The organism is Kitasatospora sp. UYEF31 (assembly GCF_057291755.1).
Map to the genome: position 1 here is coordinate 57,672 of NZ_JBXAWK010000013.1, position 56,879 is coordinate 114,550.

Annotated in this window: 52 protein-coding genes, 1 tRNA gene and 1 pseudogene (2 of these 54 cut by a window edge); 34 read left to right on the top strand and 20 right to left on the bottom strand. The window is 69.0% G+C overall.

Features of this window, described 5'->3' with window-relative positions:
- Positions 1–1,200, top strand: partial view of a xanthine dehydrogenase family protein molybdopterin-binding subunit gene (locus AC0Z36_RS09095; protein ID WP_485462229.1) — the 3' portion only. Its footprint begins 990 nt before the window's first position; the window shows 1,200 of its 2,190 coding nt (coding positions 991–2,190); its start codon lies off the left edge, out of view; it ends in the stop codon at positions 1,198–1,200.
- 222 nt (positions 1,201–1,422) lie between these two features.
- Here the strand turns inward: AC0Z36_RS09095 and AC0Z36_RS09100 are convergent, their stop codons facing one another.
- Positions 1,423–1,800 carry a hypothetical protein gene (locus AC0Z36_RS09100; RefSeq protein ID WP_485462230.1) on the bottom strand — a complete coding sequence of 126 codons (378 nt, stop codon included), beginning with the start codon at positions 1,798–1,800 and terminating at the stop codon, positions 1,423–1,425.
- A gap of 427 nt (positions 1,801–2,227) precedes the next feature.
- Here AC0Z36_RS09100 and AC0Z36_RS09105 point away from each other — a divergent pair, with 427 nt between their 5' ends.
- From AC0Z36_RS09105 to AC0Z36_RS09115, 3 genes are all read left to right on the top strand, one after another.
- Entirely contained in the window at positions 2,228–4,018 is a 1,791-nt protein-coding gene (locus AC0Z36_RS09105; protein WP_485462231.1) for a DEAD/DEAH box helicase, read from the top strand.
- A gap of 352 nt (positions 4,019–4,370) precedes the next feature.
- Positions 4,371–5,123 (top strand): IclR family transcriptional regulator, encoded by a 753-nt coding sequence (locus tag AC0Z36_RS09110; RefSeq protein ID WP_485462232.1) that lies wholly within the window; start codon positions 4,371–4,373, stop codon positions 5,121–5,123.
- Positions 5,124–5,151: 28 nt separating this feature from the next.
- A complete protein-coding gene (locus AC0Z36_RS09115) occupies positions 5,152–5,922 on the top strand; it encodes a YlbL family protein (protein WP_485462233.1) in 771 nt (256 codons plus the stop codon).
- A 69-nt stretch (positions 5,923–5,991) separates the two neighbouring features.
- On the opposite strand, the gene AC0Z36_RS09120 is transcribed toward AC0Z36_RS09115, so the two are convergent.
- From AC0Z36_RS09120 to AC0Z36_RS09130, 3 genes are all read right to left on the bottom strand, one after another.
- Entirely contained in the window at positions 5,992–7,275 is a 1,284-nt protein-coding gene (locus AC0Z36_RS09120; RefSeq protein ID WP_485462234.1) for an MFS transporter, read from the bottom strand.
- Positions 7,276–7,346: 71 nt separating this feature from the next.
- Positions 7,347–7,979: an ArsR/SmtB family transcription factor gene (locus AC0Z36_RS09125; RefSeq protein WP_485462235.1), complete on the bottom strand. Its 633-nt coding sequence runs from the start codon at positions 7,977–7,979 to the stop codon at positions 7,347–7,349.
- A gap of 160 nt (positions 7,980–8,139) precedes the next feature.
- The gene (locus tag AC0Z36_RS09130) at positions 8,140–8,622 is read right to left on the bottom strand and encodes an Lrp/AsnC family transcriptional regulator (protein ID WP_485462291.1); all 483 of its coding nucleotides are present in this window, start codon (positions 8,620–8,622) and stop codon (positions 8,140–8,142) included.
- A 279-nt stretch (positions 8,623–8,901) separates the two neighbouring features.
- Here AC0Z36_RS09130 and hppD point away from each other — a divergent pair, with 279 nt between their 5' ends.
- From hppD to AC0Z36_RS09150, 4 genes are all read left to right on the top strand, one after another.
- A complete protein-coding gene (hppD, locus tag AC0Z36_RS09135) occupies positions 8,902–10,050 on the top strand; it encodes a 4-hydroxyphenylpyruvate dioxygenase (RefSeq protein ID WP_485462236.1) in 1,149 nt (382 codons plus the stop codon).
- A 128-nt stretch (positions 10,051–10,178) separates the two neighbouring features.
- On the top strand, positions 10,179–11,543 hold the full coding sequence (locus AC0Z36_RS09140) for an FAD-binding oxidoreductase (protein ID WP_485462237.1): 1,365 nt from the start codon (positions 10,179–10,181) through the stop codon (positions 11,541–11,543).
- Between the two features lie 222 nt (positions 11,544–11,765).
- Complete coding sequence (locus AC0Z36_RS09145; protein WP_485462238.1) at positions 11,766–12,365, top strand: RDD family protein; 600 nt, start codon at positions 11,766–11,768, stop codon at positions 12,363–12,365.
- Positions 12,366–12,428: 63 nt separating this feature from the next.
- A complete protein-coding gene (locus AC0Z36_RS09150; RefSeq protein ID WP_485462239.1) occupies positions 12,429–14,177 on the top strand; it encodes an immune inhibitor A domain-containing protein in 1,749 nt (582 codons plus the stop codon).
- 87 nt (positions 14,178–14,264) lie between these two features.
- Here the strand turns inward: AC0Z36_RS09150 and AC0Z36_RS09155 are convergent, their stop codons facing one another.
- The gene (locus tag AC0Z36_RS09155; RefSeq protein WP_485462240.1) at positions 14,265–14,876 is read right to left on the bottom strand and encodes an isochorismatase family protein; all 612 of its coding nucleotides are present in this window, start codon (positions 14,874–14,876) and stop codon (positions 14,265–14,267) included.
- Between the two features lie 154 nt (positions 14,877–15,030).
- Positions 15,031–16,362, bottom strand: a complete 1,332-nt coding sequence (locus tag AC0Z36_RS09160) for a nicotinate phosphoribosyltransferase (protein ID WP_485462241.1) — start codon at positions 16,360–16,362, stop codon at positions 15,031–15,033.
- Positions 16,363–16,557: 195 nt separating this feature from the next.
- Here AC0Z36_RS09160 and clpS point away from each other — a divergent pair, with 195 nt between their 5' ends.
- From clpS to AC0Z36_RS09210, 10 genes are all read left to right on the top strand, one after another.
- Positions 16,558–16,848 (top strand): ATP-dependent Clp protease adapter ClpS, encoded by a 291-nt coding sequence (gene clpS / locus AC0Z36_RS09165; RefSeq protein WP_485462292.1) that lies wholly within the window; start codon positions 16,558–16,560, stop codon positions 16,846–16,848.
- Positions 16,849–17,028: 180 nt separating this feature from the next.
- Complete coding sequence (locus AC0Z36_RS09170) at positions 17,029–17,589, top strand: DUF2017 domain-containing protein (RefSeq protein WP_485462242.1); 561 nt, start codon at positions 17,029–17,031, stop codon at positions 17,587–17,589.
- A gap of 76 nt (positions 17,590–17,665) precedes the next feature.
- Complete coding sequence (locus tag AC0Z36_RS09175) at positions 17,666–18,091, top strand: M67 family metallopeptidase (RefSeq protein ID WP_485462243.1); 426 nt, start codon at positions 17,666–17,668, stop codon at positions 18,089–18,091.
- Positions 18,092–18,262: 171 nt separating this feature from the next.
- Positions 18,263–18,361 carry a putative leader peptide gene (locus AC0Z36_RS09180; protein ID WP_485462293.1) on the top strand — a complete coding sequence of 33 codons (99 nt, stop codon included), beginning with the start codon at positions 18,263–18,265 and terminating at the stop codon, positions 18,359–18,361.
- A gap of 149 nt (positions 18,362–18,510) precedes the next feature.
- Positions 18,511–18,789, top strand: coding sequence for a ubiquitin-like small modifier protein 1 (locus AC0Z36_RS09185; protein WP_485462244.1), 279 nt, complete (start codon positions 18,511–18,513; stop codon positions 18,787–18,789).
- Complete coding sequence (locus AC0Z36_RS09190; protein WP_485462245.1) at positions 18,789–19,739, top strand: PLP-dependent cysteine synthase family protein; 951 nt, start codon at positions 18,789–18,791, stop codon at positions 19,737–19,739. Before AC0Z36_RS09185 ends, AC0Z36_RS09190 begins: the two co-directional genes overlap by 1 nt.
- Before the next feature lie 176 nt (positions 19,740–19,915).
- Positions 19,916–20,743, top strand: coding sequence for a glutamate racemase (gene murI / locus AC0Z36_RS09195; RefSeq protein ID WP_485462246.1), 828 nt, complete (start codon positions 19,916–19,918; stop codon positions 20,741–20,743).
- A gap of 25 nt (positions 20,744–20,768) precedes the next feature.
- A complete protein-coding gene (locus AC0Z36_RS09200; RefSeq protein WP_485462247.1) occupies positions 20,769–21,524 on the top strand; it encodes an MBL fold metallo-hydrolase in 756 nt (251 codons plus the stop codon).
- Between the two features lie 129 nt (positions 21,525–21,653).
- Positions 21,654–22,379, top strand: a complete 726-nt coding sequence (rph, locus tag AC0Z36_RS09205; RefSeq protein WP_485462248.1) for a ribonuclease PH — start codon at positions 21,654–21,656, stop codon at positions 22,377–22,379.
- A gap of 272 nt (positions 22,380–22,651) precedes the next feature.
- Positions 22,652–23,029, top strand: a complete 378-nt coding sequence (locus tag AC0Z36_RS09210) for a hypothetical protein (protein WP_485462249.1) — start codon at positions 22,652–22,654, stop codon at positions 23,027–23,029.
- A 130-nt stretch (positions 23,030–23,159) separates the two neighbouring features.
- Here AC0Z36_RS09210 and AC0Z36_RS09215 read toward each other — a convergent pair whose 3' ends face one another.
- The 3 genes from AC0Z36_RS09215 to AC0Z36_RS09225 all read right to left on the bottom strand — a co-directional run bounded on the left by AC0Z36_RS09215 (position 23,160) and on the right by AC0Z36_RS09225 (position 26,539).
- On the bottom strand, positions 23,160–24,776 hold the full coding sequence (locus AC0Z36_RS09215) for an MFS transporter (RefSeq protein ID WP_485462250.1): 1,617 nt from the start codon (positions 24,774–24,776) through the stop codon (positions 23,160–23,162).
- On the bottom strand, positions 24,773–25,297 hold the full coding sequence (locus tag AC0Z36_RS09220) for a hypothetical protein (protein WP_485462251.1): 525 nt from the start codon (positions 25,295–25,297) through the stop codon (positions 24,773–24,775). Before AC0Z36_RS09220 ends, AC0Z36_RS09215 begins: the two co-directional genes overlap by 4 nt.
- Before the next feature lie 162 nt (positions 25,298–25,459).
- A complete protein-coding gene (locus tag AC0Z36_RS09225) occupies positions 25,460–26,539 on the bottom strand; it encodes an AvrD family protein (protein ID WP_485462252.1) in 1,080 nt (359 codons plus the stop codon).
- A gap of 219 nt (positions 26,540–26,758) precedes the next feature.
- Between AC0Z36_RS09225 and AC0Z36_RS09230 the strand changes: the two genes are divergently transcribed.
- Positions 26,759–27,529 carry an ATP/GTP-binding protein gene (locus AC0Z36_RS09230; protein ID WP_485462253.1) on the top strand — a complete coding sequence of 257 codons (771 nt, stop codon included), beginning with the start codon at positions 26,759–26,761 and terminating at the stop codon, positions 27,527–27,529.
- 123 nt (positions 27,530–27,652) lie between these two features.
- Here AC0Z36_RS09230 and AC0Z36_RS09235 read toward each other — a convergent pair whose 3' ends face one another.
- Positions 27,653–28,264 (bottom strand): response regulator, encoded by a 612-nt coding sequence (locus tag AC0Z36_RS09235; RefSeq protein ID WP_485462254.1) that lies wholly within the window; start codon positions 28,262–28,264, stop codon positions 27,653–27,655.
- Positions 28,261–29,328: a sensor histidine kinase gene (locus AC0Z36_RS09240; protein ID WP_485462255.1), complete on the bottom strand. Its 1,068-nt coding sequence runs from the start codon at positions 29,326–29,328 to the stop codon at positions 28,261–28,263. Before AC0Z36_RS09240 ends, AC0Z36_RS09235 begins: the two co-directional genes overlap by 4 nt.
- 379 nt (positions 29,329–29,707) lie before the next feature.
- Here AC0Z36_RS09240 and rdgB point away from each other — a divergent pair, with 379 nt between their 5' ends.
- The gene (gene rdgB, locus AC0Z36_RS09245) at positions 29,708–30,310 is read left to right on the top strand and encodes an RdgB/HAM1 family non-canonical purine NTP pyrophosphatase (RefSeq protein WP_485462256.1); all 603 of its coding nucleotides are present in this window, start codon (positions 29,708–29,710) and stop codon (positions 30,308–30,310) included.
- Between the two features lie 56 nt (positions 30,311–30,366).
- Here rdgB and AC0Z36_RS09250 read toward each other — a convergent pair.
- A tRNA-Leu gene (locus AC0Z36_RS09250) sits at positions 30,367–30,440 on the bottom strand.
- A gap of 222 nt (positions 30,441–30,662) precedes the next feature.
- Positions 30,663–31,136 (bottom strand): thioredoxin-dependent thiol peroxidase, encoded by a 474-nt coding sequence (gene bcp / locus AC0Z36_RS09255; RefSeq protein ID WP_485462257.1) that lies wholly within the window; start codon positions 31,134–31,136, stop codon positions 30,663–30,665.
- Positions 31,137–31,344: 208 nt separating this feature from the next.
- Between bcp and AC0Z36_RS09260 the strand changes: the two are divergent.
- From AC0Z36_RS09260 to AC0Z36_RS09280, 5 genes and pseudogenes are all read left to right on the top strand, one after another.
- Positions 31,345–32,484, top strand: a pseudogene (locus AC0Z36_RS09260) (energy-coupling factor ABC transporter permease).
- Positions 32,485–32,487: 3 nt separating this feature from the next.
- Positions 32,488–33,252 (top strand): cobalt ECF transporter T component CbiQ, encoded by a 765-nt coding sequence (cbiQ, locus tag AC0Z36_RS09265; RefSeq protein ID WP_485462258.1) that lies wholly within the window; start codon positions 32,488–32,490, stop codon positions 33,250–33,252.
- An 87-nt stretch (positions 33,253–33,339) separates the two neighbouring features.
- Complete coding sequence (locus AC0Z36_RS09270) at positions 33,340–34,110, top strand: energy-coupling factor ABC transporter ATP-binding protein (RefSeq protein ID WP_485462259.1); 771 nt, start codon at positions 33,340–33,342, stop codon at positions 34,108–34,110.
- Between the two features lie 102 nt (positions 34,111–34,212).
- Positions 34,213–34,638, top strand: a complete 426-nt coding sequence (locus AC0Z36_RS09275) for a DUF3618 domain-containing protein (RefSeq protein WP_485462260.1) — start codon at positions 34,213–34,215, stop codon at positions 34,636–34,638.
- 175 nt (positions 34,639–34,813) lie between these two features.
- Positions 34,814–35,116, top strand: coding sequence for a GroES family chaperonin (locus tag AC0Z36_RS09280; protein ID WP_485462294.1), 303 nt, complete (start codon positions 34,814–34,816; stop codon positions 35,114–35,116).
- A gap of 142 nt (positions 35,117–35,258) precedes the next feature.
- On the opposite strand, the gene AC0Z36_RS09285 is transcribed toward AC0Z36_RS09280, so the two are convergent.
- The gene (locus AC0Z36_RS09285; RefSeq protein ID WP_485462261.1) at positions 35,259–36,719 is read right to left on the bottom strand and encodes a catalase; all 1,461 of its coding nucleotides are present in this window, start codon (positions 36,717–36,719) and stop codon (positions 35,259–35,261) included.
- 406 nt (positions 36,720–37,125) lie between these two features.
- Here AC0Z36_RS09285 and AC0Z36_RS09290 point away from each other — a divergent pair, with 406 nt between their 5' ends.
- The 3 genes from AC0Z36_RS09290 to AC0Z36_RS09300 all read left to right on the top strand — a co-directional run bounded on the left by AC0Z36_RS09290 (position 37,126) and on the right by AC0Z36_RS09300 (position 38,756).
- Positions 37,126–38,196: an LLM class flavin-dependent oxidoreductase gene (locus AC0Z36_RS09290; protein WP_485462262.1), complete on the top strand. Its 1,071-nt coding sequence runs from the start codon at positions 37,126–37,128 to the stop codon at positions 38,194–38,196.
- 141 nt (positions 38,197–38,337) lie between these two features.
- Positions 38,338–38,496: a hypothetical protein gene (locus AC0Z36_RS09295; RefSeq protein WP_485462263.1), complete on the top strand. Its 159-nt coding sequence runs from the start codon at positions 38,338–38,340 to the stop codon at positions 38,494–38,496.
- 53 nt (positions 38,497–38,549) lie between these two features.
- Positions 38,550–38,756: a hypothetical protein gene (locus AC0Z36_RS09300; RefSeq protein ID WP_485462264.1), complete on the top strand. Its 207-nt coding sequence runs from the start codon at positions 38,550–38,552 to the stop codon at positions 38,754–38,756.
- Between the two features lie 4 nt (positions 38,757–38,760).
- Here AC0Z36_RS09300 and AC0Z36_RS09305 read toward each other — a convergent pair whose 3' ends face one another.
- The 6 genes from AC0Z36_RS09305 to AC0Z36_RS09330 all read right to left on the bottom strand — a co-directional run bounded on the left by AC0Z36_RS09305 (position 38,761) and on the right by AC0Z36_RS09330 (position 45,193).
- Positions 38,761–39,441 carry an NsdA family TPR-like regulatory protein gene (locus tag AC0Z36_RS09305; RefSeq protein ID WP_485462265.1) on the bottom strand — a complete coding sequence of 227 codons (681 nt, stop codon included), beginning with the start codon at positions 39,439–39,441 and terminating at the stop codon, positions 38,761–38,763.
- A gap of 74 nt (positions 39,442–39,515) precedes the next feature.
- On the bottom strand, positions 39,516–40,574 hold the full coding sequence (locus AC0Z36_RS09310) for a fatty acid desaturase (RefSeq protein WP_485462266.1): 1,059 nt from the start codon (positions 40,572–40,574) through the stop codon (positions 39,516–39,518).
- 159 nt (positions 40,575–40,733) lie between these two features.
- Positions 40,734–40,892: a hypothetical protein gene (locus AC0Z36_RS09315; protein ID WP_485462267.1), complete on the bottom strand. Its 159-nt coding sequence runs from the start codon at positions 40,890–40,892 to the stop codon at positions 40,734–40,736.
- A gap of 53 nt (positions 40,893–40,945) precedes the next feature.
- Complete coding sequence (locus tag AC0Z36_RS09320; RefSeq protein ID WP_485462268.1) at positions 40,946–41,539, bottom strand: hemerythrin domain-containing protein; 594 nt, start codon at positions 41,537–41,539, stop codon at positions 40,946–40,948.
- A gap of 118 nt (positions 41,540–41,657) precedes the next feature.
- Positions 41,658–43,532, bottom strand: coding sequence for an ABC transporter ATP-binding protein (locus tag AC0Z36_RS09325; protein WP_485462269.1), 1,875 nt, complete (start codon positions 43,530–43,532; stop codon positions 41,658–41,660).
- Complete coding sequence (locus AC0Z36_RS09330) at positions 43,529–45,193, bottom strand: ABC transporter ATP-binding protein (protein ID WP_485462270.1); 1,665 nt, start codon at positions 45,191–45,193, stop codon at positions 43,529–43,531. Before AC0Z36_RS09330 ends, AC0Z36_RS09325 begins: the two co-directional genes overlap by 4 nt.
- Positions 45,194–45,565: 372 nt before the next feature.
- Here AC0Z36_RS09330 and AC0Z36_RS09335 point away from each other — a divergent pair, with 372 nt between their 5' ends.
- The 6 genes in view from AC0Z36_RS09335 to AC0Z36_RS09360 are tightly spaced (at most 33 nt apart) and all read left to right on the top strand, a layout consistent with a single transcriptional unit that may run on beyond the window.
- A complete protein-coding gene (locus tag AC0Z36_RS09335) occupies positions 45,566–46,318 on the top strand; it encodes a 2,3-dihydro-2,3-dihydroxybenzoate dehydrogenase (RefSeq protein WP_485462271.1) in 753 nt (250 codons plus the stop codon).
- 33 nt (positions 46,319–46,351) lie between these two features.
- Complete coding sequence (locus AC0Z36_RS09340; RefSeq protein WP_485462272.1) at positions 46,352–47,554, top strand: isochorismate synthase; 1,203 nt, start codon at positions 46,352–46,354, stop codon at positions 47,552–47,554.
- Entirely contained in the window at positions 47,551–49,146 is a 1,596-nt protein-coding gene (locus AC0Z36_RS09345) for a (2,3-dihydroxybenzoyl)adenylate synthase (protein ID WP_485462273.1), read from the top strand. Before AC0Z36_RS09340 ends, AC0Z36_RS09345 begins: the two co-directional genes overlap by 4 nt.
- Positions 49,143–49,775, top strand: coding sequence for an isochorismatase family protein (locus tag AC0Z36_RS09350; RefSeq protein ID WP_485462274.1), 633 nt, complete (start codon positions 49,143–49,145; stop codon positions 49,773–49,775). Before AC0Z36_RS09345 ends, AC0Z36_RS09350 begins: the two co-directional genes overlap by 4 nt.
- Entirely contained in the window at positions 49,772–49,999 is a 228-nt protein-coding gene (locus tag AC0Z36_RS09355) for a phosphopantetheine-binding protein (RefSeq protein ID WP_485462275.1), read from the top strand. Before AC0Z36_RS09350 ends, AC0Z36_RS09355 begins: the two co-directional genes overlap by 4 nt.
- Positions 49,996–56,879, top strand: the 5' portion of a protein-coding gene (locus AC0Z36_RS09360; protein WP_485462276.1) for an amino acid adenylation domain-containing protein. The gene runs 166 nt beyond the window's last position; the window shows 6,884 of its 7,050 coding nt (coding positions 1–6,884); its start codon is at positions 49,996–49,998; its stop codon lies beyond the right edge, outside the window. Before AC0Z36_RS09355 ends, AC0Z36_RS09360 begins: the two co-directional genes overlap by 4 nt.

A 56,879-nucleotide genomic window follows, 5' to 3' on the forward strand; every position in this document is an offset into this window, starting at 1 on the left:
TACATGGTCCCGCACGCCGTCGTCGACGCCTGGGCCCTGCGCACCAACCACCCGCCCGCGGGCACGATGCGCGGACCCGGGGCCACCCAGGTGTGCTTCGCGTACGAAGCCCAGATGGACAAACTCGCCACCGCCCTCGGCATGGGCCCGGTCGAACTGCGGCTGCGCAACGCCATCAGCCCGGGCATCATGCTGCCCACCACCCAGGTCCTGCCGGCGCCCGCACCCGTCGGCGCGCTCATCCGGGCCGTCGCCGAAGAACCCCTGCCGGAGACCCCCGCACCCGCCGGACTGCGCCGTGGCGTCGGCTACGCCGTCGGCATGGTCCCGCTGCTCGGCGGCGAAGGCTCCGACGAATCCTCCACCGCCACCGTCCGCCTCGACGGCCACCACGTCACCGTCACATGCGCCGCCGTCGAGACCGGCCAGGGCTTCGTGACCCTCGCCCAGCAGATCGTGCACGAGATCCTCGGCGTCGAAGACGCCATCGTGCTGCCCGCCGGAACCGGCATGCCCACCGCAGGACCCCCCGGCGTCGGCCGCCACACCTGGCTCACCGCGGCGGCCGTCGAACAGGCCGCCCGCGACATCCGCGGCCGCCTCCTGGCGCCCATCGCCGCCCGGTACGGCATGACGCAGGCACTCCTGCACATCAAAGACGGCCGCATCGTCAGCTACGACGGCCTCGTCGACCTGCCCGCCGAAACCGCGCTCCTGGGCCAGGCGCCGATCGCCGTCGGCGGCATCGGCCGCGCCCCGCACACCGAACCCCTGGACGACGCCGGCGGCGGCGACACCTACGCGGCCCTCGCCTTCGCCGCCTACCGCGTCGTCGTCGACGTCGACCCCGACCTTGGCACCGTCACCGTCGTCGACGTCACCGGCGCCTACGACGCCGGAAAGGTCCTCGACCCCCGGCAGGCCCGCGCCCGCGTCGAAGGGGCCGTCGCCATGGGCATCGGCCTCGCCCTGGTCGAGGACGCCGACAGCCCCGCGCTGCCCGGCACCGACGACGTGCCGCCGCTGCGTATCGCCCTGTGGCACGAAGAACCACAGCCCGGCGCTCCGTTCGGCGCGAAGGGACTCGCCGACGCCGCGCTCGTCCCCGTGCCCGCCGCGACGGCGGCGGCCGTCCGCAACGCCACCGGGCGCGCGGTCGACCGACTGCCCATCCGCCCGTGGGACGTCACCCCGTACTGAAGCCAGGGGTGGGAAGCAGCTGAAACCGCTTGCCCCCAAACCTTTCTGACGGAAGGTCAAGAACGTACGATCGGCACCGCGCGCCGTGATCTCTGGCGCGCCGGAACAAGCTGGGGGAATTTTTGACGCTGACCTCGGCACCGACTGGGACGCACTCGTCGCCGCCACCGCGACGGGCGGCGCGATGTGACCAGGGCGTCGGCCGGGGAATTCAGAGATTCCTTAACAGGCGCGCAGCAGTTGGGACACGCGCTGCGTTGAGATCTTGAGCACGGCTGCGATCTCCCGCCCGGTCATGCCCCGGGATTTGAGCTTGCAGGCGAGCGCGCGGGAACGGGCCGCAGCGGCCTGCTGCGCCTCCTCGGCGGCGCGGGCTGCCTGGCGGGCTTCGAGGACTTCCTCGTCGATTCCGTCGCCGACTTCGGGGAGGATCTCCACGGCGAAGACGCCGGGCGGAGTGTCGAGTGCCAGCGCCAGATAGTCCCGGACCATCGCCTCGGCGTCGGAGAGTCTGCGGGTCTGCGTGACTCCGACGCCGTCGATGCGCAGTTCCCAGCCGCGCGCCCAGCGCTTGGCGTGCACGGTGTAGTCGGTCTTCATGACAGTCGTCCTTCCGGAAGGCGCCGCAGCCGCTGGATCGTGGCGGCGACCACACCGGGCGAGACGGTGCGTCGGCGCGGGAGGCCGGCGCTGTGCGTGCCGCACGGGCAGCCCCATTTGGTACGGCGGCCAGTGTCGTTGCGGACGGTGCGGCCATGATTTTTCAGTGCCCTCGCGATATCGAGGAGCTTCATCGCCGTAGGCGTGACGATAAATCTAGGGGGGATAGATGTCAATCTCCTTGCCCGCCGTTGAAGTTCACTGCTTCGGGTGACGCAGCGCCGAGTGCGCCCGAACGGCTGATGCGTGTCGAGTGCCCGACGCGCACCCGGGGTCTCGGGTATCGTCGATCGGCGTTGCCCTGATCGTCTGAGCATCGAGAAGACGGTCGTACGAGAAGTCCCGGAGCAGAGCCATCACTGTGAGCATGTCGAGCACCTCGGCCGCGTCCCACCTGTCCCCGGCCTTCCCGGCCAGGGCCCCCTGGGGCACCGCGAGCAAACTGCGCGCCTGGCAGCAGGGGGCCCTCGACGAATACCTCACGCGACAGCCGAAGGACTTCCTGGCAGTCGCGACCCCCGGCGCCGGGAAGACGACCTTCGCGCTGCGGATCGCCGCCGAACTGCTGCACAACCACACCGTCCAGCAGATCACCGTGGTGGCCCCCACCGAGCACCTGAAGAAGCAGTGGGCCGAGGCCGCCGCCCGGGTGGGCATACGGCTCGACCCGAACTACTCCGGGTCGCAGGGCGGCACCTCCCGTGACTTCGACGGCGTCGCGGTGACCTACGCCGGGGTCGGGATGCACCCGATGCTGCACCGCAACCGCACCGGGGGCCGCAAGACCCTGGTGATCCTCGACGAGATCCACCACGCCGGCGACTCCAAGTCCTGGGGTGAGGCGGTGTACGAGGCGTTCGAGCCCGCGACCCGCCGGCTCGCGCTGACCGGCACGCCGTTCCGCTCCGACACGAACCCGATCCCGTTCGTCACCTACGCCCCCGACGACGAGGGCATCCGCAAGTCCTACGCGGACTACACCTACGGCTACGGCCACGCGCTGTCCGACGGCGTCGTCCGCCCAGTGATCTTCATGTCGTACTCCGGCGACCTGCGCTGGCGGACCAAAGCCGGGGACGAGATCGCCGCGTCGCTGGGCGAGCCGATGACCAAGGACGCGGTCAGCCAGGCCTGGCGCACCGCCCTGGACCCGGCGGGCGCCTGGATGCCAGCGGTCCTGCGGGCCGCGGACAAGCGCCTGACCGAGGTGCGCAAGGCCGTCCCCGACGCCGGTGGCCTGGTCATCGCCACAGACCACAACGCGGCCCGCGCGTACGCGGTGATGATCAAGGAGATCACCGGCGGCAAGGCGACCGTCGTCCTCTCCGACGACGTCGGCGCGTCCAAGAAGATCGACGCGTTCGCGGCGTCCGAGGACCGCTGGATGGTCGCCGTCCGCATGGTCTCCGAAGGCGTGGACGTCCCCCGTCTGGCCGTCGGCGTGTTCGCCACGACCATCTCCACCCCGCTGTTCTTCGCCCAGGCCGTCGGCCGTTTCGTCCGGGCCCGCAGGCGCGGCGAGATCGCTTCGGTGTTCCTGCCGTCCGTGCCCACGCTGCTCCAGCACGCGAACGAGATGGAAGTCGAGCGCGACCACGTGCTCGACCGCAAGAAGACCGGCGAGGAGAACCCCTACGCCGCCGAAGACGCGATGCTCGCCGAAGCAGAGAAGACCAAGGACGAGGACACCGGCGAGGAGGAACTGTTCTCCTTCGAGGCGCTGGAGTCCGAAGCCCGCTTCGACCGCGTCCTGTTCGACGGCAACGAATTCGGTCTCCAGGCGCACGTCGGCAGCGAAGAGGAGGAGGAGTACCTCGGCCTCCCCGGTCTCCTGGAACCCGACCAGGTGCAGATGCTGCTCCAGACCCGCCAGGCCAAGCAACTCGCCAAGAGCCGCAAGAAGCCCGACAGCGAAGCCGACCTGTCGGAGAAGCCCGCTGACCAGCGCCCCGTCGTCACCCACCGGCAGCTGACCGAACTGCGCAAGGAACTGAACGGCCTCGTCGCGGCGTGGCATCACCGCAGCGGCATGAGCCACGGCCAGGTGCACAACGAACTGCGCCGGGTCTGCGGCGGCCCGGCGGTGGCCCAGGCGACGGCGGGGCAGTTGCAGGGCCGGATCAAGAAGATCCACGACTGGGCGACCGGCGGCAGGTGAACCGGACGGGCTCCGGCCCGGCCGGTGTGTGCCGGACGGCCAGACCAATCGTTTGTCTACTGTTCAGATCCTGAGACGACTGTTTCATGACCCGAAAACCATCGTCGACGTCACACTGGGAATCCGTGCCGCATTTAGCGGCGTATCGCATGATTTTCCACGGCAGTTCGCCCTGTGGAGTGCCCATATTCTGGAATTAGTAGTGTCCATTCCCCCGCTGCTGGTTACGGTGACCCCAAGGGGAGCGTAGGGGGCTGAAACCGGAGCAATCCCGCGCCTGCTGTGTTGTCACAGTGAAAGCCGCAAGGGCGGCTGAACGCAGTCAGAACCACTGCGCGAAGGGAGACGCTCCATGGTCGCGGAGACGTCGCAGACCCTCGATAGAGGGCTGCGGATCCTGTCCCTGCTCGCCGACGCGCCGGACGGCATGACCGTCCCCGACCTCACCGTCGCGCTCGGCGTCAACCGCACGGTCGTCTACCGGATGCTCGCCACCCTCGACGCCCACGGACTCGTCCACCGCGAAGCCGGCGGACGCATCCGGCTCGGCCTCGGGGCCCTGCAACTGGCCCGCCGTGCCCAGCCACTCCTGCGCGAGGGCGCCCTGCCCAGCCTGCGCCGCCTGGCCGAAGAGACCGGCGCCACCGCCCACCTCACCATCGTGGACGCCGACGAGGCACTGGTCGTCGCCGTCGCCGAACCCACCTGGACCGACTACCACGTCGCCTACCGGGTCGGCTCCCGGCACGGACTCGACGAGTGCGCGGCAGGCCGTGCCCTGCTGTCCGCCCGCCGGTCCCGCGCCGGGCTCGACCGCGCGGGCCCCGGCTGCGCCCGCACCGACCGCGGCGGCCGGCCGTTCCTCCAGCCGTACGTGGGACTGCCGGGCGACGGATTCCGGACAGCCCCCGGCATCGCCAGCGCGATCGGCCCGCTGTCCGCAGTGGAGGCCGCCGTCGGCATCGTGTCGTTCCACGAGTTCAGCGACGAGGAGGCGACCCGCTTCGGACGGCGGGTTTCCGAGACCGCACTGGAGATCGGCGAAGCCCTCGCGGGCCCCGCCGCCGGTTTCAATCCGGAGGAGCGCACCCTGCGCGCGGGCTGACCGTACGCAGTCCTGATTTAATCGACAGGTGCTCCAGAGCAAGCGTCTCCTGCCGGTCTCCGCCCTCCTTGTCCTGATCCTCGGCGTCTTCGCCTTCAGCGTGCCCCTGCCGTACACGGTCACCGTGCCGGGCGACCGCACCTTCGACACCCTCGGCGACGACAGCGGCGCCCCGGTCATCGAGGTCTCCGGCGCGCCGGTGCACCCGACCGACGGGCACCTGCGGATCACCACGATCCAGGCCACGACCCCGGACACGAGCATCCGCCTCGGCCGCCTGCTCGAAGCCTGGTGGGACAACGAGGAAGCGGTCGTCCCGAAGGCCGCGGTCTACCCCGCGGGCAAGTCGCGGGCGAAGGTCGACGAGATCAACCTCAAGGACATGGCTGAATCCCAGGACCACGCCATGGTCGCCGCACTCCGCAAACTCGGGCTCGACCCCGCCACGGTCAAGGTCAAACTCCACCTGGCCGACGTCGGCGGCCCCAGCGCGGGCCTGATGTTCACCCTCGGCGTCATCGACAGACTCGGTCCCGAAAGCCTCACCGGCGGCGCGGACATCGCCGGGACCGGAACCATCGACGACACCGGCAAGGTCGGCGAAGTCGGCGGCGTACCGCTGAAGATGCTGTCCGCCAGGCACGACGGGGCGAAGGTGTTCCTGCTCCCGAAGGGCGAGTGCGCGACGGCCGGCCGGGCGACGCCCGAAGGACTGCGGCTGGTCCCGGTGGGCACACTCGACGACGCGCTGGCGGCCCTGAAGGGGCTCCGCGAGGGCGGCAAGGTCCCGAGCTGTTAGGGCCTGTCCTGGGGAGTTCACTCATCCGGTGACGGATGTTCGCGATAGCCGCGGTGACCCGTCACCGGATCAGCAAGCCGACCTGGCTGGCTCGTCCAGCTGCCGCCATGCCGGGACCACCAGGATGCTGAGCGTCGCGACCAGGTACAGCCCGCCGCCGACCAGCAGTGCGCTGCGGACACCGAAGCCCCCGGCGAGGTAGCCGGCGAGCAGGCCGCCCAGCGGGATCGCCGACATCACACCCGCCGCGACCAGGCCCTGCACCCGGCTGCGCAGGTGCTCCGGGGTGTGCGCGAAGAGCATCGCGGTCAGGATCGGGTTGAGCATGCCCGAGGCGATGCCGCCGCAGAACATCGTGGCGGCCAGCGGCAGGGTGTCGTCGCTGAACGCCGCGACCGCGTACCGGGGCGGGCCGGCCAGCAGGAACGCGACGGCGAACACGGTGAACTGGGAGAAGCGGTGGCCGACCGCGCCGTACAGGACCGTGCCGGACAGCGCGCCCAGCGACATCGCGCCGACCAGCAGGCCCAACACCCCCGAACCGCCCAGCTCCTGACGGGTGTGCAGGGGAAGCAGCACACTGTTCCAACCCTGGTCGAGGCCGTTGGTGACTATGCACAGGGCGATGGTCGTGAAGATGATCCGCTCGCGACGGGCGAAGGCCAGGCCCTCGCGCAGTTCGCGAAGGTAATTCCGTACGCCCGGACTTGACTGTGACTTCGCGTCAGCCCGGGGCAGTCGCACGAACAGAGCGATGAGAAGTGCGGAGCCGGCGAACGAAACAGCGTCCACGTACAGGGCGTTGGCCGGACCGATCACCGCGATGAGGCCGCCCGCCAAGGGGGCGCCGATCATGCGGGCAGCGCGGAAGGCTGCGTCGTTCGCGCTGGCCGCCCGGGCCATCGTCATCCCGGCCCGGTCGGCGACCGTCGGCAGCATGATGCTGCGCGCGGTCTCGCCGGGCATCTGGAACAGTCCGCTGACCGCTACCAGGATCATCAACTGCCACAGCCGCAAGCCGATTGTCTGGTGCAACAGCGGGACCAGGACCGTTGCGACGGCGGCCAGGAGGTCGCAGCCGACACTGCTGCGCCGCCAGCCGATCCTGTCGATCAACGGCCCGCCGAACAGTGCGGCCAGCACCATCGGCACGGTCGAACAGAACGACATCAGACCGGCTTTCGCGGCACTGCCGGTCGTGTCCAGGACGAACCAGGGCACCGCGATGAGCGTGAGCGCGTTTCCGGCGGTCGACACGGTCTTTGCCGTCATCACGATGACAAGGGGGCGGCGGTCGTGCTGTCTGGGGGGTGTTTCCCTTGATATGGGATATTCCGTACGGGAAACGGTCATGGCGAAGGAGCACCTTTCGGTCTGGATGGACGCCGATGGTGTTCTGTCGTGCCTGGACGGTGCCGAAGGCGCTAGATGTCGCTCTGCGTTGCCGCAGGGGAGGGATGCGTTCCCGTGGGGAACGAGTGCACGTGCAGCTTGATCTGCTCCGCGCCTTCGGGTGCTTCACCGGTCCGGCGGCGCTCGCGGAACTTTTCCAGCACGCCGTGAAGTTCGCTGTTCAGCTCGCGCAGTTCATCCGCGGTCAGCAGGATCCGGTAGTCGCTTATGGCGGAGGCGTCCAGCCAGTCGTCGCCCCACTGCCCCTGCTCGGCGAACCAGCCGCTGAGCTCCTGGTTGTGGATCGCGGCGATCTCATGCTGGAACAGGGCCAGCGCGCCCCTGTTGGCGGGGTCTGCGGCGAGCGCGCGGACAGGGATGCGGGTGCCGTCGTGCGTCGAACGCCACCACCTCTCGCGGCCGGTGCCGCGCTCGGTGTCCTCCTCGATGAGTCCGTGCTCGGCGAGCTGCCGCAGGTGGTAGCTGGTCGATCCGCTGGACTCGCCGAACTTCTGGGCGAGTTGCGAGGCGGTGGCCGGGCCGTCGGTGCGCAGGGCGCCGAGCATCCGGATCCGCAGCGGGTGGGCCAGGCCGCGCAGGGTGCGCGGGTCCAGGTCGAGCATCTTGTGGCCGAGGGGACTCGCGGCGTCCGGCTGTCCTGTCATAGCGAGGACGTTAGCAAGCAAAGACTTCTTTGCAAAGGTCATACGGGATTCTTTGCAAAGAAATCTTTGCATTACTGGAGACGGCCTGACGCCGGGCTCGGGGTCGGGGTCGGGGTCGGGTTCAGGGTCGGATTCAGGGCCGGGCTCGGGGCGGTTCCCCTCAGGCCGGGGCGTCCTCGTCGGCCGCCGCCGCGGCCACCAGCGGCAGCACCCGGTACGGCACCGGGTTCTCCAGCGCGATCGCCGTCGAAGCCCGCACGATGTGGTCGTACGCCACGACCGTGTCGATCACCCGCTGCAGATCCGCGTTCGACCGCGCCACCAGGCGGCACAGCATGTCCCCCTGGCCGGTGATCGTGTGCATTTCCAGGACTTCGGGGATCGCCGTCAGGTGCGTACGCACCTGGGTCCCGCGGCCCTGTCTGATCTCCAGCGTCGCGAACGCCATCACCCCGTAGTCCAGCGCGGCCGGGTCGATCTGCGGTGCGAAACCCTGGATCACCCCGCGCTCACGCAGCCGGTCAAGCCGCGCCTGCACGGTCCCGCGCGCCACGCCGAGCCGCCGGGCGCACTCCTGCACGCCCAGTCGGGGCTCCTCGGACAGCAGGGTGATCAGGCGTCCGTCCAGTCCGTCGATGCCCATGGGTTCCCTTCTTCGGCCGAAGCCGGCCCCGACCCCGGGGGTGGTGGTGCCTGACCCGCCGTCGGATCGGCTGGTCATGCTGTACAGATCAGACTGACTCATCCGTGATTCGATATACAGGGTGCCTAGTAAAATAAGAAACCCTTGCGCATCTTGACGTATCAGCGTGACGCTGGGGACCGAAGCGCAGCCACGGTGTCACCGGCCGGGCCGCCCAAGCCCAGCCGGTGCGACCCCGCCGCCGAAGCACCGCTGACAAGAACCCGAGGAGCGCCCGCTATGACCGAGACGCCGCACACCACCCCCGACACCGCGGCCACCGCCGACCCGTTCCCGGTCCTCGGCATGGACTCCGTGGTCTTCGCGGTCGGCAACGCCAAGCAGGCCGCCCACTACTACTCCATCGCGTTCGGTATGCGCTGTACGGCGTACTCGGGCCCGGAGACCGGCAACCGCGAGACCGCCTCGTACGTGATGGAGTCGGGCAGCGCCCGCTTTGTGATCACCGCCCCGGTCAAGGCCGGCACGGACCTCGGCCGCCACATCGCCGACCACGGCGACGGCGTCACCGACCTGGCGATCGGTGTGCCGGACGTGCACAAGGCCTACGCCTACGCCGTCGAGCACGGCGCGACCGGGCTCGAGAAGCCGTACGAGCTCACCGACGAGAACGGCACCGTCGTCCTCGCCGCCATCGGGACGTACGGCGAGACCCGCCACACCCTCGTCGACCGGTCCCGCTACACCGGCCCGTACCTCCCCGGCTACGTCGCCCGCGGCCCGATCACCACCGCGTCCCTCGACGCCTCCGGCCAGAAGCGTTTCTTCCAGGCGATCGACCACTGCGTCGGCAACGTCGAACTCGGCAAGATGAACGAGTGGGTGGCCTTCTACAACCGGGTCATGGGCTTCATCAACATGAAGGAGTTCGTCGGCGACGACATCGCCACCGAGTACTCCGCGCTCATGTCGAAGGTCGTCGCGAACAGCTCGCTCAAGGTCAAGTTCCCGATCAACGAGCCGGCCATCGCGAAGAAGAAGTCGCAGATCGACGAGTACCTGGAGTTCTACGGCGGCCCCGGTGTCCAGCACCTGGCCCTGGCCACCAACGACATTGTGGCGTCCGTCCGGGCGATGCGCGCCGCCGGTGTCGAGTTCCTCAACACCCCCGACTCGTACTACGACACCCTCGGCGAATGGGCCGGCGAGACCCGCGTGCCCGTCGAGACGTTGCGCGAGCTGAAGATCCTCGTCGACCGCGACGAGGACGGCTACCTGCTGCAGATCTTCACCAAGCCGGTCCAGGACCGGCCGACGGTGTTCTTCGAAATGATCGAGCGGCACGGCTCGATGGGCTTCGGCAAGGGCAACTTCAAGGCGCTCTTCGAGGCCATCGAGCGCGAGCAGGAGCTCCGCGGGAATCTGTAAGCGCACCGGGAAGCAGGTGCTCCCGCGGTAACGGTCTTGGGGTTTCCGGGGTAAAAGACGCCCCGCAAACCCCAAGACCGTTACCGCGGGCCTGTTCAGTTGCGGCCGGGCGCAGCAGAATCGCCCATATGAGCGAGCTGATCGACCGGCTGCGTGCAGGTCTCCCCGACGACGCCCTGGTGACTGATCCCCAGGTGATGGCCTCGTACGCCCAGGACATGGCGCCCATGTGCGAAGTCGGCGCACCCGCCGTTGTCGTCCTGCCGTCGAACGTCGGGCAGGTGCAGCATGTCCTCCGTACGGCGTCTGAACTGAACGTCCCCGTCGTCCCGCAGGGCGCCCGCACCGGACTGTCCGGGGCCGCCAACGCCGTCGACGGCTGCGTCGTCGTGTCGATGCTGCGCATGGACCGCATCCTGGAGATCGACCCGGTCAACCGCATCGCCGTCGTCGAACCCGGCGTCATCAACGCCCACCTGACCCGGGAAGTCCAGAAGCACGGACTCACCTACCCGCCGGACCCTTCCAGCTGGGAACTGTGCACCATCGGCGGCAACATCGGCACCGGCGCGGGCGGGCTCTGCTGCGTCAAATACGGCGTCACCGCCGAGTACGTGCTCGGCCTGGAGGTCGTCCTGGCCGGCGGCGACATCCTGCGCACCGGGCGGCGCACCGCCAAAGGCGTCGCGGGCTACGACCTGACCCGGCTGTTCGTCGGCTCCGAAGGCACCCTCGGCATCGTCACGCAGGCCGTCCTCGCGCTGAAGCCGGACCCGCTGCCGCAGCTGGTCCTGGCCGCCCAGTTCTCCTGCACAGCCGACGTCGGCCGCGCGGTCGCCGCCGTGATGGCGGCAGGTCACACCCCGTCACTGATGGAACTCATGGACCGTACGACGGTCCGCGCGGTCAACGCGCTCACGCACCTGGGGCTCCCCGAGGGGACCGCCGCGCTGCTCCTGGTGGGGCTCGATACCGCAGAACCACTCGCCGAACTGGCGCGGATCGCCGAACTCTGCGCTGTAGCCGGGGCGTTCGAGGTGGACGTCGCAGACGATCCGGCGTCCTCGGAAATGTTCCTCGCCGCGCGGCGGATGGCCCTCGTGGCGATGGAGAAGCTCGGCACGACGATGATCGACGACGTCGCCGTGCCCCGCTCGCGACTCGCCGACATGCTCGACGGGGTGGAGCGCATCTCGGCGGAATACGACACCGTTGTGGGCGTCTGCGCCCATGCGGGTGACGGCAACACCCACCCGATCGTCGTCTTCGACGCAGCCGACGAAGCGGCCACGGAGCGGGCCGGGCAGGCCTTCGGCGCGATCATGGACCTCGGTCTGCGACTGGGCGGCACGATCACCGGCGAACACGGGGTGGGTCTGCTCAAGCGCGCGTGGCTGGCCAAGGAGGCCGGCCCGGTGGGACTCAGCGTGCACCGGGGGATCAAGGCGGCCCTCGACCCGCAGGGGATCCTCAATCCGGGGAAGGTTTTCTAGAAGGCCACTGAAAATCCAGGCCGGGCTCGCGACGCCCGGCACGGCCCCTCGCCGCGCGTGTCCGCGCGGACGGTCCCGTTCGCGTAACGCTGCGCGGGGACAACGTCTGTTGCGCTGAATGGCCACCGTCGTTGGTCTTTTCGGGTGGTGCGATGCGGCGATTAGAGCGATTTCGGGCGCAATGCAATGCATTTATAATCGTTTAAGGGTTCTACTCGATTCATGAGTACGAACCCACCGCCAGACCCGGGCAACTACGGCGGAGAACCCGGACAGAACCCGTACGGCAACGGCAAGCCGGGCCAGAGCCCGGACGGCGGGGGCGACCCCGGCCAGAGCCCGTACGGAAGCCCGTATCCGCAGGGCGGCGACGCCTACGGCGGCGTCTCGCAGGCAGGTGGCCCACAGCTGGCCGGCTGGGGCAGGCGGCTGGTCGCGCGCATCATCGACGGCCTCATCGTCGGGATCGTCAGCTCGATCCTCGCCACACTCTTCGACCTCCCCGTCTTCAGCACGGAGTACAGCGACGCGTGGAAGTCCGGCCTGATCAGCGGGGCCATCTACTTCATCTACGAGTTCATCCAGCTGGCCAGGTCCGGCCGGACACTCGGCAAGCGGATCATGAAGATCAAGGTCCTGCGCATTGAGGACGGCGGGGCGATCTCCCAGAACACCGCGGCGATCCGCGCGTTCATGTGGAGCGGCCCGGCGGTCCTGTGCTGCATCTGGCAGGTCGTCGACGGACTGTGGCCGCTGTGGGACAAGCCGTGGCAGCAGGCCCTGCACGACAAGGTGGCCAAAACCGTCGTCGTCCAGGCCTGACCACCCGTGTCCTTCGGCGTCAGCCACCCCGGGTCACCGCACCGCGCTCCCCGCGCCGGTGCGGTGACCCGTACCGCCGGCTGGCTGTGCGTGCTGGCAGCACTCGCCGTCGGCTGCGCGGCGGCCCAGGACGACCGGGTCGCCGACGTGGCCCGCACGGAAACGCAGCTGCTTCCCGCACCGCATGACGACGACCTGCCGGGCCCCTTCACCGAGGACCGCAGGGCACGCCGCGAGGCAGCGGTACGCAGCGAACTTGAAAGCCCGTACGACCCGGACTCGCGTAGTGGCACGGCCAAACCGACCGGTAGCCGGCCCCCGGCCACCGCCCGGGTCTTCGTAGTCCTCGTCGAGTTCGGCGACCGCTCCAAGGAACCGGACCCCGCCTGGAAGGCCGGCCGGCCCACGCCCCAGGGCCCCCTGCACGGACGCATTCCGCGACCCGACCGCGCGGTCGACACCATCACCCCGTGGCTCCCGGACTACGACCGCGACCACTACCGCGACCTGTTCTTCGGCCCGAAGGACTCCCTGGCTTCCTACTACCGCGAGCAGTCCGGCGGCCGGATGAGCGTCGAAGGGGAGACCAGTGACTGGGTGCGCGTGCCGTGGAACGAGGCGCGGTACGCGAAGAACTCCTGCGGCAAGAACGTCTGCCGTGAAGTCTGGGACCTCGTCAGGGACGCCATGGGCGCCTGGTACACAGCGCGCAGCGCCGAGGGTCTGACGGCGGCTCAGATCGCGGACCGGCTCGCCGAATTCGACCACTGGGACCGCGACGATCACGACGGCGACGGCGTCTACGACGAACCCGACGGCTACCTCGACCACGTGGAGTTCGTACACGCGGGAGTCGACAGGTCCGGCAGCGGTGCCGGGGGACAAGGCTCCCTGTGGTCCCACCGCTGGTACGCCTTCCCCGACCGGACCGGCAGGACCGGCCCCACGAACAACCCCGCCGGCGGCACCCGCATCGGCAGCAGCCCCTACTGGGTCGGCGACTACACCCTCCAGCCGGAGAACGCCGGACTCGGCGTCATCGCCCACGAGTTCGGCCACAGCCTGGGCCTGCCGGACCTCTACGACCGGACGGGCAAAGGCGACCCGGCCGTCGGTTTCTGGTCCCTCATGGGCCTCGGCGGGCTGCTCGGCGTCGGCGAACAGGGCTACGGAACCCAGGCCGGAGCGCTCACCGCGTGGGACAAACTGCAACTGGGCTGGCTGGACCATACGACCGTCGACCGGGCGGTGCGCACCGTCGTGGACCTGGCCCCCAACCAGAGCATCGGCGACCCTGCCGCGGTCCTGGTCCCCCTGCCGCCGGGCCCGACCGGCGCGGACCGCTGGTACATCATCGAGAACCGCCAACGCCTCGGCGCCGACCGGGCCCTCCAGTCAGGGCCGTTCGCCGCGGTCGACACGGCCGGCCGCATCACGCACTTCCCGTACACACCCGGCGTCCTGATCTGGTTGTGGGACACCGGCCAGCCCGACAACGACGTCTCCGAACACCCCGGACACGGCCAGCTCCTGCCCGTCGACGCCCACCCGGCCGCCCTCCTGCGCCCCGACGGCAGGAGCGCCGACGGCAGGATGCAGACCTACGACGCCGCGTTCAGCGCGCCGGACGAGACCGTGTCGGCCGTGGGGGACGAACTCCCCGGGGCGCCGGTGTTCGACGACTCGGACCCCGCCTATGTGAACTCTGAGGTCAGGTCGTACGGAGTTCTCGTACCGCAGGCAGGCGTCACCGTCGCCGTGGACGGCAAGGCCCGCACCGGCGACACCGTCAGGGTGGTCGTCGGGCGCTGAAACGGCGGCTGCTCAGCCCGCCTCAGTGCCCGGCCCGCCTCAGTGCCCGGCTCCTTCAGTGGCCGGTCGGCTCAACGCCCGGTCGGCTCAACGCCCGACCAGCTCAACCCCCGCCGAGCGCAGCTCCGCCAGCGCCCGGTCCGTCGTCTGCGCCGCGACACCAGCCGTGCAGTGCAGCAGCACCCGGGTCGAAAAACCCTCCCGTACGGCGTCCAGCGCGGTCGCCCGGACACAGTGGTCGGTCGCGAGTCCCACGACGTCCACACACCGCACGTCCCGCGCCCGCAGCCAGTCGGCCAGCGTTGTGCCGTCGTCCGCCGCACCCTCGAACCCGCTGTACGCCGCCGCGTGCGCGCCCTTGGAGAAGACCTCCTCCACGTGCCCGTCCGCGACCGCGGGGGCGAACGCCGGATGGAACTCCGCCCCCGGCGTGCCCGCGACGCAGTGCGGCGGCCAGGTGTCCGTGAAGTCCGGCGCGTCCGAGAAGTGCGCTCCCGGATCGGTGTGCCAGTCCCGGGTCGCCACGATGTGCGAATACCCCGCGGTCCGCGCGTGCGCCGGGTCCGGCGGGGCGTCCGCCGCATTGGCGAACACCTGGTGCCGGACCGCCTCCGCCACCTGCGCACCCCCGGTGACCGGCAGCGCGCCGCCTTCGCAGAAGTCGTTCTGTACGTCGATCACCAGCAGTGCGCGCGTCATCGGCCGGACACTCCTTACTTCGTTTCAGCCGCGTCGATCATGTACAGAATGCCCCTCGCAGGGATCTTTACAGGGCATTCTGTACATGATCGACGCGGCAGGACACTGCTCAACAGGACACTGCTCAACAGAACACCGCTCAACAGGACACCGCTTATTCGAAGACAGTAGGCAGCACAGCCTCGCCGCGCGAGAGCTGAGTCGCCGACAGCGGCAGCTCCGCGCGCGACGCCTCATGCCGGGCCCGCGCGGCCGCCAGGGGCTCCCGGCCCACGATCTTCCCTCCGAGGACCAGCGGCACCAGGAGCTCACGCTCATTCGCGGCCACCACCTGCGCCGGGTCGTACTGCCGCACTACCTCGGTCTCGGCGACACCCTCCCCGTCGTACCGCCGCAACGCCTGCTTGCGGCCACCGTTGCTCGACTTCCCCGGCGACCGCTTCGCCACCGGCAGCAGCGGAGCGGCCGGATCGTCCGACTCCGCCCGCGCCACCAGCTTGTAGACCAGCGACGCCGTCGGATGCCCACTGCCGGTCACCAACTGCGTCCCCACGCCGTACACGTCCACCGGCGCCGAGCGCAGCGCCGCGATCGCGTACTCGTCCAGGTCGGACGTCACCACGATCTTCGCCTTCGCCGCACCCAGCTCGTCCAACTGCCGCCGCACCCGGTGCGCGAGCAGCAGCAGGTCACCCGAGTCGAGGCGCACCGCGCCCAGCTCGTCACCCGCCAGCTCGACAGCCGTACGCACCGCCTCAGCCACGTTGTACGTGTCCACAAGCAGCGTCGTGCTCCGCCCGAGCGCGGTGATCTGCGCGGTGAACGCGTCAGTCTCACTGTCGTGCAGCAGCGTGAACGAATGAGCCGACGTGCCCCGCGTCGGGATCCCGTACGTACGCCCCGCCTCCAGGTTCGACGTACTGGCGAAACCACAGATGTACGCGGCCCGCGCCGCCGCCACCGCGGCCTGCTCGTGCGTCCGCCGCGTCCCCATCTCGATGACCGGGCGTCCCGCCGCCGTCGCCGTCATCCGCGACGCCGCGGCAGCGATCGCACAGTCGTGGTTCAGGATCGACAGGATCACCGTCTCCAGGATCACCGCCTCCGCGAACGTGCCCTCCACCGTCATGACCGGCGAATTCGGGAACCAGCACTCACCCTCGGCGTAGCCGCGGATGTCACCGCTGAACCGGTAGTCCGCCAGCCACTCCAGCGTCGCCGGACCGACCACACCGTCCGACCGCAGGAACTCGATCGTGTCCGCGTCGAACCGGAAGTTCTCCACCGCGTCGAGCACCCGGCCCGTACCGGCGGTCACGCCGTACCGGCGCCCTTCCGGCAGCCGACGGGCGAAGACCTCGAACGCCGACCGGCGGTGCGCCGCACCGCTGCGCAGCGCCGCCTCGAGCATGGTCAGCTCGTAGTGGTCGGTCAGCAGCGCCGTCGTGGGCGCGGCGTGTGAAGGGGCCGTGGTCGCGTCGTTCATAAAAAAACCATAGCACCACTACTCGTCAGAGTGACGATTAGTGTTGCGGTGTGCCGGGCGTCACGTGGCGGCGGCGCCGCGCGGCTCCCGGGTCCCGCCCGGTGGCCGGCGCGGGGACCGGCGGGCAGCGGAGCGCGCAGACCTGCTTGGGGCCCACGTTCGCCCCGTCCCGCCCGAACTGGCAGCATGGAACCCATGGGTGTGGCCCCCGCAGAACTCGACCTCCCGGCGTCCGACACGGACGTCCGCCCCGACACGCCTTGGGTCTGCCTGGTCTGGAACGACCCGATCAACCTGATGTCGTACGTCTCCTACGTCTTCCAGAGTCACTTCGGCTACGACAAGAAGAAAGCCGAAAAGCTCATGCTCGACGTCCACACCAAAGGTCGCGCCGCAGTCTCCAACGGCACCCGCGAAGAGATGGAACGCGACGTCGTAGCCATGCACGGCTTCGGCCTGTGGGCCACCCTGCAACACGACAAGTAAGAGGCGCTGCCGGGAGGTAGCGCGGATGAAGGAGAGATCGCAGATGCGTCGGATCGCAAGGCGGCGGTGCCTCGGCGCCCTGGTTTCGGGCGTCGAGGTGCCGGCAACGCGGCGAGTCGGCGTAGCTGTGACCTCAACGCCGCAGGACCTCCCGGCAGCGCCGCTTAGGGCTTCGAAACCGTGAAGGGCCTCTTCGTCCGCAATCGCGCCAAGCGACCGCATATCGAACTCGACGAGATGCACACCCAGTTGCTCGTCAACCTGTGCGGCCAGCTCGTCGAACTCGTGTCCCCGGACGAAACCCCCGGCGCCGACCCGCTCGCCGTCGAACTCGGCCTCGCCGGGCTCGGCAACGACACGGCTATGCACACCCCCGACGACCCGGCCCTGGCCCGACTGTTCCCCGACGCCTACCGTGACGACCCGGTCGCGGCCTCGGAGTACCGGCGCTACACCGAGAACGACCTGCGGCTGCGCAAGCGCGACCACGCCCGCACGGTCCTGGAGGACCTGACTGAAGCCGGGGGCGGCGGCAGGATCGTGCTCGACGAGCAGAGCACGGCCGCCTGGCTCGGCGCGCTCAACGACCTGCGGCTCGCCCTGGGCACGCGTCTCGACGTCGGCGAAGACCTGGAGGAGTACGCCTCCGGACTCGACCCCGAGGACCCGCGCCTGGCGATGCTCGCGGTCTACCACTGGCTGGGGGCCGTGCAGGACTCCCTGGTGGAGACCCTGATCTGACGTACGGCCGACTGCTCCGTCCGGAGTGCGGTGGACACCTGGACCGGCGAAACATCCCACCCGTACGCTGGGCCGCATGCTGACGATCACAACGGCTCTGCGTGACGCGATCGTGGCGCACGCCCGCGTCGACCACCCCGACGAGGCCTGCGGCGTGGTCGCGGGCCCGGTCGGCGCCGACCGCCCCGAGCGCTTCATCCCGATGCTCAACGCGGCCCGCTCGCCCACGTTCTACGAGTTCGACTCCGGTGACCTGCTCAAGCTCTACCGCGGGATGGACGACCTCGACGAGGAACCCGTCGTCGTCTACCACTCGCACACCGCCACGGAGGCCTATCCGTCCCGTACGGACGTCTCCTACGCCTCCGAGCCGAACGCGCACTACGTGCTGGTGTCCACCGCCGCGACCGGCAACGACGACGGTCCGTACGAGTTCCGCTCGTACCGCATCGTCGACGGAGTGATCACCGAAGAAGAGGTCACCTTCGTCGAGGCCTACTGACCGGACTGCCGCCGGGTGAACTTCCACTGAGGGCCGGACGCCGGAAAACTCCCGGTATATCCGGCTCTCGCTTCAAATAGTCCAGTATTCGGGACGGTTTCGTCCGCCATGTGAGCGGCACTCGGAACCCGCGGGTGGAAGAATTAGCATGACGATATGCGTTGTGCAGGTATGGAGATGACGAACCGCAGGGCCGGCCTTCCCGGCGCGCTGCTCGTCGCCCGCCTGCACGTCGACCTGTGTCGCCTGTCCAGCGCCCTCTGTCGCTGAACCACCACGCCGTAGACCCCTGCCGCCCGGCCCCCGGACGGCCCGCGAGGTCCGGCCGCCCCACCGGCTGAATCCCACCGGCTGACCCCCCCCGCACCACCCCGGCGCCAACGGCCCGGCGGTCACCCCTGCCTTCTGGAGAAAACCCCATGGCCATCGAGGTCCGCATCCCGACCATCCTCCGCACCTACACCGACGGCAACAAGGCCGTCGACGGCGCCGGAGCCACCATCGACGCGCTCTTCGCCGACCTCGAGACCCGCCATCCCGGCATCCGCACCCGCCTCATCGACGACAACGGCAGCCTGCGCCGCTTCGTCAACGTCTACCTCAACGACGAGGACGTCCGCTTCCTCGACGGGCTCACCACCAAGCTCGACGACGGTGACAACGTCACGATCCTCCCGGCCGTGGCCGGCGGTGCCTGATGCGGTACGAATCCATGCTCGATTCGGTGGGCGGCACGCCGCTCATCGGGCTGCCCCGGCTCTCGCCGTCGAAGACCGTCCGGGTCTGGGCCAAGCTTGAGGACCGCAACCCCACCGGCTCCATCAAGGACCGGCCGGCCCTGCACATGATCGAAGCGGCCGAACGCGACGGGCTGCTCAGCCCCGGCTGCACGATCCTCGAACCCACGTCGGGCAACACCGGGATCGCCCTGGCCATGGCGGCCAAACTCAAGGGCTACAAGATCGTCTGCGTCATGCCGGAGAACACCTCCGAGGAACGGCGCGAACTCCTGACCATGTGGGGCGCGCAGATCATCCCGTCCCCGGCCGCCGGCGGCTCCAACACCGCCGTACGCGTCGCCAAGGAGATCGCCGCGCAGAACCCCGACTGGGTGATGCTCTACCAGTACGGCAACCCGGCCAACCCCGAAGCGCACTACAGCACCACCGGCCCCGAACTCCTGGCCGACCTGCCCACCATCACCCACTTCGTCGCCGGACTCGGCACCACCGGCACCCTCATGGGCGTCGGCCGCTACCTGCGCGAAAAGGTCCCCGGCATCCAGATCGTCGCCGCCGAACCCCGCTACGACGACCTCGTGTACGGACTGCGCAACCTCGACGAGGGCTTCATCCCCGAGCTGTACGACGCGGACATTCTCACCACCCGCTTCTCCGTGGGCAGCGAGGACGCCGTACGCCGCACCCGCGAGCTCCTGGAACACGAAGGCGTCTTCGCCGGCGTCTCCACCGGAGCCGCCCTCCACGCAGCCCTCGGCGTCGCCAACAAGGCCCACAAAGCAGGCGAGACCGCCGACATCGCCTTCGTCGTCGCCGACGCCGGATGGAAATACCTGTCCACCGGGATCTACACCGCAGCCTCCACCGAAGAGGCCGTAGCCCGCCTGCACGGGCAACTCTGGGCATGACACAGCTGCACCACACTGTGACAACACGCTGATCGTGATCCGGGACCCGAGGGTGTTCCGGATCATGATCAACAAACCCGGTGCCGTGCGGACGGTCCGAACACGCGCGGTGACGTCCGGCACAATCGGCCCGACCACACCGCTATCAGACGGTCTGGACCTTTACCCTCGAACCCATGGCGGACGCACCAACCCAGGCATCCAACGATGCCCCGATCGGCATCTTCGACAGCAGCTTCGGCGGCCTCACCGTGGCCCGCGCGATCCTCGACCAACTGCCGCACGAGCCGATCCTCTACCTCGGCGACACAGCCCGGCAGCCCTACGGCCCCCGGCCCATCGCCCAAGTCCGCGCGTACGCCCTCGAATGCCTCGACAAACTCGTCGCCCAGGGCGTCAAAGCACTTGTCATCGCCTGTAACAGTGCCAGCGCCGCGATGCTCCGCGACGCCCGGGAACGCTACGACGTGCCCGTCGTCGAAGTCATCAAGCCCGCGACCCGCCGCGCCGTAGCCGCCACCCGCAACAACCACATCGGCGTGATCTCCACCGCCGCCACCAAAACCTCGATGGCCTACGAAGACGCCTTCGCCGCCGCGCCGCACATCACCCTCACCACCGAAGCCTGCCCCCGCTTCGTCGAATTCGTCGAACAGGGCATCACCGGCGGGGAAGAACTGCTCAAAGTCGCCCACGAATACCTCGACCCACTGGTCGCCGCGGACGTCGACACCCTCATCCTCGGCTGCACCCACTACCCCCTGCTCACCGGCGTCATCAGCTACGTCATGGGGGAGAACACCACCCTCATCACCAGCTCCGAGGAAACCGCCAAGGACGTCTACCGCGTCCTCGCCGCGAACAACCTCATGCGCGCCGACCACCTCCCCGAACCAGAACACCAGTTCCTCACCACCGGCGACCCCGCCCAGTTCCGCGAAACCGGCCGCCGCTTCCTCGGCCCCGAACTCGTCCACGTCGACCCCTTCGGCGTCACCGCGTGAACCGCCGCCGCCCTGGAGGAACCCCGTGCGCCTGACCGTCATCGGCTGCTCCGGCAGCTACCCGGGCCCCGACTCGCCGTGCTCCTCCTACCTCCTGGAGCACGACGGCTACCGCCTGCTCCTCGACATGGGCAACGGCGCACTGGGCGCACTCCACCGCCACCTCGACCCGGCCAGGGCCGACGCCCTGGACGCCGTGGTGCTCAGCCACCTGCACAGTGACCACTGCATCGACCTCGCGGCTTATTACGTCGTACGGAATTACCACCCCGCGGGGCGAATGCCACCCCTGCCGCTGTACGGACCCATCGGCACGATGGAACGCCTGACACGTGCGTACGGAAACGACCACGACGTCTCCATGACCGACGTGTACGACTACCACCTCGTCACCCCCGGCACCTTCACCGTCGGGCCGTTCCACTTCACCACCGACCGCGTCAACCACCCCGTCGAATCCTTCGCCTACCGCATCGAAGCCGCCGGGAAAGTCCTCACCTACTCCGGCGACAGCGCCCAGAGCGACAACCTCGTCCGCCTCGCCCGCGGCAGCGACATGTTCCTCTGCGAAGCCTCGTTCATAGACGGCCGCGACACCTACCCCGACGTCCACCTCAACGGCCGCGAAGCCGGCGAACACGCCACCCGCGCCGACGTCGGCCGCCTCGTCCTCACCCACGTCCCCCCGTGGACCGACGGACAACTCAACCTCACCCACGCCCGCAAGGCCTATGACGGCCCCGTCGAGCTCGCCCGGCCCGACGCGACGTACGAGATCTGACCCACGGCCCCCGACACGGCGTGCGTGATCCGACCCGTCCACATCGGCGCCGCGTGCGTGATCCGACCCGCACACCCCCGGCGCGACCTACGGGATCCGACCCCCGGGACAGGCCCTAGGGTTGGAGGCATGTCCAGACTTGACGGCCGTACGCCCGACCAGCTCCGCACCGTGACCTTCCAGCGCAACTGGCTGGACCACGCCGAAGGATCCGTCCTCGTCTCCTTCGGCCGCACCCGCGTCCTCTGCGCCGCCTCCGTCACCCCGGGCGTCCCGCGCTGGCGCAAGGGCACCGGCGAAGGCTGGGTCACCGCCGAATACGCCATGCTTCCGCGCGCCACCCACACCCGCGGCGACCGCGAATCCGTCCGCGGCAAGATCGGCGGACGCACCCACGAGATCTCCCGACTCATCGGCCGCTCGCTGCGCGCGGTCGTCGACACCAAAGCCCTCGGCGAGAACACCATCCACCTCGACTGCGACGTCCTCCAGGCCGACGGCGGCACCCGCACCGCCGCCGTCACCGGCGCGTACGTCGCCCTCGCCGACGCGATCACCCACATGCGCGGCAAGGGCATGATCAAGGGCAGCCGCGAACCCCTCACCGGAACCGTCGCCGCCGTCAGCGTCGGCATCATCGACGGCATCCCCATGCTCGATCTGCCGTACGAAGAGGACGTCCGCGCGCAGACCGACATGAACATCGTCTGCACCGGCGACGACGAGTTCGTGGAAGTCCAGGGCACCGCCGAAGGCAAGCCCTTCGACCGCGAACTCCTCAACGAACTGCTCGACCTCGGGACGCTGGGCTGCGCCGAGCTGACGGTCCTGCAGAAGGCCGCACTCGCCGGCTGACCTCCGCCGGGCGACAACGACGGGGCCGGTCGGCTTCCGTCGGACAAGGACGACAAGGGTCGGTGACGTGCAGTCACCGACCCTTGTCCTGTTGGTAACGCTCCTGCATCAGCTGTCACAAACGGACAACCAGCAGCTCATGATCGGGCGTTCTCCGCTTCTGTCGGGTCCGGCTCGGCTAACGTCGGACCATCTGCGCGCATCTGAACAGTCGGCGCAGTTCCCTGACCCGCAGCCCCGGCACCGCCCTGCCAGGCACTTCGAGGAGCACGATGATCCGCCCCACCCACGCCCTGCGCACCACCCTTGCCGTCGCCGCACTCGCCGCCGCACTCATGTCCGTCACCGCGTGCGACAAGGCACAGCAGGCCGTCAACTGCGTGGACCTCGCGGGCAGGATCACCAACGACATCGCCGACGTGCAGAACGTCCTCAACGACCCGCAGGCCGCGAGCAAGGCGTTCGACAATCTCAACAAGACCCTCGACAAGGCAGCCGGCGACGTCGACTCCCAGGACGCCAAGGACGCGCTCAACTCGATGGGCACCCAGGTCGACGCGATGAAGAAGGCCCTGAACAACAACCAGGTCCCCGACCTGGCACCGCTGGTCACCAGGGCCGGCGACTTCCTGAAGACCTGTTCGCGCTGAGCCGTACGGCCGAACTCCCCGGCCAGGCAAGGCTCCCCGGCAGGTCCGAGCCGCGACACGGTGCAGCTCTGACGGCCCGGTCCGCGAAGATCGCCGACCGGGCCGTCAGTGTTCCCCAAGTGTTTCCCGACTACGCGGGGACGCCGCTCACCGCAGGCTCGGCCACTACGGCCTCGCCGCCGCCGACCAGCGCGCTGGAGTGCAGGTCCCGGGTCCGGATCAAGGCGAAGGCGGCCAGCGCACCGACCGCCGCCACACCAGAGCAGACCAGGAGAACATCACCGAGGCCGTCGACGAACGCGGCCCGCGCGGCATGTGTGACCTGGGTCGCGAGCTCGGCGGGCGCGGACTTCGCGATCTCCGAGCCGCCACCGGCCGCAGCCGCGGCACCGAACCCCGCTGCCTGATCGCCGAGTTGACCACCCACGGCGGAGGACGTGAAAGCGTCCGTGACCCTTGACTGGAACAGTGCCCCGAAGGCAGCGATACCGACGGCCACACCCACCTGCTGGAACGTCTCGCCGATACCTGACGCCATGCCGGCCTTCGACGGCTCGGCCACCGCGATGGACAACGAGGCCCGGGCGGGATTGAACACCCCCATGCCGAGACCCAGCATCAGCATGCTCGGCAGCATCGCAGTCCAGCTGCTGTCCGTGTCGACCAGGACGATCAGCGCGAGCCCCACCGAGATGGAGGCCAGGGCGAACCCGACCAGGAGCCGCTGCGGAACCTTGGCGGCCACGGCGCCGGACACCGCGGCGGCGACGAACAGCATCAACGTCATCGGCAGGAACCGCACCCCGGCCTCCCACGGGGAGTAGCCCAGGACGTTCTGCATGAACGAGATCTCCAAGAAGATCGCGGACATCGTCGCCGCCGCGCACAACAGCGCGACCAGTGAAATCCCGTTGAAGGTGACGTTCTGGAACAACGACAGGTCGAGCATCGCCGCATCGCCCTGCCGACGTTCGACCGCCCAGAAGACGACGAAGAGCACAGCTGACGCGAAGAACATGCCGATGATCAGTGGACTGCCCCACCCGTCCGCCTCGCCGCGGAGGAAGCCCAGCACGAGCAGCCCCACAGCGAAGGAGAACGCGGCCAGCCCCGGCCAGTCCGCACGCCGGGCCTGGAGATCCCGGGACTCGTGGACCCGCAGGGCGCTGACAGCAAGAGCGGCGATCCCGATCGGCACGTTCACCAGGAAGATCCACCGCCAGCTGAGCCCGTCCGTGAGCCCACCGCCGATGATCGGGCCGAAAGCGATCGCCAGACCGGCCACACCACCGAACACACCGAACGCGGTGCCGCGCTCCTTCCCCTGGAACTCCTGACCGATCAACGCCGGACCGACAGCGAAGAGGACTGCGGCCCCCAGACCCTGAACCCCCCGGGCGATGATCAGGAACCAGACGCCCGACGCGATCCCGCACGCCAGCGAAGCCAGGATGAACACGGCAAAACCGACGTTGAACACCTTCTTCCGCCCGAACCGGTCCGCGAGCGAACCACCCGTCAGCAGGAAGATCGCCAAGGTCAACGCGTAGGAGTCCAGGACCCATTGGAGCTCGGAGAAGTCAGCGTCCAGCGAAGTCCGCAGATCAGGCAGCGCGACGTTCACGACCGTCAGGTCGAGCATCAGCATGAAAGTCGCGGCGGACACGATGACAAGCGTCCACCACCGGTTCCCGTCCGCCGCGGGCTTCTCCGCGGATCCGGCAGATGCAACTGATGATGCGGTCACGACAGCATTCCTTTGTCAGTTTTCCCGTAGGCCACACAGGGGAGGGGGGAGCCGCCGAAGACATGCTCGACAACGGCGGCCAACCGGTGACCTTCCACCGGTACGGAGGACAAGCGCCGGGCAAAACGCACATGCCCCGGCGCAGGTCCCGGATCTTCGACAAGCAGGTGCGGCAGCAGCGGCGCGGGCACCTCGGCGATCACGGTGTCACTGGCCAGCAGGAAATCCTCACCACGCCGCCGCAGATCAGCCGGCAGCCAGTCCAGCAAGGGGATCCGCACATCGATCAACCCGTCAGTGAAGATCGCCAACGCGGCCAGTGAAGGCGGTGCCTGAACGAACTCCTCCGGCAGCAGGCAGACTTCCGTGGTCCGCGCCTCAAGGACCACCAGCAAAGGCGCCCCACGGTCCAACTGCTCGGACACCAACCGGGCCTGCTCAGCCGACGGCCACAGACTGACCGGCGCCCAGTCCGCCGCGCCCTGTCTGCGCCAGATCAACCGCGACGCGCCTTCCAGCACGACCATCGCGTCCGGTATCCCCGGTGACGACGAGTCAGGTGCCGCACCGCACTCCTGAAGTCCGGGCCCTTGAACTCCGGGCCCTTGAACTCCGGGCCCCTGAACTCCGGGCCCTGAATCATTGTTCTTGCGTATGACTATTTGATTCATTTTCCCGTCGCTTTATCGGTTTTCCGATTCAGAGTCCGGCAGCTGGTGCGCGACGGAATAGGTGGCCCGGAACCCCTGGTACTGGTCGACCATCATGTCCGCGGTCCGCCACGGCTTCCCCTCAAGGTTGAGGATCCGGCTCCGCGTGATCGACGTCGACGCGGTGAACGGAAGTTCCATCGGACGGTACGGAGTCTCCGCCTCGACGGATATTCGGCGCATCCACAGGGTGTGACTCTCGGACCGGTCGAAACCATCGATCCGGTACAAGAGGGCCTGGGCGAGCTGGGCTATTCCGACAATGCAGTCGACGACGGAGACGATGGGCTGGAAATCGGCTTCCAAGCCGGCCGCCGGTTCGACGGCGCCGGGGTTCGTGCGGATCTGCGCCACACCTTCGGCACGCTGCCGGCCGAGGTCGATCCTGAGCCGCTCTATCGTCTGCTGCCGGAATTTGTACCCCCGGCCGTAATACTGCTCCCCGGGGTCGCCCAGTACCGACTCCGAGGAGACGTACCGGCCCCCGCCCCGCAGTCGCTCCCCGGCGGCGTGCTCGATCTCGCAGCTGACCTTCATCGAGCCGATGAGGCAGTCGAAGGCCGACACCCGCGAACTGCGGCTGACCGGCCTGCTCGACGCCTTCACCTCGGCAGCCTCCAGCGGAAGCCCGCTCAGATCCTCCTCGGGGGAACTCCCCGCCCGCACCGTCAATTTGCGCAGCCACATGGTTCTTCGGGCCGCCTGGTCCAGGCCGTAGACGTGGGTCAGGAACATCTCGCCCAGCTGCACGGCGAGTACTGCGGCGTCGACGCTGCTCAGGTGCGGACGTAATTCGGTGCCTGTGGCTTTCCGCGACCAGTCGTCCGGGTACGAAAGCTCGGCGACGGCCTTGACTGTGCCCGCTTCGTTTCCTTCGTCCTGCACCCGGATGCCGCCGATCCGGTGGTTGACCCGGGTGTACCCACTCCCGAAGAACCTGGTGGCGGCCGGCCCGAGCAGATCATCGACCGAGGAGTGGAAGGAGGTCCCGCAGCCCCTGCTCCGCTTCGGTTCGGCGGAAGCTATCTCCCGGTCCTCGCTGACGATTCCCATGAAGTTGATTCCCTTCGGTGAAGGCTTGAAAGCTCTCGCCGGAAATCTAGCCGCGCTGCCTCAGCGGAACCATGTCCCCTTCCGGGAGTCCGGCATGTCTCCTTCGATACATTGACTTCCTGATTTTGACTCTGGTTGGTTTATAGAGGCTTCGGGGATCCGGGATGCCCTGTTGTGCCTGAAAAATCCACCCGAAGTCTGCGGAAAAAGGACAAGAGAATGCGCGAAAACGGGATCAAGCTGGCTATATCAGGAACCTTCTCCAGCGGGAAAAGCACAACCGCTGAGGCACTCTCCGTCGCCACGGGGATTCCCCGGACCCACGCCATGACATCACGAGAGATCCTGATGGACATCGTTCCCGGAAAGCAGGTCCAGGAACTCAACGCCATGGAACTGCTCAAACTCGGCCTGCGGCGCTTCGAGGAACGGGTCCACAACGAGGCCGGCCCTGATTCATTCATCTCCGACGGCTCGGTCATCCACGAGTGGGTGTACGGCGAAGCCCGGATGCGCGCCGGCATCAACCCGGGCGCCCCCTGGTGGCTCCGCAGCGCCAAGGCCGTCGCGGGCTTCGGGACCAAACGCTTCTACCAGCAGTACATGGACGCGTACGGCGACATCACCAAAGCCCGCGCCAAGCGGCTGTACGACGCGTACGTCCACCTGCCCGTCGAATTCACCATGGAATCCGACGGCCACCGGCCGGTCTCCGAGCCCTTCCGCAAGCTCTCCGACGACCTGCTCCTCGAAGCACTTGAGGACATGGGCCTGCCGTACTACATCGTCGGCGGCAGCATCCAGGAACGCCTGGAGAAGATCGTTGAGATCTTCGGGATCCCGCTGGTCATGCCGCTGGACGAAGCCATCGGCATCGCCCAGGAGCACGTCCGGGACAGCATTGAGGTCCTGAAGGAGGACTCGCGCTACCACGAGGCGCGGCGTGCGAAGTCCGTCCGGCAGCGGCTGGCGTACGCGATGCGTTACTGATCCCAGCGGCAGGGGTCCGGGCCTGAGCGTGTCGTCACCGCCGGGCTGTCACCGCTGTGCTGTCACCGCTGTGCTGTCACCACTGTGCTGTTACGCGCTGACTCCACCGTGCCGGCGCCGCTGTCACTGCTGTGCCGGCGTGCTCCGCCCCGCCTTGTTCACCGCGTCGAGGCGCGACGTCGCCCCCAGCTTGTCGAAGATGTTGCGCAGGTGGCGCTTGACCGTCCCCTCGGTGATGCCGAGGCGGGTCGCGATCTGACGGTTGCTCAACGCCTGCGCCACCCACGCCACGACCTCCTGCTCCCGGACCGAGAGCAACGGCACGGCAGCAGCCCGGGGCGGCTGGCCCACCACCCCGGCCGGTTGCAAGTCCCTGATGACGGAGAGCAGTTGTGCCCGGGAAACCCCTTTGGAGACAAAGCGGTCCGCCCCGAGGGTGAGCAACTCCTGGATGAGCTCCGGGTCGTCGTGCATGCTCAGCACCACGACGACGGGCCGGGGCGAAAGCCTGAGGAGCGCGTTCAGCGTCGACTGGACCGGAGCCCCCGGCATCTCCACATCCAGCAGGACTATGTCCGGGGACAGCGCGGCGGCCGCCGCGACCGCCTGACCCCCCGTACCGGCTTCACCCACGACACGGATGTCGGGTTCCGCTTCGAGACTCTCCCGCAGGGTCTCGCGCAGAACCGTGTGGTCGTCGGCCAGCAGAATGCGCACCGGACTCCCGTCCGTCACGCGGCGGCCTCCGCGCCGGGGAGGGGGAGCGCGATCTCAGTCCGGCTGCCAGACCCCGGCCGGCTTGCGAAGTGCACCTCACCACCGAGGATTTCGATCCGCTCCCGCATCGCCGTCAGACCGAGCCTCCCCGACGCGAGGGCGGTCGGCAGATCGAAACCGACACCGTCGTCGGTGACGAAGACCCGGACCCACCGGCCCGGCACGATGTCGATATCAGCGGTCGCGGTCGTGCAACGGGAGTGGGCCAGCACATTGCGCAGGCACTCCCGGACGGTGAGGAACAGTTCGTTGTGCAACGCCTGCGACAGGCAGGCCTCGTCACCGTGGACAGTGATCGAGAACCGCATGCCGGCGTGCTCGTGCAGGCGCAGGTAGCTCTCCAGGGCGAGCGCCAGGCTCCGGTCCTGGCCGCCCTCCGACCTGAACTGCCGCGTCAGGCCGCGGGCCTCGTGCATCAGATTGTCGAGCACCCGCTGGGCGTCGAGGGTCTTCTGTGCGGCCTTGTCCGGATGCGAGTCACGGTAGAGCTGGGACAGCTCCAACTGCCGTGCGGCCAGGCTCAGTCCGCTGCCCATCCGGTCGTGCACGTCCCGGGCCAGCCTGCGGCGCTCCCGGATCCTGGTCTCCAGGAGGAGCTCTTCCTGCACCCGGTCATGCCCCGCCACAACAAGCTGGGTACGGACCGCGATGCTCCGGTTGAGCACGGTGAGGACCTGCGGCAGGAGCCCGCTGTGCTGCGGATCCGCCGGGATCACGGCCGCCAGCGCGGCCGCGATGACCTCGAAGACGATCGCGGCGGCCTTGAGCGACTCGAGCGTCTGCACCCGGCACGAGGAGCCGCCGACCTCCGCGGACAGCGGCGGCTGGACCGGGGATTCAGCTGGTCGCACAGGGTCGTCGTGGCTCCGCAGTGCCGCGACGCAGTCGGTGACCAACTGGTCGGCGCAGTCCAGGTACACCGAGAGGGACCCCGGGCTGGCCACGCCGCGGAGGCGCGATTCACAGGTGATGATCACGCACGTACGTTCGTCGGCGAACTTCTCGGCTAAGGCGGAATCCACGAGGGCTGTGTTGATCGCTGTTCTCATCCCATCCATCCCGATCCCTGGTTTGCTGCGCTGAGGGCGGCAGCGGAGTGCGACTGCAGGGCAGACAACAAAAAGCAGGAACAAAGGTTCACTACGGAACGAACTGGAATCTCCACAGAGAGTCCCGCTGGAGAAGTTACCGGATGGTCGCCGGTCCGCGTCGGGCACGCATGCGCATCCCCCGGGGAACGTGATCCAGGGCACAGTCCGCCCGTACGTTCCGATCCGGTCTGGACCTCTTTGTCGTGACTGTGCATGGCCGCTACCGGCAATCCCGCCCGTCGCCGTCGGCGGATCCAGGGCCGCCGCTTACGTCTGGCGTGTTTCCGGCCAGCCCCTACGCTTGGGATCCATGAGCCGTCTTGTACTTGCCACCCGTAACGCACACAAGGTCACCGAACTCCAGCAGATCCTCAAAGAGGCCGGGCTCGGCGTCGAACTCACCGGCGTCGACGCCTTCCCGTCCGTTCCCGACGTCGCTGAAACCGGCCTGACCTTCGCAGCGAACGCACTGCTCAAAGCGCACGCCATCGCCCAGGCCACGCAACTCCCCGCAGTCGCCGACGACTCAGGCCTGTGTGTGGACGCGCTCAACGGCATGCCCGGCATCTTCTCCGCCCGCTGGGCCGGCAAGCACGGCGACGACCAGGCCAACCTGGACCTGCTGCTCGCCCAGATCTCCGACATCGCCGACGGGCACCGCGGCGCGTACTTCGCCTGCGCCGCCGCCCTCGCGCTGCCGGACGGCACCGAGCGGGTGGTCGAAGGCCGCTTCGAAGGCGTCCTGACTCACGCCCCGCGCGGTGCCAACGGCTTCGGCTACGACCCGGTCCTCCAGGTCCTGGGCGGCGACCGTACGGCGGCGGAGCTGTCCCCGGCGGAGAAGAACGCGATCAGCCACCGGGGGAAGGCGTTCCGGGCGCTGGCGCCGGCGGTGCGGGAACTGGTGGGCTGAAGGTTTTTCGGAAGCGCGAAGGGGCGTCCACCGTGTCGGTGGACGCCCCTTGTGTGTGCGGCCGGTGGGATTCGAACCCACGACTCGTTGGGCCTAAGCCAACGCCCTCTAGCCTCTGGGGTACGGCCGCATATGCCCTATTTCTGAATTTCGGATCAGGCACTTGGGACCATGGTACCGGCGGACACTGGAGTGAAGCGAAGACCTTTCGCTTCACCTGTGGCTGCCGCAACTTGGCAGTGGGAAAAAGTGACCTGGCCTTCGTGCGTCCCTTTGTTTCGTCCGCAGTACGAGGAGGTGCTGACAACACGGCGGGCCGCACCCGGAAGGCGCGGCCCGCTGCGCAAGAGCCTCAGGCCCCGATCTTCAGGTCCTTGAGCACCTTGGCGACGTGGCCGGTCGCGCGCACGTTGTAGAAAGCGTGCTCGACCTTGCCCTTCTCGTCGATGACGAACGTCGAGCGGATCACTCCGGTGACTGTCTTTCCGTACAGCTGCTTCTCGCCGAAGGCGCCGTAAGCCAGGAGTGAGGCCTTCGACGGGTCGCCGACGAGGGTGACCTTGAGGTTCTCCTTCTCGCGGAACTTGGCGAGCTTCTCCGGCTTGTCGGGGGAGACGCCGACGACGTCGTAGCCCGCGTCGGCGAACAACTGGAGGTTGTCGGTGAAGTCGCAGGCCTGCTTGGTGCAGCCGGGGGTCAGGGCGGCCGGGTAGAAGTACACGATCACCTTGCGTCCGGCGTACGAGGCCAGCGACACGTCGTTGCCGTCGGCGTCGGGAAGGGTGAATGCGGGTGCCGTGTCGCCGGCCTTCAGTCGCTCGCTCATGGGTCTCTCCAGAAGAAGGTGGGTGCGTCCCACGGTAGTGCCGCGCCCCGGCCCGCCCGCGCTGGTCGCAGAAGCCAGTGCCGGAGATCACTTATTGCAACACTGTTGCAATAGTGCGTGATGCTCATAAAATGGACAGGTTTCTCTAATGCCCCGCCGCCTCCTGCCCCGCGGCGGGGACGCGTCCCATCGGGGGAGGTCCCCACCCATGCATGTACCCGACGGTTTCATCAACGCCCCGGTCTCCGTGGCCGCAGGAGCGGTTGCCATCGCCGGCGTCGCCATCAGCCTGCGCGGCGCCCGCAAGGAGCTCGACGAGCGCACCGCGCCCCTCGCCGGCCTGGTCGCGGCGTTCATCTTCGCCACCCAGATGCTCAACTTCCCCGTCGCCTCCGGCACCAGCGGGCACCTCCTCGGCGGCACCCTGGCCGCCGTGCTGGTCGGCCCGTACACCGGGGTCCTGTGCATGTCGGTGGTCCTCCTCATCCAGGGCGTGTTCTTCGCCGACGGCGGCTTGACCGCGCTCGGCGTCAACATCTCGGTCATGGGCATCACCACCACCGTGGTCGGCTTCGGCCTGGTCAAGCTGCTGCTCGTGGTGCTCCCGAAGCGCAACAGCTCGGTCGCGGGGGCGGCGTTCGTCGGCGCGTTGATCTCCGTACCGGCCGCGGCGGCGATGTTCACCGCGATCTACGCGGTCGGCGGGACCACCGACATCGCGCTGTCCAAGGTCGCCGGAGCGATGATCGGCGTGCACGTGCTCATCGGCGTCGGCGAGGCGCTGATCACCGCCGTGGCCGTGTCCAGCATCCTCGCGGTGCGCCCGGACCTGGTCTACGCGGCCCGTGGCATCACCCCGGAGCTGCGCATCCGTACCAACGCCGAAACGGTCGCACCGTCGACCTCAGCACCGGTCGCACCGTCGACCTCAGCCCAGGTCTGACGAGGAGAAGAGCGAGCCATGAGCACGGAAACGAAGCCTGTAGAGAAGGCCGTAGAGAAGCCCGTAAAGAAGCCCGTACGGATGAAGCACCTGCTGATCGTCGGTGGCCTGGTGGCGCTGCTCCTGGCCGGGATCTTCAGCTTCTACGCCTCGCAGAGCCCCGACGGCCTGGAGAAGGTCGCCGCGGACAAGGGCATCAACGCCAAGGAGAAGGACCACTCCATGGCCGACGGGCCCGTCGCGGACTACCAGGTCAAGGGCGTCGACAACGAACGCCTGAGCGGCGGCCTGGCCGGGATCATCGGCGTGGGGCTAGTCCTGGGCGTGTCCGGCGGGATGTTCTGGGTCGTCAAGCGCCGGTCGCCTGAATCCACGGCCACCAACTCCACCGCGAACACGGTCTGATCCATGGGGGCGGGCCACGCGCACAATCTCTACCGCGAGAACGACACACCGCTGCACCGGCTGCCGCCGCAGACCAAGCTGGTCGCGGTCGTCGCCTTCGTGTTCGCGGTGGTCCTGACGCCACGCGAGCAGTTCTGGGCCTTCGGGCTCTATGCTCTGCTGCTCGCCTGCACAGCGGCGGCCGGGCGGGTGGCCCCGCTCTTCATCCTGCGGCGGATGGCGGTCGAGCTCCCGTTCGTCTTCTTCGCCGTACTGCTGCCGTTCCTCGCACAAGGGCCGAAGACCGAGGTCCTGGGCCTCACCCTCAGCGAGAGCGGACTGCTCGGCGCGTGGAACATCCTCGCCAAGGGCACCCTGGGTGTCGTCGCGTCGATCCTGCTCGCGTCCTCCACCCGCATGGGTGAGCTGCTGCTCGGCCTCGAACGGCTGAAGATGCCGCCGCTGCTCGTGCAGATCATGCAGTTCATGCTGCGCTATTCCGAAGTGATCACCTCCGAGATGGGGCGCATGCGGATCGCCCGCGAATCCCGGGGCTTCCAGGCACGCAACATCAAACAGCTGCCGGTGGTCGCGAAATCGGCGGGCGCCCTGTTCATCCGCAGCTATGAACGGGGCGAGCGGGTGCACCTGGCGATGCTCAGCCGCGGCTACACGGGCGTGATGCCCCAGACCGTGGACGTACGGGCCGCTGCCGCGCAGTGGCGACAGGCTGTGCTGCTGCCGGTCGCGGCGGCCCTGGTGTGCACGGCCGCATGGCTGACCAGGTGAGATGGTTGTGCGCACGACTGTTTGGCTGACCAGGTGAGCTGGTTTTGCGCGCGATTGGTCGGCTGACCGGGTGAAAGGGCTGAACACATGACGGCGTCGCTTGAGATCGAAGGCCTGGCCTACGCGTACCCCGACGGCCACCAGGCACTGTTCGGGGTGGACCTGAAGATCGCCAAAGGTGAGCGGGTCGCCCTGCTCGGCCCCAACGGGGCGGGCAAGACCACGCTGGTCCTGCACCTCAACGGGATCCTCGACGGCGGGCTCGGCACCGTACGCGTGGCCGGTCTTCCAGTCGTCAAGGCCAACGTCCAGGAGATCCGCCGCCGCGTCGGGATCGTCTTCCAGGACCCCGACGACCAGCTTTTCATGCCGACCGTACGGGAGGACGTCGCGTTCGGCCCCGCCAACCTGGGGCTGCGCGGCGCGGAACTGGACGAGCGGGTCGTCGCCGCGCTGCGCCAGGTCGGGATGGAAGAGTTCGCGGACCGGCCGCCGCACCACCTGTCCTTCGGGCAGCGCCGCCGGGTCGCGGTGGCGACCGTGCTGGCGATGGAGCCGGAGATCCTGGTCCTGGACGAGCCCTCGTCCAACCTGGACCCCGCCTCCAGGCGGGAGCTCGCGGACATCGTCAAGAGCCTCGACATCACCGTGCTGATGGTCACCCACGACCTCCCGTACGCGCTGGAACTGTGCGCGCGCTCGGTGATCCTGTCCGGCGGGGTGATCGCCGCAGACGGCCCCACGCGAGAGCTCCTCTCAGACGACACACTCATGCGGAAGCACCGCCTGGAGCTGCCGTACGGCATGGCTGTGCCCGATTGCGACCGTTGTGCGCCCGGTTCCGTACGCCTTCCGTGACCTGTGGACCACCCGGATGCCGTACTGATGGGGCTGGACCTGGTTGACTTGGGGCACAAGAGGCAGTCAGGGCAGTCGGGCAGCGGGAGAGGACGGGCGGCTGTGAGCATCGATGGACGCGGCGGGCAGGAAGCGGCAACCCCTGCGGAACTGGAGCGGGCCGGCCGGGCCGCGCTCGGCAAGCCGGTGACCGTGACCGCACAGCACTCCCGGGTGGCCCCGGCCGAGCGCTCGGCCCAGGAACAGAAGGACAAGGCTAAGAACGTGCAGAACGACGGCCCGCGCAGCTTCACGCAGATCGAGTCCGAGATCGAGCAGGCGCGGAACAACCTCGCCGGGACGCTCGACGAGATCGTGTTCCGGGTCAAGCCGGCGAACATCGCCAAGCGAGCCCAGGACAAGGCACGGGCGCAGGTCATCGATCCGGACACCGGCCAGCCGCGGATGGAGCGCCTTGTTCCGCTGGGCATCGGCGTGGTGAGCCTGGTGGCGCTCGTGGTGCTGCTCAAGGGACGCAAGAAGAAGTGACCGCGCGGGGCGGGGCCGGTTCCGGGAACAGGGTCCGCCCCCATGTCACACAAGTGCGCTGTGGCCGGTAACTTGTCGGACTGTGAGCGCCGAGAGTTCCCCCACCACTGAGAAGTCCACCCCGCAGCCCGCACCGAAGGCCACTGAGACGCTGGGCGAGAAACTGCCCATCCGGATGCTGCACGACCGGATCCTGGTCCGCCAGGAGTCCGAGGGGGAGCGGCGCTCGGGCGGCGGGATCCTCATCCCCGCCACCGCGCAGGTCGGGAAGAAGTGCGTGTGGGCCGAGGTCGTCGCGGCCGGGCAGAACGTGCGCAACATCGAGACCGGGGACCGGGTGCTGTACGACCCGGAGGACCGGCTTGAGGTCGAAGTGCGCGGGTCGATGTACGTGCTGCTGCGCGAGAAGGACCTGCACGCGGTGGCCGCGGAGCGCCTCAAGGCCGACAACGAGGGCGCGACAGGTCTGTACCTGTAATGACGAAGGCCGCCCGGGGGAACTGTCCCCGGGCGGCCCCGCGCTCTCTGCTTTCCCTGATCTGACCTGACCTGATCTGATCTGACCCGCTTACGGGCTTACGGGCTTACGGGCTTACGGGCTTGGGCTTACGGGCTTCGGCTTACGCGCTCCAGCCCTTGGCCACCCGCGAGCCCAAGTCCGCGTCGACGTTCGTCCAGTACTCGATGACCTTCGGCGCGATCTCCGGGGAGACCGGGCCGTCGCTCTTCATGTGCCCGACGATGTTCCCCGCGAGGTTCGTCCGGTCGGTCTCCGACAGGACGTTGCGGTACAGCGCGCCCGGCTGGCCGAAGTCGTCGTCCTCCGCGTGCAGCCGGTACGCGGACCGGACGATCTCGCCGGTGACGCTGTACGACTCGTCCGCGAACAGCGCCGGGTCGGCCTGCGGGCCGCCGTACGAGTTCGGCGCGTACACCGGGTCGCCGTAGTTCTCGTACCGCATCGCCCCGTCCTTGTTGTACGAGTGGACCGGCACGATCGGCCGGTTCACCGGCAACTGCAGGTAGTTCGGGCCGATCCGGTAGCGGTGCGTGTCCGGGTAGGAGAACAACCGGCCCTGGAGCATCTTGTCCGGCGAGGCGCCGATCCCCGGAACCAGGTTCGACGGCTCGAACGACGCCTGCTCGACCTCGGCGAAGTAGTTCTCCGGGTTGCGGTCCAGCGTCATAGTGCCGACCTCGATGAGCGGGTAGTCGCTGTGCGGCCACACCTTCGTCAGGTCGAACGGGTTGAACCGGTAGTCCGCCGCCGCCTCGAACGGCATGACCTGGACGTGCAGCTTCCACGCCGGGTGGTCGCCGCGCTTGATCGCGTTGTGCAGGTCCCGCAGGTGGTGGTCGCGGTCCGCGCCGGCCATCGCGCCGGCCTCGGCGTCGGTGAAGTTCTCGATGCCCTGCTCGGTGATGAAGTGGTACTTCACCCAGAACTTCTCGCCGCCCTGGTTCACCCACATGAAGGTGTGCGATCCGAAACCGTGCATGTTGCGCCACGACTTCGGGGTGCCGCGGTCACTCATCAGGAACGTCACCTGGTGCGCGGACTCCGGCGAACCGGTCCAGAAGTCCCACTGCATGTTGTGGTCGTGCAGGTGGGTGTCCGCCCGGCGCTTCTGCGAGTGGATGAAGTCCGAGAACTTGCTGGGGTCCCGGATGAAGAAGATCGGCGTGTTGTTGCCGACCAGGTCGTAGTTGCCCTGCTGCGTGTAGAACTTGACCGCGAACCCGCGCGGGTCACGCACGGTGTCGGGGAAGCCCAACTCACCGGCCACCGTGGAGAACCGGATGAACATCGGCGTCTCACGGCCCGGCTGGAACAGGTCGGCCTTGGTGAACTGGCTGATGTCGTTGGTGACCCGCAGGACACCGTGCGCACCGCCGCCCTTGGCGTGCACCACCCGCTCCGGCACGCGCTCGCGGTTGAACTGCGCCATCTTCTGGATGACGTAGTGGTCCTGCAGCAGCAGTGGCCCGTTGGGGCCTACCGACTGGGAGAACTCGTCACTGGGCGCCGGAATGCCGGCATCGGTCGTCGTCGTGGGCCGCGCATCGGGCTGAGTGGTCATCAGATTTCCCATCCAAAGCGGATTGTGTGGCTTGGTGCGGGAAGAACCGGCTCTGCTGTCGGGCGCCGGGTCGGACCCGGCCACTACCCCCAACCTAGGCGTATCGCCGAAAGGTTCAAGGGCCTTGTCTGTACGTTGTCCATATTTTTTCAGATCCCAGTTCAGATCCCAGTTCAGATCCCAGTTCGGAGCACAGCGCGGATCCCAGTCCGGACTCCCGTACCGGAGCCTGTGACATCCACCACCCGGACCGCATGGAACACACACACGTGCGTCCTGGTTGACACAAGGGCGGAACACGCCGACAGCGCCACGCGGGCCCGTCGGCGGACTGGAACACGTACGGCCCATCCTGGGCCGCGACAGGACGTCCCGCGACCGCAGGCGGGCCGAAGGAGTCAAGACCGTGGCGCTACGACCGCGAACACGCGATGAGGTCAGGCTGTCCGTACTGGACGTCGCGCCGGTGGGCACCGGCTACGACGCCACCCAGGCCCTGCGGACCAGCACCGAACTGGTCAAGGCCGCCGAAACGTGGGGCTTCCACCGCTTCTGGGTCGCCGAGCACCACAACATGCCAGGCATCGCCAGCTCATCCCCGCCGGTGCTGCTCGCGCACCTCGCAGCCCACACCAGCACCATCCGCCTCGGCTCCGGCGGCATCATGCTGCCCAACCACGCGCCCTTGATCGTCGCGGAGCAGTTCGGCACCCTCCAGGCGTTGCACCCGGGCCGCATCGACATCGGTCTCGGCCGGGCCCCCGGCACCGACCAGGTGACCATGGCGGCGCTGCGCCGCGGGGCCGGAGCGGAAGCCGCGGACGAGTTCCCGCAGGCCCTGGGCGAACTGGTCGGTTTCATCACCGGCGAGTGGAACGAGGGGAATCCGTACCGCCGGATCCAGGCCGTCCCGGGCACGAGTTCCGGCATCGAGCCGGGCGGTGAGCACAACCCCGCCCGGCCGCCCGTCTGGCTGCTCGGCTCCAGCGGCTACAGCGCCCGCCTCGCGGGCATGCTCGGGCTGCCGTTCGCGTTCGCGCACCACTTCAGCGCCCGCAACACGCTGCCCGCGCTGGAGCTGTACCGCGAGTCCTTCCAGCCTTCGGAGGACCTGAAGGAGCCGTACGCGATGATCGCCGCTGGTGTCATCGCGGCTGACACTGAAGCAGCGGCACAGCGCCTCGCGCTTTCCCAGGCGCTCGCGATGATGAAGCTGCGCAGCGGCCGTCCCGGCCTGATGCCTTCGCCCGAAGAGGCCGAGGCCTATCCGTGGACGCAGCAGGAGCGCGAGTTCGCCGACAGCTACCTGGGCGAGCACATCGTCGGCGACGAGACGCAGATCAAGGCCGGGATGAACGAGCTGGTGGACCGCATGGGCGTGGACGAGCTCATGGTGATCAGCAATGTGTACGGGCACGACGCCCGGATGACGTCGTACGAACTGGTCGCGCGGGCGTGGGGTCTGCCGGGGGTGTGACCGTCTGCTGTTCCGTGCCCGCGATGTCTACCATTTGCCGACCAAAGTCACAGCCAAGCGACTGCGGGCGACTGCCAGTCGGCTGAAGGAAGCCGCCGACCGGCACCATCAGACCCGCATCACTCTCAAGGAGGATGACCAGTGAGCCCGGCCCTCGACGAACGCGACCGCATCCGAGCCGCGATGGATCGCGTCCTGGCCGGCGCCCCCGAACGCTCCAACGGCGCCCTGACCGTCGTGGCTCTGGCCGCCGAGGCGGACGTCCCCGCAACGCGCTCACCCAACGACACCTGGATCTGAAGAACGATTTCTACGACAAGGTCAAAGAGCGGGGCCAGCCGAGCGACGTCGAAGTGCGCTTGCGCAAGCAGATCGTGAAGCTCAAGGGACTCCGCGCGGCGGGCCAGGAGGAACTTGCCGAACTGCGGGCTGACCGCGAAGCCCTCGTCAGGGTGGTCAATCAGCTGACCCTGGAGAACCGGCAGCTTCGGCAACAGCTGACGGCGCCCGACCCCGTCGTCCGCATCCTGCCCACCCAGCCTCAGCCGCCCGCCGGTTGAACCATCAGGCGGCGACGCCGAGTTCCTTGCGGGTTCGCTGGACGAATTCGCGCACGGCCGGCTCGCGCCGCCAGGGGGTCAGGGCGGTGTTGAACTCGCGGACGTAGTCCAGGGCCCGGCTGGACTGGACGCGGGAGAGGATGTCGACGGACCGGTGGCCGAGTTCGAGGCCGTGGTCGAGGTCGAGGTCGTGGGCCTGGAGGTGGGCGGTTCCCACGATGGCCAGGCGCATGCCCACCGAGCGGGTGAAGACACCTGACGGCATGGCGGCGGCCCGCTGGTTCCAGGCCAGGGCGGCCTTGGGGTTCTTCAGGTCGCGGAACACCTCGGCGGCGTCCGCGGACAGACGGGCATGGTGATAGAAGTCGATCCACGCGGGCTCGTCGCCACTGTCGTGCTTCGCCTGTTCCAGCAGCGTCTCGGAGGCGGCCAGGGCCCGGGAGGCGGCCCGGGGGTCGTTCTCGCGGGCGTGAGCGCGGGCCTCGATCAGCTTGGTGAATGCCAGCACCCGGGGCACCGCCTGGCCTTTCGCCCGCGCATAGGCGCCCTGGGCCATATCGACGGCCTCGCCGGCGAACCCGCGCAGGAGCGACTGCATGGTCATCGTGGTCAGGACATAGCAGCCCAGCTGGACGTCGCCGCCGGCGCGAGCGAGCCGGAGGGCCTGGACGATCTTGCCGTGCAAGTTCGCCGCGCGCTCCCGCCAACCGGTCCGCTCGACGGCCGCTGGCTTCGAACACTGACTTCGTCGTCTGAAGATCACCGGGTCCGGGAGGCACCTGCGATTGCGGGGAGGTTGGCCGTGACGGGCGCGGCCAAGGCTCGGCGGTGGCGGGTGACCACGGCTGAGGAGCCGAGCAGGAGCCCGGCCGGGGTGTAGTGGGGGTGGCCCAGGTGGCGTTCCAGTGCGGGGAGGTAGTTCCAGCGCACGGCGGGGTGGGCGGAGTGGGCGTAGTGGTGCAGGTCGCCGTAGGGCAGCCAGGTCGTGGCAGCCAGCGCGGCCAGGAAGCGGTTGCGCGGGTACAGCCGTAGGCAGCGCCCGGCCTCCACCACGGCGGGGGGACCGGCTAGGGCGGTGGGGTCGAACCAGGTGTGCTCCACGAGCAGGCTCATCCATGCGAACTGCGGGTACAGCAGCACCCGAGGGACCACCCAGCCCACCACCAGGACGGTCCAGCCGCCCACCAGGTACGCGCCGGCGGCTACCGTCAGGAAGGCCGCCGCACGCAGGTACGAGCCCCGCCGCGGGCGCAGGTTCGCCGCCAGGGAGGCCAGGGTGGCGGTCAGGCCGCGTGCTGTCAGCGGCTGGAGCAGGGCCAGGGCGAAGCGTCGGCGTCCCACCCCGGGGCGCAACCCGGCCTGGTGGAGGTCGGTGAGGTTGGGGTCGGCCCCCTCCGTGGTGGCGTTGGGGTGGTGGTCGCGGACATGCCGCTGGCGGCGTATCGGCACCGGGACGAAACCCAGCGGGTGGTGCACCAGGGTTTCGCTCAGCAGGTTGCCGACGCGGGCGCTGCGGGCCAGAACGCCGTGCACGGCGAAGTGCGAGACCTCCTGCAGGTGCCGCAACTGCACCGCCACCGCCACCGATGCCACCGCGCAGCCGAGCGGGCCCCCGTGGGCGGCGATGCCCCACCAGCCCAGGACCTGCACCCACTGGCCCAGCAGGAGCAGGGCGGGGGTGATGTTGTTGGCGCGCTGGCGCTGCAGGGCCATGGCCTGGGCGAGGGTGGCGGTGTGCGGGCGACGGCGCATGTTCCACCAGCGGTCCGCCTGACGCAGGATCACGCCGAACGCAGCAATGGCTAACCAGAGGATCAACGGGGGCTCCCGGCTCCAAGGGGCCGCGCCGCAAGCCGGCGCGGCGGGCCCCCGACACACCGACACCTCAGCTCATGCTAGTGAAACTAGCCTTGACGGTGGGGGCGTTCCCGGCAACCAGCCTCCTGCGTCGGCCCATTGCAGCCGCGGCAGTCCCGGCTAACCCACGACGGGGTCGATCCCGGCCGCGTGCAGGATCCGCAGGTTCTCATCGAAGAGGTCGCCGAACGCCGAGATCTCCCCCATCTGGGCGTCGCCCCCGAACTCCAGCGGGCGCTGGCCCAGGACCGCTGCGGTGTCCAGTTCGGTGCGCAGCACCAGGGTTGACCAGCTCCGTACAGTCCGGCCAAAAGGCTGTCAGCGACCCCAGCTCAGCGGATCCAGGGCCAGTTCTGCCACGTACGGATCACCGGAACGATCCGCTTCTCCTCGAAGTCGAGGTGTTCGAGCAGCAGGTCGGCCAGCTCGGTGAGCAGGGCGACGAGGCGGGGCCGCAACTCCTCGGTGTCGATGAGTCCGCGGGCCGTGCCCTCGACCTGGTCGAGCAGGTCGGAGACTTTGCGGTGGTCCCGCTCCAGGCGGCGGACGTCGCCGGTCAGCTCAGGAACGGTCCGGCGTACGGACGGCAGCAGGTTGAGGTCCTCGTTGTTGTGGTGCGAGTGGACAAAACCGCAGTAAGTCATGCAGTTGACCTGCAAGGACTTCAGCCGTGTGGTGGCGGACAGCTTCGCGACCCTGGCGTGCACCTCCTTGCCGGGGGTGCCGTTCGCCACACTTTCGGCGAGGCTGCGCAGGTGGGCCAACTCCTCGCGGATCGCTTTGTGGACTTTGAGGAACTCGGCGACGAGGGCTTTGCCCCGGGCGGAGGTTCCGGTTCCGGTTGTGCCGCCCTGCTGGGGCCGGCCTTTCTGCGATCGGCCCTGCTGAGGCTGGGCCGGTTGGTGCTTATTCCGGTCACGTGCCATCTCGGCTCCTGCCTTAGGAAGATCGACTGTGTATCGACCATCCTGTGTGCCGTGGTGGATGTCCGCGCGGCGGGGTGGCTAGGTGATCCGTCACCGGATCAAGCGCAGCACAGGCCCGTCAGGCCAGCGTCTCCTGCCAGGCTTCGTGCAGCCCGCTGAACCGGCTGTTCGTGGACATCAGTCCGGCCGGTGAGCCGTCCTCCACGATGCGGCCGTCGGCGACCACCAGGACGCGGTCGGCGATCTCCACCGTCGAGAGGCGGTGCGCGATGATGACCGCCGTACGGCCCTGGAGCACGGTGGCCAGCGCGTGCTGGACGGCCCGTTCGCCGGGGACGTCCAGCGACGAAGTCGCCTCGTCCAGGATCAGTACGGCGGGGTCGGCCAGCAACGCCCGTGCGAATGCTACGAGTTGCCGCTGTCCGGAGGAGAGTCGCCCGCCGCGCTTGCGGACGTCCGTGTCGAAGCCCTCGGGGAGCGCGGCGATGAACTCGTACGCCCCGATCGTCCGGGTGACGTCTTCGATCTCTTCGCGGGTCGCGTCGGGGTGGCCGAGGGCGATGTTGTCCGCGACGGAGCCGGAGAAGAGGAACGACTCCTGCGTGATCATCGTGATCTCGCGCCGCAGGACCGGCGTGGACAGGTCCCGGATATCCGTGCCGTCCAACCGCACGGAGCCCGCCGAGGGGTCGTAGAACCGGGCCAGCAGCTTGGCCAGCGTGGACTTTCCGGCTCCGGTCGCGCCGACCACCGCGACCGTCTGTCCGGTGGGGATCGTCAGGTCGAACGGGTGTAGCACCGTCGAGCCCCCGGCGTAGGCGAAGGAGACCGCGTCGAAAGTGACGGTGCGTCCGGATCCCGCACCAGGCGGCAGTCCGGCAGGTGCGGGAGACTCCGGGACCCCCGGCTCTTCATCCAGTAGGCCGGAGAGCTTCTCCAGCGCTGCGGTCGCCGACTCGTAGGTGTTCAGGAACATGGCCAGTTGGTCCAGCGGGTCGTACATCCGCCGCAGGTAGATCAGGAAGGCCGCGAGCACACCGAGCGCCAGCCCGCCGCCCGCCGTCCGGTAGGCACCCACGACGAGGACCGCGAGCACGGACAGCGACCCGGTCAGCCGTACGGTCGGCACGAACTTCGCGAACAGCAGCATCGTGTCCGCGGTCGCCTCCGCGTGGCGCCGGTTCAGCGTCGCGAAGATCCGGCCGTTGCGCGGCTCGCGGCGGAACGCCTGCACCGCGCGGATGCCGTTGACCGACTCGACGAACTGCACGATCAGCGCCGCGGTGGTGGTGCGGGTGCGGCGGTACGCCATGCGGGACCGGGTGCGGTACCAGTGCACGGCGAAGCCCACCGGAATGAACCCGACGAGCACGATGAGCGTCAGTGGCAGGTCCAGGAACAGCAGCACCACGGTGGAGAACACAACAGTGAGCAGCGCCGCCGCCAGGCCGTCCAGGCCCATGTCGAGCAGCTGCCGCAGCGCGTCGATGTCACTGGTGGCGCGGGAGATCAGCCGTCCGGAGGTGTAGCGCTCGTGGAAGTCGAGGCTGAGGCGCTGGCCGTGGTCGAAGACCCGGCGGCGCAGGTCGAGCAGGATGTCCTGGCCGATGCGGGCGGCCAGGCGCAGGAAGACGGTTTTGGCCAGCGCCGCGCCGACGCCGCAGAGGAGATAGGCGCCGGCGAGCACGGTGAGGGTTGAGTGGTCGCCGTCCCGGGAGTCGGGCAGGGCCTTGTCGATGGCGAGGCCGATGAGCAACGGCCCGGCGAGCAGGCACAGTTGCTCGACAACGGCGAGTACGGCGAGCAGTGCGGTGGCGGCCTTGTGCGGGGCCAGGAGTGACCCCAGGAGGCGGCGGGAGCCGTTGTCCCCGGCCGTGGCCTCCCCGGTGGTCACGCTCCCGGAGTCCTCTGCCTCCGAATCGGCGTCGCCGGCCCGGGGGCTGACGCCGCGCCAGGACTGGATCTCGGCTTCGTCCGCTTCTTCAGGTTTCACGAAGCCTCCGAGGACATCAGGTGCCGGTAGTGCTCGTCCGTGGCCAGGAGTTCGCTGTGCGTGCCGACGGCGGTGATCCGGCCGTCCAGCAACACGGCCACCCGGTCTGCGAGTTGGACGGTGCTGGGCCGGTGGGCGACGACCAGTGCGGTGGTGGTGGCCAGCACCCGCCGCAGGGCAGCCTCGACAAGCGCCTCGGTGTGGACATCGAGCGCTGACAAGGGATCGTCCAGAACCAGGAACGCGGGTCTGGCCGCCACCGCGCGGGCCAGCGCGAGGCGTTGGCGCTGCCCGCCGGAGAGGTTGAGGCCTTCTTCGCCGATGCGCGTGTCCAGCCCGAACGGAAGGTCGTCGACGAAGTCGGCCTGCGCGATGCCGAGAGCCCTCCGTACGTCCTCGTCGGTTCCGTCGGGGAAGCCGAGCAGGACGTTCTCCCGCACGCTGGCGCTGAACAGGATCGAGTCTTCGAAGGCCACCGACACGAGTTCCCGCAGGCGGCGCACCGGGAGGTCCCGGAGGTCCACGCCGTCGAGCCTGATCCGGCCGGCGGTCACGTCGTAGAGGCGGGGGACCAGTGCGGTGAGGGTGGTCTTGCCGCTGCCCGTGCCGCCGACCAGCGCGATGGTCTCGCCGGGGCGGATGTCCAGGTCGACGCCGCGCAGGATGTCCGCAGCACCAGGGTCCGTGTCGGGGTGGCGGAAGTGCACGCCGTCGAATTCGAGCCGCCCGGTGGCCGTCGGAAGTTCCACTGGATCTGTCGGTTCCGGGATGCGCCCGTTCGCGTCCATGACGTCGAAGAACCGCGCGGTGGCCGCCGCCGCGTCGGTGGTGCTGGCGAGCAGCCAGCCCAGGGACTCCATCGGCCAGCGCAGGAGCAGCACGATGCTGAAGAAGGCGATGAGTTCGCCGGCGGTGTTGTCCCCGCCGCGGATTCCCAGGTAGAGGGCGGTGCCGATGCCGATCTCCGGCAGGGCGACGGTGGCCGCCCACATGTAGGAGAGCATCCGCACCTTGCGGAGTTCAGTTCCGCGCAACCGGGTTGCCAGGGACTTGAACTGACGCTCCATCGAGCGGTGGCGGCCGAACGACTTGAGGATCCGGATGCCGAGGATCGACTCCTCGCTGATTGTCGCCAGGTCGCCGACCTGGTCCTGGGCCCGGCGGGTGAGGACGCGGTAGCGCTGGTCGAAGAAGTACATCGAGGGGATCAGCGTCAGCGAAGCGGCCAGGATCACCAGCGCCAGCTGCCAGTTGATGCTGACCAGCAGGGCCATGCCGACGATGAACGTGCCCGCGTTGACGAACAGGAAGATCAGCACGAACCCGAGGAACATCCGGATGTGCGACAGGTCGTTGGTCGCGCGGGACAGCAACTGCCCTGACTGCCACTGGTCGTGGAACGCGACCGGGCGGGTCTGGAGGTGCAGGTAGAGGTCAGCGCGCATGCGCGCCTCGACCTTCGGCAGCGGTTTGGCGGTGACCAGACGGCGTGCCCCGAAGAGGAGGGCTTCGAACACGCTGAGCGCGAGGACGAGCAGTGCCCATGGCCAGATGCCGCCGGTGTCCCCGGCGGCGACCGGGCCGTCCACGATCTTTTCGATCACCAGCGGGATGAGCAGGCCGCAGACCATCGCGGTCAGCGACATGGCCGCGGAGAGCATCAGCCGGAGGCGGACCGGGCGGACGTACGGGCTGAGCCGCCGCAGTGTGCGGATCGTGGGGGCTTGTCCGCCTGTTGCCCCGGGGTTTTGCGGGCTGCCTTGTGGAGTTCTCCGGTCGGGAGGCTCTGTGGGCTCTACCGGCGAGGAAGCGGTTGTTGTAGCCATCACGTCCGACGTTATGCCCGGGGTGGGCCGTGGGTCAGGTGTTTTCCCGGCGGAGGGTGGTTTCAGGCCACCGCCGCAAGCCGGTTCCGCTGCCTGTCCGTCCGCCACTTCATGACACCTGTCAGTTGACGGCCCTTTACGAACTAAGGTAAGCCTTACCTAACTAAATTCACCGCCAACAAAAGCGCAAACAGAAGGGGCGGGTGCATGGACCGCGTCGTCATGGTCACCGGAGCGGCCGGGGGGATCGGCGCCGCGGTCGCCGCGGCCTTCGCCGCAGACGGAGCGTTGGTGGCGCTGCTCGACACCGACGAAGACGGCGTACGGGAGACCTTGCGCGCGATCGGTCCGCAAGCGCTGGCCGTGCCGGCCGATGTGACCGACCCGGCCGCAGTCGAAGCCGCCGTCGGGCGGGTCGAGCGTGAACTCGGCCCGGTGTCCGTCCTGGCCAACGTCGCCGGAATCCTGCGCGCCGCCCCGGTCCTCGAACTCACCGACGAGGACTGGGACATGACCTTCGCGGTGAACGCCACCGGCGTGATGCGCATGTCCCGCGCGGTGGCCCGGCGGCTGGTCCCGCGCGGCAGCGGCTCGATCGTCACCGTCGCCTCCAACGCCGCCGGAGTGCCCCGCGCCGGGCTCGCCGCCTACGCCGCGTCCAAGGCCGCCGCCACCCACTTCACCCGCTGTCTGGGCCTCGAACTCGCCCCGCACGGCATCCGCTGCAACGTCGTCCAGCCGGGCTCGACCGACACCACGATGCAGCAGGCACTCGGAGTCGACGGCGCGGCCCGGGTCGTCGGCGGCGACCTCGCGGGATTCCGTACGGGCATCCCCCTCGGCCGCATCGCCGACCCCGCGGACGTCGCCGACGCCGTCGTCTTCCTGGCGTCCCCCCGGGCCCGGCACATCACCATGCACGACCTGTACGTCGACGGTGGCGCGACGCTCCGCGCCTGACCTGCCCTTCAACTTCCGTGGAGCCAGACCTTCATGAGCAACCTTCAGGGCGCGATACCCCAGGTGTCGCCACTGCTCGACGACTATCGGCCGGGCGCGTTCTGCTTCGCCGCGCCGGGCGGGACTCTGCTCGCCGGGGGAGTGGTGGGCGTCGTCCCGCAGTCCGGCGGAAGCCTTTCCGAGCGTACGGCCGCGCTGCTCGCGGCAGCCGGCTCGGCCGGCTACCGGGACCCCCTCGTCGTCGGCAGCGTGCCGTTCGACCAGGCGGCGGAGATCCGCCTTGTTGTCCCGGCGACGGTCGGCCGGGCTGGTCCGGTGCCCGCGCGACGATCGGATCCGCAAAGCGTACGGGCGCTCTCCGTGCGCTGCGAACCGGAACCCGGAATCTTCACCAAAGCAGTCGCGGGTGCCGTCCAGCGGCTCACCGCAGGGGAGTTGGAGAAGGTCGTCCTCGCCCGCTCCCTTGAAGTCACCACCGAAACGGCGGTGGACGTCCCCGCACTCCTGCGCGCGCTGGCCTACGCGGACCCGCGCGGCTACACCTTCGCCGTCGACCTGACCGACGGCCCTGTCCCGCCCGGACAGCCCGTCGAGCACCGGACGCTCGTCGGCGCCAGCCCCGAACTCCTCGTCTCCAAGCACGGGGACGCCGTCGTCTCGCACCCGCTGGCCGGGTCCGCCCGCCGCTCCGCGGACCCGGCGGAAGACGCCGCGCGCGGTGCGGCCCTGCTGAGCTCCGCCAAGGACCGCCGCGAACACGCCGTTGTCGTCGACGCCATCGCCCGGGTGCTGCGGGGGTACTGCCGGGACCTGACGGTGCCCGCTGAGCCCTCGCTGGTGCGGACGGCCACGATGTGGCACCTCGGCACACGGATTGAGGGCACTCTCCGGAACTCCGCGGTGTCGGTCCTCGAACTGGCCGAAGCACTGCACCCGACGCCTGCCGTGTGCGGCACGCCCACGGCTGACGCCCGCGCGCTGATCGCCGAACTCGAACCCTTCGACCGTGGCTACTACAGCGGCATGACCGGCTGGTGCGACGCCCGCGGCGACGGCGAATGGATCGTCACCATCCGCTGCGCGGAGGTCCGCGGGGACTCGGTACGCCTGTACGCCGGAGCCGGGATAGTCGCCGGATCCGACCCGGCGGCGGAACTCGCGGAGACCAGCGCCAAGTTCGGCACGATGCTGCGCGCACTGGGCCTGGGGGCCACGTTGCCGGAGCAGACACGATGAGCGGCCGTGACTTCACCCCGTGGCCGGCCGAGTTCGCCGAACGCTACCGGGCCAAGGGCTACTGGCAGGGCGTCACCTTCGGTGAGATGCTGCGGGCCGCAGCGGTGGCCTACGGGGACCGCACCGCCGTCGTCGGTGGTGACGCCCGCTGGACCTATGCCGAACTCGACGCGCTTGTCGACCGTACGGCCGCTGGATTCTCCGGGCTCGGCATCAGTCGCGGCGACCGGGTCGTCGTACAACTCCCCAACATCCCGGAGTACTTCACCACCGTCTTCGCCCTGTTCCGTATCGGCGCGGTCCCGGTCTTCGCCCTCCCGGCACACCGCGAGGACGAGATCGCGCACTTCTGCGCGGTCACCGAAGCCGTCGCGTATGTGATCCCCGACGAGCCGGCGGGCTTCGACTACCGGGCACTGGGGCGTACAGTCCAGGCCCGGGTGCCGACGCTCCGACTAGTGACCTCCGTCGGCGAGATCTTCGAACTCCCAACTTCTATAGGTGAGTTGACTTCTGGTCCCGCCGCGTCCGACGTGGCGTTCCTCCAGCTCTCCGGCGGCTCCACCGGGGTGCCGAAGCTGATCCCGCGCACCCACGACGACTACTTCTACTCCGTGCGGGCCAGCGCGGACATCTGCGGCCTGGGCGCCGGCACCGTCTACCTCGTGGCACTGCCCGTCTGCCACAACTTCACGATGAGCTCGCCCGGAGTGCTGGGTGTCCTCTACGCGGGCGGCACCGTGGTGCTCGCGCCGTCCCCCGACCCGAAGACGGCGTTCGCGCTCATCGAACGGGAGCGGGTGACCATCACGTCGCTGGTGCCGCCACTGGCCCTGCTGTGGCTCGACGCGGACCGTACTCCGTACGATCTCGGCTCACTCCAGAGCCTCCAGGTCGGCGGCGCGAAGTTCGCGGAGGAAGCCGCCCGGCGGGTACGGCCCGAGTTGGGCTGCCGGCTCCAGCAGGTCTTCGGGATGGCCGAAGGCCTCGTCAACTACACCCGGGACGACGACCCGGACGACATCGTGACGGCCACTCAGGGCCGCCGGATCTCACCCGACGACGAGATCAGGATCGTGGACGACAAGGACCAGCCCGTGGCCGCCGGGACAGTCGGCCACCTGCTCACCCGCGGGCCCTACACGATCCGCGGCTACTACCGGGCCGCCGCGCACAACGTGAACGCCTTCACCGGCGACGGTTTTTACCGGACGGGCGATCTCGTCCGGATGACCCCCACCGGTCACCTGGTCGTTGAGGGCCGGGCCAAGGACCAGATCAACCGCGGCGGCGACAAGATCGCCGCCGAGGAGGTCGAGAACCACCTCCTCGCGCACCCCGACGTGCACGACGCGGCCGTGGTCGCCGTCCCGGACGCCTACCTCGGCGAGCGCACCTGCGCGTTCGTGATCCTGCGACCAGACCGCACGGTTTCGGTTCCGCAGCTCAAGGCCTTCGTCCGGGACCGCGGCATCGCCGCGTACAAGATCCCCGACCGGGTGCGCTTTGTGGAGTCCTTCCCGTACACCGGCGTCGGCAAGACCAGCCGCAAGGACCTGCGCGCCGCACTGTCCGGGATGGAGACCGCGTGAGCATCCCGAAGATTCCGCCGTACGGTATTCCCGCGGACCTCCCCGGCAACCGGGTGCCGTGGACCCCGGACCCCGCGCGCGCGGTCCTGCTGATCCACGACATGCAGGAGCATTTCCTCTCCCGCTATGAGCGCGCCGCCGAACCCGTCGCAGGAGTTGTGCGGAACATCGCCCGGCTGGCCGGGCAGTGCCGGGCGCTCGGTGTGCCCGTCGTCTACACCGGGAAGACCGGCGGCCACACGCCTGCCGAGCGCGGCCTGGAGCTCGACTTCTGGGGCCCCGGCATGCCCGCGGACCCGCAGGTCGAGGCGATCGTGGACGAACTCGCCCCGGTGGACGGCGACATCCGCCTGGTGAAGTGGAAGTACAGCGCCTTCATCGGCACCGGCCTGGCCCGGCTGATGGACGGCCGCGACCAGTTGGTCATCGTCGGGGTGTACGCGCACATCGGGGTCCGGCTGACCGCGTCCGACGCTTTCATGCGGGACATCCAGCCGTTTGTGGTGGCCGACGCCGTAGCGGACTTCACCCAGCGTCAGCACACCGAGGCCCTGGCCTGGGTGGCCGGTTGCTGCGGCGTCGTGACAACAACCGACGAAGTTCTTCTGACGCTGAAGGAGCCGAAGTGAGTGCCGTTCCAAAGACCCTGGCCGAACTCCGCACATCTGTCGCCGAGTTGCTCCAGGAGGACGCTGCCGGGCTCGGCTTCGACGACGACCTCACGCTCTGGGGCCTGGACTCCATCCGGGTGATGACCCTGGTCGAACGCTGGCGCTCCGGAGGTCGCGACGTCGACTTCGCCGACCTCGCGGAGACCCCGACACTCAACGGCTGGTGGACGGTCCTGTCATGATCACCAGCAGAAGTGGAACCAGCGCCACCACCCGGCTCCCGCTGACCGGGGCCCAGCGCGGCCTGTGGTTCGCCCAGAGCCTGGACCCGGCGAATCCGGTCTACAGCGCCGGCGAATACATCGAGATCAACGGGGACATCGACCCCGCGCTGTTCGCGGAGGCCGTCCGGCAGGTCTTCGCCGACACGGAGGCCCTCGCACTGCGAATAGACGACAGCGGCGACGCTCCGACGCAGATCCTCGACGGCCCGGTGGTCCCGCATCTGCCGGTGCTCGAACTGCCCTATGCGGAAGCCGTCTCCGCGATGCGCGCCGAGCTGGCCGTGCCGGTCGACCCGCGCGCCGGGCAGGTCTACGGGACCGCTCTCTACCGGGTCGGTCCCGCCGGCTGGCTGTGGTGGCTGCGCGTGCACCACGTCGCGCTGGACGGCTACGGTTTCGCACTGGTGACCAAGAGGGTCGCCGAGGCCTACTCGGCCCTCTGCGACACCCAGGACCAGGTCGCCCTGAGCGCCATGCGGGCACTTGCCGCCTTCAGCGGCCCCCAGGCCATGGAAACCCTTGACCGCACCGGCTCGTTCCCGGTGCGGGTGTCGGCCGGCGAGGGCCGGACCCGGAGCGGTCGGGTCAGCGGATTCCAGCTCACGAACCTCCTGGACCAGGAGGCTGAGTACCGCGCCTCCGCGCAGCACACCCAGGACGCGGCTTACTGGAATCAGCGTTTTTCGAACCTTCCTGACGTTGCCTCACTGTCGGCACGCTCCGCGCCGGTCTCCCACGGCTTCCGCCGCTCCACCCTGCGGCTCGACACCGGAACCCGGGCCTCGCTCGAAGAACTCGGCCGCGCGTCCCGCGCCACCTGGGCCGATGTCCTGCTCGCGGCCACCGCCGCCTACCTGCACCGGATGACCGACGGCGACGAGGTCGTCCTCGGACTCCCCCTGTCAGCGCGCGTCGGCGCGGCAGGGCTCCGTACGCCGTCGATGTCCATGAACGTGCTGCCGCTCCGGCTCAGGACCGAACCCGCGACAACGGTGGGTGAGTTGCTGCGCGAGGTCGTCACCGAGGTGCGCCAGGTGCGCAGACACCAGCGCTACCGGGGCGAAGACCTCCGGCGCGACCTCAAACTGCTCGGCGGCGGACGGCGGCTGTTCGGCCCGGTTGTGAACATCATGCCGTTCCGGCAGACGCTGGACTTCGCGGGTGCCGTCGGGACTGTCCACAGTGTCTCCGCCGGCCCTGTGGACGATCTGGCGTTCAACATCGCTGTTGAGGACGGCGGTCTGCGGATAGACCTGGACGGCCATCCCGATCTGTACGGGGATACGGAACTCGTGGCGCACACCGACCGGTTCGGGCGACTCCTGACGGAACTCACCGAGGGCGGCACCGGCCTCCCGCTGGCCCGCATCGACCTGAAGATGAACAGCTTCAGGATCTCCGGCAGCCGCGACTTCACCACGGCGAACCTCCGTGGCGGCGACGTGACCGTCGACCACCTGCTGTCCGTCCAGGCCTCCCACACCCCCGACACAGTCGCCGTTGTGGTCGGCGACCAGCGCGTCACCTGGGCGGCCCTGGACGTACGGGCCACCCGCATCGCCCGTGCGCTCGCCGCCAAGGGAGCCAGGCCCGGGACCACGGTGGCCGTCACACTGCCACGCGGGCACGACCTCGTCGCGGCGGTCTTCGGAGTGCTCAGGTCGGGAGCGACCTACGTGCCGCTCGACCCGGCCTACCCGGCGGCCCGCCTTGCGCTGATGGTGGAGGACACCGAGCCGGTGTACGTGATCTCCGACCTCGCCGAACTTGAGGACGGGATCGAAGGACACCCCGTCCCGGTCCGCCCTGACGATGCCGCGTGCATCATCCACACCTCCGGATCCACCGGCACGCCCAAGGGCGTTGTGCTCACGCACAGGTCGCTGGTGAACCTCTTCCACAGTCACGGGGAACGCGCCTGCCGCGACCGTCTGCGGGTCGCGCACACGGCTTCGTTCTCCTTCGACGCGTCGTGGGACCCGCTCCTGTGGCTGCTGCACGGACACGAGCTGCACATCCTGGACGATGAGACCTACCGGGACCCGGACGCGGTCGGGCGGTACGCGGCCGAGCACCGCGTCGACTACCTCGACCTGACCCCCGCTGTGTGGCAACAGGTCCTGGAATCAGGCGCGTTGGGCGAGCACGCGCCGGCCTTCGCGGTCGTCGGCGGCGAAGCCGTCCCGCCGGCACTGTGGAAGGCGCTGAACGAACTGCCGGGCACGGTGGCGCTGAACCTGTACGGCCCGACCGAAGCCACCGTGGACGCCTACGTCTGGGACGGCGACGGCGGTTCGACGATCGACGGAACACGCGGGTACATCCTGGACAGCGCACTGCGTCCGGTGGCCCCCGGCGGTGTCGGTGAGCTGTACCTCGCCGGTGCCGGCCTGGCCCGGGGTTATCTGAACCAGCCTGTCCGCACCGCGGAGCGCTTTGTCGCCGACCCGTACGGCCCGTCCGGATCCAGGATGTACCGGACAGGCGACCTGGCCCGGCACGGCAGTGCCCTGGAGATCCTCGGCCGGGCCGACGACCAGGTGAAGATCCGCGGCTTCCGCATCGAACTCGGCGAGGTCGAAGCGGGGCTGCTGTCCCACCCCGGTGTGGTCCAGGCCGCCGCTGTCGTCCGCGAAGACGGTGGCGAGCGACGCCTCGTGGGCTATGTGGTCGGTCCGGCCGACAGCGTTCAGGTCCGTGACCATGTACGGGAGAACTTCCCCGCCCCGCTGGTCCCGTCCGCGGTGGTCGTGCTGGCAGAACTGCCGCTCACCCCGAACGGCAAAGTCGACCGGAAGACACTCGCGAGCGACGCTCACGCGCCCGTCCTGGTCGGCGGCGGCGGGCGGGAACCCCGTACGCCGGTCGAAGTCCTGTTGTGCGAAATCTTCGCCGAAGTCCTCTCCGTGGCGGCGGTCGGCATCGACGACGACTTCTTCGACCTCGGCGGTCATTCGCTGCTCGCGGCACGGCTTGTCGTCCGGGCCCGGCAGATCGGCGCGGAACTGACCATCGGGCGGGTCTTCGAACGCCCGACAGTGGCCGGGATCGCTGACGGTCTGGTGCTCGGGGGTGCGGCGGCAACCTCCGTACGCCGGCAGCCGCGCCCGGCACGCATCCCCCTCTCCCCGGCGCAGAGCCGGCTGTGGTTCCTGGAACGGATGGGTTCCGCCGGCGCGGCCTACACGATCCCGCTCGCGCTGAAACTGACCGGCCCACTGGACAAAACCGCACTGCGCGCCGCGCTGGGCGACGTCGTCACCCGGCACGAAGTCCTGCGTACGGTCTACGCGGAGGCGGACGGCGAGCCGTACCAGCTGGTCCTGGACGACGTCGTTCCCGGCCTCCCGGTTGTGCCGATCGCGGCAGCGGATCTGGACGCGGCGATGCGCGAAGTCGCCGGGCAGGTCTTCGATCTGTCCCGTGAACTGCCTTTGCGCGCCGTGCTGTACAAGACCGGATCCGATGAGCACACGCTCCTCGTGACCCTGCATCACATCGCCGCGGACGGCTGGTCCGTCGGCCCGCTCGTGCGGGATCTGTCGACCGCCTACCGGGCCAGGACCGCCGGTGCGGAACCCGCGTGGGCTCCACTGCCCGTGCAGTACGCGGACGTCGCCCTGTCGCCGGTGCCCGCGAGCGCCGCGGGACTCGACTTCTGGGTGAAGGAACTCGAAGCGCTGCCGGAGGAGTTGACACTTCCGACGTGCCGTCAGCGCCCCACGCAGCCCACCGCCCGGGGCGGCTCAGCCGATCTCACCATCGACAGCACGCTGCACGCCCGGATCGCCGAACTCGCCCGCAGTGAGGGCGCGTCCACCTTCATGGTGGTGCAGGCCGCCCTCGCCGCCCTGCTGTCCAGGCTCGGCGCCGGTCCGGATATCCCGATCGGCACCCCCGTCGCCGGCCGACACGACCCGGCGTTCGACGACCTCGTCGGGTTCTTCGTGAACACCCTCGTCCTGCGCGCCGACGTCAGCGGGGATCCGACGTTCGCCGAACTCGTCGACCGGGTCCGCACGGCCGATCTGGCGGCGTTCGCGCACCAGGAAGTCCCCTTCGAACGGCTGGTTGAGGTCCTCAACCCGGCCCGTTCGGCCGGCCGGCACCCGCTGTTCCAGGTGATGCTGGCCTTCCAGAACACTCCGTCAGAAGACCTCGACCTGGCGGGACTGACCGGGGGGATCCGGCCGTTCACCACCGGCTCGGCGAAGTTCGACCTGACGGTCAACCTCGCGGAACTGCCGGGCCAGGGCGGGCTGACCGGGTTCCTGGAGTACTCCGCGGACCTCTTCGACCACCCGGCCGCGGAGTCGCTTGCCCACCGGCTGGTCCGCTTCCTGGACACCGTTGTCAGCGAACCAACCGTGCGGGTAAGCGCGGTGGACCTCCTCGGCACAGCAGAACTCTCCCGGATCCTGGTCGACTGGAACACGCCCATCGGTGCGGTCACCGACGGTGACGACCTGCTCCACGAACTGTTCACCGCCCAGGCCAGGCGCACGCCCGAAGCCGTCGCAGTCAGTTACACCGACCCTGAGTCAGGCGTGCGTACGGAACTCTCGTACGCCCAGGTCGACAGACGGGCCAACGGCCTCGCGCACCGGCTCGTCGCACAGGGCGCGGGGCCTGAACGCCTGGTCGCTCTGGCACTTCCCCGTACGCCCGACATCGTCGTGGCCCTGCTCGGTGTCCTGAAGTCCGGCGCCGGCTACCTGCCGCTCGACCCGGCCTACCCCGCCGACCGGCTGGCCTACATGCTCGCCGACGCACAGCCCGTGTGTGTAGTCGGCGGCGAACACCTGCCGCTCGGGACCGACGAGGCCGACGAACCACCGGTTGTGGACGTCCACCCGGACCACCCGGCCTACGTCATCTACACGTCCGGCTCCACCGGCAAGCCCAAGGGCGTTGTCATCCCGCACCGCAACGTGCTGCGGCTGTTCACCGCGACTGACCACTGGTTCGACTTCGGCCAGGACGACGTCTGGACGCTGTTCCACTCGTACGCCTTCGACTTCTCCGTGTGGGAGCTGTGGGGCGCACTGCTCTACGGCGGCCGGCTTGTCGTCGTTCCGCACGCGGTCAGCCGCGACCCGGACCGGTTCCTGTCGCTGCTCGCCGACGAGCGGGTGACGGTCCTGAACCAAACCCCTTCTGCCTTCTACCAGTTGGCGCAGGCGGACACCGGTGGGCCGCTGGACCTGCGCTACGTCGTCTTCGGCGGCGAGGCGCTGGACACCGCGAAGCTCGTGCCCTGGTACGCCAGGCACGCGGAAGACGCACCGCGCCTGGTGAACATGTACGGCATCACCGAGACGACCGTGCACGTGACCTACGAGGCACTGAACCGCGCGTCGAACGGCTCCCCGGTCGGGCGGGGCATCCCCGACCTGCGCGTCTATGTGCTCGACGGTTCGCTGCGACCGGTCCCCCCGGGCGTTGCGGGGGAGTTGTACGTGGCCGGAGCCGGGCTCGCCCGGGGCTACCTGGGACGCCCCGCGCTGACCGCGGAGCGCTTCATCGCGGACCCGTTCGGCCAGGAATTCACCGAGCCCGGATCGCGGATGTACCGCTCCGGTGACCTGGCGAAGTGGCGTACGGACGGCACCCTCGACTTCCTCGGCCGCGCCGACCACCAGGTGAAGATCCGCGGATTCCGGATCGAACTCGGCGAGGTCGAGGCAGCGTTGGCCAGCCACCCGGACGTCGCCCAGGCCGCGGTGATCGTCCGCGAGGACCGGGCGGGCGACAAGCGCCTGGTCGGCTACGTCGTCGGCACGGTTGATCCGGCGGATCTGCGCGCCCACGCGGCCCGTTCGCTTCCCGGGCACATGGTGCCCTCCGCCGTCGTGACCGTCGGGCGACTGCCGCTCACGGCCAACGGCAAACTCGACAAGGCCGCACTTCCGGCCCCGGAGGTCACCGTGACCGGCCGTGGCCCGCGCACGCCGCGCGAGGAAGTCCTGTGCGGGCTGTTCGCGGAAGTCCTCGGTCTCGACAGTGCCGGTCCCGACAGCGCTGGTCACGACAATGTCCGTTACGGCAGTGTCGGCATCGACGATGGATTCTTCGACCTGGGCGGCCACTCGCTGCTCGCCGTCCGCCTGCTCGCCCGGGTCCGCGACACCCTCGGTGTCGCGCCGACCATCGCCACGCTGTTCGCCAACCCCACCGTGGCGGCACTGGCCACCAGCCTCGACAGCGGCCAGGACCCCCTCGACGTGCTGCTGCCACTACGGCCGTACGGCGAACTGCCGCCGCTGTTCTGCGTCCACCCGGCAGGAGGGCTCAGTTGGTGTTACGCGGGACTCCTGCGCCACCTGGAGCGGGAACGTCCGGTGTACGGATTGCAAGCGCGCGGAGTGTCGCACCCGGTCGAATTGCCGGAATCTCTCGTGGAGTTGGCGGCCGAATATGTGGACCGACTGCGCGGCGCGCAGCCGCACGGCCCGTACCACCTGCTCGGCTGGTCCACCGGCGGCATCATCGCCCACGAGATCGCGGTGCAACTGCGGTCCGCGGGTCAGGAAGTCGCGCTGCTCGCCGTACTCGACGCTTATCCGGCCGAAGGCCTGCGGCCCCTGCCGGCCTCCGACGAACCGGAAGCGCTTGAAGCCCTGCTCGCCATGGGCGGCCACGGCCCGGAGGCCTTCGGCACCGCGACCACCCTGGAGCAGGTGTCGGAGATCCTGCGTGACGAAGGCTCCCCGCTCGCCGGGCTGTCGGCCGAGAAGATCACCGCGCTGCGGGACGTCTACCTCAATACGAACAGCCTGGTTCGGACACACGACACCGGCACGTACGACGGGGACGTCCTCTTCTTCCGCGCGACCGT

What these genes read in the sequence shown, in the direction of transcription:
- AC0Z36_RS09160 (WP_485462241.1), bottom strand. Translation starts at nt 16,362, where the DNA reads ATGAACGACGCGACCACGGCCCCTTCACACGCCGCGCCCACGACGGCG.
- murI (WP_485462246.1), top strand. Translation starts at nt 19,916, where the DNA reads ATGGCGGACGCACCAACCCAGGCATCCAACGATGCCCCGATCGGCATC.
- AC0Z36_RS09225 (WP_485462252.1), bottom strand. Translation starts at nt 26,539, where the DNA reads ATGGGAATCGTCAGCGAGGACCGGGAGATAGCTTCCGCCGAACCGAAG.
- AC0Z36_RS09340 (WP_485462272.1), top strand. Translation starts at nt 46,352, where the DNA reads ATGAGCAACCTTCAGGGCGCGATACCCCAGGTGTCGCCACTGCTCGAC.
- hppD (WP_485462236.1), top strand. Translation starts at nt 8,902, where the DNA reads ATGACCGAGACGCCGCACACCACCCCCGACACCGCGGCCACCGCCGAC.
- AC0Z36_RS09280 (WP_485462294.1), top strand. Translation starts at nt 34,814, where the DNA reads ATGCTGCACGACCGGATCCTGGTCCGCCAGGAGTCCGAGGGGGAGCGG.
- bcp (WP_485462257.1), bottom strand. Translation starts at nt 31,136, where the DNA reads ATGAGCGAGCGACTGAAGGCCGGCGACACGGCACCCGCATTCACCCTT.
- AC0Z36_RS09230 (WP_485462253.1), top strand. Translation starts at nt 26,759, where the DNA reads ATGCGCGAAAACGGGATCAAGCTGGCTATATCAGGAACCTTCTCCAGC.
- rdgB (WP_485462256.1), top strand. Translation starts at nt 29,708, where the DNA reads ATGAGCCGTCTTGTACTTGCCACCCGTAACGCACACAAGGTCACCGAA.
- AC0Z36_RS09130 (WP_485462291.1), bottom strand. Translation starts at nt 8,622, where the DNA reads ATGGGCATCGACGGACTGGACGGACGCCTGATCACCCTGCTGTCCGAG.
- AC0Z36_RS09335 (WP_485462271.1), top strand. Translation starts at nt 45,566, where the DNA reads ATGGACCGCGTCGTCATGGTCACCGGAGCGGCCGGGGGGATCGGCGCC.
- AC0Z36_RS09125 (WP_485462235.1), bottom strand. Translation starts at nt 7,979, where the DNA reads ATGACAGGACAGCCGGACGCCGCGAGTCCCCTCGGCCACAAGATGCTC.
- AC0Z36_RS09185 (WP_485462244.1), top strand. Translation starts at nt 18,511, where the DNA reads ATGGCCATCGAGGTCCGCATCCCGACCATCCTCCGCACCTACACCGAC.
- AC0Z36_RS09110 (WP_485462232.1), top strand. Translation starts at nt 4,371, where the DNA reads ATGGTCGCGGAGACGTCGCAGACCCTCGATAGAGGGCTGCGGATCCTG.
- clpS (WP_485462292.1), top strand. Translation starts at nt 16,558, where the DNA reads ATGGGTGTGGCCCCCGCAGAACTCGACCTCCCGGCGTCCGACACGGAC.
- AC0Z36_RS09285 (WP_485462261.1), bottom strand. Translation starts at nt 36,719, where the DNA reads ATGACCACTCAGCCCGATGCGCGGCCCACGACGACGACCGATGCCGGC.
- AC0Z36_RS09105 (WP_485462231.1), top strand. Translation starts at nt 2,228, where the DNA reads ATGTCGAGCACCTCGGCCGCGTCCCACCTGTCCCCGGCCTTCCCGGCC.
- AC0Z36_RS09120 (WP_485462234.1), bottom strand. Translation starts at nt 7,275, where the DNA reads ATGACCGTTTCCCGTACGGAATATCCCATATCAAGGGAAACACCCCCC.
- AC0Z36_RS09180 (WP_485462293.1), top strand. Translation starts at nt 18,263, where the DNA reads ATGGAGATGACGAACCGCAGGGCCGGCCTTCCCGGCGCGCTGCTCGTC.
- rph (WP_485462248.1), top strand. Translation starts at nt 21,654, where the DNA reads ATGTCCAGACTTGACGGCCGTACGCCCGACCAGCTCCGCACCGTGACC.
- AC0Z36_RS09345 (WP_485462273.1), top strand. Translation starts at nt 47,551, where the DNA reads ATGAGCGGCCGTGACTTCACCCCGTGGCCGGCCGAGTTCGCCGAACGC.
- AC0Z36_RS09155 (WP_485462240.1), bottom strand. Translation starts at nt 14,876, where the DNA reads ATGACGCGCGCACTGCTGGTGATCGACGTACAGAACGACTTCTGCGAA.
- AC0Z36_RS09330 (WP_485462270.1), bottom strand. Translation starts at nt 45,193, where the DNA reads ATGCTCTCCGCGGCCATGTCGCTGACCGCGATGGTCTGCGGCCTGCTC.
- AC0Z36_RS09270 (WP_485462259.1), top strand. Translation starts at nt 33,340, where the DNA reads ATGACGGCGTCGCTTGAGATCGAAGGCCTGGCCTACGCGTACCCCGAC.
- AC0Z36_RS09140 (WP_485462237.1), top strand. Translation starts at nt 10,179, where the DNA reads ATGAGCGAGCTGATCGACCGGCTGCGTGCAGGTCTCCCCGACGACGCC.
- AC0Z36_RS09175 (WP_485462243.1), top strand. Translation starts at nt 17,666, where the DNA reads ATGCTGACGATCACAACGGCTCTGCGTGACGCGATCGTGGCGCACGCC.
- AC0Z36_RS09100 (WP_485462230.1), bottom strand. Translation starts at nt 1,800, where the DNA reads ATGAAGACCGACTACACCGTGCACGCCAAGCGCTGGGCGCGCGGCTGG.
- AC0Z36_RS09190 (WP_485462245.1), top strand. Translation starts at nt 18,789, where the DNA reads ATGCGGTACGAATCCATGCTCGATTCGGTGGGCGGCACGCCGCTCATC.
- cbiQ (WP_485462258.1), top strand. Translation starts at nt 32,488, where the DNA reads ATGGGGGCGGGCCACGCGCACAATCTCTACCGCGAGAACGACACACCG.
- AC0Z36_RS09210 (WP_485462249.1), top strand. Translation starts at nt 22,652, where the DNA reads ATGATCCGCCCCACCCACGCCCTGCGCACCACCCTTGCCGTCGCCGCA.
- AC0Z36_RS09320 (WP_485462268.1), bottom strand. Translation starts at nt 41,539, where the DNA reads ATGGCACGTGACCGGAATAAGCACCAACCGGCCCAGCCTCAGCAGGGC.
- AC0Z36_RS09145 (WP_485462238.1), top strand. Translation starts at nt 11,766, where the DNA reads ATGAGTACGAACCCACCGCCAGACCCGGGCAACTACGGCGGAGAACCC.